This window comes from Lactococcus fujiensis JCM 16395, from assembly GCF_002441655.1.
Taxonomy (GTDB): Bacteria; Bacillota; Bacilli; order Lactobacillales; family Streptococcaceae; genus Lactococcus; species Lactococcus fujiensis.
Genome location: NZ_JXJU01000004.1, coordinates 1 through 57,671 on the forward strand (window position 1 = coordinate 1; position 57,671 = coordinate 57,671).

At 38.4% G+C, this 57,671-nt stretch carries 51 protein-coding genes (1 of these 51 running past the window's edge); 15 read left to right on the forward strand and 36 right to left on the reverse strand.

Annotated features, from left to right (window positions below; genetic code table 11):
- Positions 1-130: helix-turn-helix domain-containing protein (locus tag RT41_RS10780; protein ID WP_143467343.1), on the reverse strand; the 130-nt coding region annotated here is incomplete at its 3' end.
- Positions 131-283: 153 nt separating this feature from the next.
- Between RT41_RS10780 and RT41_RS03980 the strand changes: the two genes are divergently transcribed.
- Positions 284-511 carry a DUF2188 domain-containing protein gene (locus tag RT41_RS03980; protein ID WP_054639758.1) on the forward strand — a complete coding sequence of 76 codons (228 nt, stop codon included), beginning with the start codon at positions 284-286 and terminating at the stop codon, positions 509-511.
- Here the strand turns inward: RT41_RS03980 and RT41_RS03985 are convergent.
- The 4 genes from RT41_RS03985 to RT41_RS04000 are packed head-to-tail and all read right to left on the reverse strand — an operon-like array spanning position 508 to position 2,114.
- On the reverse strand, positions 508-816 hold the full coding sequence (locus RT41_RS03985; RefSeq protein ID WP_054639757.1) for a hypothetical protein: 309 nt from the start codon (positions 814-816) through the stop codon (positions 508-510). The genes RT41_RS03980 and RT41_RS03985 overlap by 4 nt on opposite strands.
- A gap of 41 nt (positions 817-857) precedes the next feature.
- A complete protein-coding gene (locus tag RT41_RS03990) occupies positions 858-1,634 on the reverse strand; it encodes a phage antirepressor (protein WP_096817639.1) in 777 nt (258 codons plus the stop codon).
- A gap of 13 nt (positions 1,635-1,647) precedes the next feature.
- Positions 1,648-1,908, reverse strand: a complete 261-nt coding sequence (locus tag RT41_RS03995) for an excisionase (RefSeq protein ID WP_096817641.1) — start codon at positions 1,906-1,908, stop codon at positions 1,648-1,650.
- Positions 1,909-1,922: 14 nt separating this feature from the next.
- Positions 1,923-2,114, reverse strand: a complete 192-nt coding sequence (locus RT41_RS04000) for a hypothetical protein (protein ID WP_096817643.1) — start codon at positions 2,112-2,114, stop codon at positions 1,923-1,925.
- Between the two features lie 288 nt (positions 2,115-2,402).
- Here RT41_RS04000 and RT41_RS04005 point away from each other — a divergent pair, with 288 nt between their 5' ends.
- The 4 genes from RT41_RS04005 to RT41_RS04020 all read left to right on the forward strand — a co-directional run bounded on the left by RT41_RS04005 (position 2,403) and on the right by RT41_RS04020 (position 5,067).
- A complete protein-coding gene (locus tag RT41_RS04005; RefSeq protein ID WP_096817645.1) occupies positions 2,403-2,759 on the forward strand; it encodes an XRE family transcriptional regulator in 357 nt (118 codons plus the stop codon).
- Positions 2,760-2,768: 9 nt separating this feature from the next.
- Complete coding sequence (locus RT41_RS04010; RefSeq protein ID WP_096817647.1) at positions 2,769-3,164, forward strand: hypothetical protein; 396 nt, start codon at positions 2,769-2,771, stop codon at positions 3,162-3,164.
- Positions 3,165-3,223: 59 nt separating this feature from the next.
- Positions 3,224-3,805, forward strand: a complete 582-nt coding sequence (locus RT41_RS04015) for a hypothetical protein (protein WP_096817648.1) — start codon at positions 3,224-3,226, stop codon at positions 3,803-3,805.
- 74 nt (positions 3,806-3,879) lie between these two features.
- Positions 3,880-5,067, forward strand: coding sequence for a tyrosine-type recombinase/integrase (locus RT41_RS04020; RefSeq protein WP_245811586.1), 1,188 nt, complete (start codon positions 3,880-3,882; stop codon positions 5,065-5,067).
- A gap of 196 nt (positions 5,068-5,263) precedes the next feature.
- On the opposite strand, the gene sufB is transcribed toward RT41_RS04020, so the two are convergent.
- The 9 genes from sufB to RT41_RS04065 all read right to left on the reverse strand — a co-directional run bounded on the left by sufB (position 5,264) and on the right by RT41_RS04065 (position 14,292).
- The gene (gene sufB, locus RT41_RS04025; RefSeq protein WP_096817650.1) at positions 5,264-6,661 is read right to left on the reverse strand and encodes a Fe-S cluster assembly protein SufB; all 1,398 of its coding nucleotides are present in this window, start codon (positions 6,659-6,661) and stop codon (positions 5,264-5,266) included.
- Between the two features lie 72 nt (positions 6,662-6,733).
- The gene (gene sufU / locus RT41_RS04030) at positions 6,734-7,201 is read right to left on the reverse strand and encodes a Fe-S cluster assembly sulfur transfer protein SufU (protein WP_096817652.1); all 468 of its coding nucleotides are present in this window, start codon (positions 7,199-7,201) and stop codon (positions 6,734-6,736) included.
- A gap of 34 nt (positions 7,202-7,235) precedes the next feature.
- Entirely contained in the window at positions 7,236-8,462 is a 1,227-nt protein-coding gene (locus RT41_RS04035; RefSeq protein WP_096817654.1) for a cysteine desulfurase, read from the reverse strand.
- Entirely contained in the window at positions 8,462-9,721 is a 1,260-nt protein-coding gene (gene sufD / locus RT41_RS04040; protein ID WP_054639760.1) for a Fe-S cluster assembly protein SufD, read from the reverse strand. Before sufD ends, RT41_RS04035 begins: the two co-directional genes overlap by 1 nt.
- 47 nt (positions 9,722-9,768) lie before the next feature.
- The gene (gene sufC / locus RT41_RS04045) at positions 9,769-10,551 is read right to left on the reverse strand and encodes a Fe-S cluster assembly ATPase SufC (protein ID WP_054639753.1); all 783 of its coding nucleotides are present in this window, start codon (positions 10,549-10,551) and stop codon (positions 9,769-9,771) included.
- A gap of 160 nt (positions 10,552-10,711) precedes the next feature.
- Positions 10,712-12,037: a glycosyltransferase family 4 protein gene (locus RT41_RS04050; protein ID WP_096817656.1), complete on the reverse strand. Its 1,326-nt coding sequence runs from the start codon at positions 12,035-12,037 to the stop codon at positions 10,712-10,714.
- A 9-nt stretch (positions 12,038-12,046) separates the two neighbouring features.
- Complete coding sequence (locus RT41_RS04055) at positions 12,047-12,745, reverse strand: adaptor protein MecA (protein ID WP_096817657.1); 699 nt, start codon at positions 12,743-12,745, stop codon at positions 12,047-12,049.
- 129 nt (positions 12,746-12,874) lie between these two features.
- Positions 12,875-13,609 (reverse strand): amino acid ABC transporter ATP-binding protein, encoded by a 735-nt coding sequence (locus RT41_RS04060; protein ID WP_096817659.1) that lies wholly within the window; start codon positions 13,607-13,609, stop codon positions 12,875-12,877.
- Entirely contained in the window at positions 13,606-14,292 is a 687-nt protein-coding gene (locus tag RT41_RS04065; RefSeq protein WP_054639752.1) for an amino acid ABC transporter permease, read from the reverse strand. Before RT41_RS04065 ends, RT41_RS04060 begins: the two co-directional genes overlap by 4 nt.
- A 163-nt stretch (positions 14,293-14,455) precedes the next feature.
- Between RT41_RS04065 and RT41_RS04070 the strand changes: the two genes are divergently transcribed.
- Positions 14,456-15,394: a diacylglycerol/lipid kinase family protein gene (locus RT41_RS04070; protein ID WP_096817660.1), complete on the forward strand. Its 939-nt coding sequence runs from the start codon at positions 14,456-14,458 to the stop codon at positions 15,392-15,394.
- 333 nt (positions 15,395-15,727) lie between these two features.
- Here the strand turns inward: RT41_RS04070 and rpoC are convergent, their stop codons facing one another.
- The 5 genes from rpoC to RT41_RS04095 all read right to left on the reverse strand — a co-directional run bounded on the left by rpoC (position 15,728) and on the right by RT41_RS04095 (position 27,356).
- Positions 15,728-19,366, reverse strand: a complete 3,639-nt coding sequence (gene rpoC, locus RT41_RS04075; protein ID WP_180752678.1) for a DNA-directed RNA polymerase subunit beta' — start codon at positions 19,364-19,366, stop codon at positions 15,728-15,730.
- Positions 19,367-19,427: 61 nt separating this feature from the next.
- Positions 19,428-23,015 (reverse strand): DNA-directed RNA polymerase subunit beta, encoded by a 3,588-nt coding sequence (gene rpoB, locus RT41_RS04080; protein WP_096817661.1) that lies wholly within the window; start codon positions 23,013-23,015, stop codon positions 19,428-19,430.
- Positions 23,016-23,421: 406 nt separating this feature from the next.
- The gene (locus tag RT41_RS04085; RefSeq protein WP_054639751.1) at positions 23,422-23,739 is read right to left on the reverse strand and encodes an MGMT family protein; all 318 of its coding nucleotides are present in this window, start codon (positions 23,737-23,739) and stop codon (positions 23,422-23,424) included.
- The gene (gene pepO / locus RT41_RS04090) at positions 23,733-25,616 is read right to left on the reverse strand and encodes an endopeptidase PepO (protein ID WP_096817663.1); all 1,884 of its coding nucleotides are present in this window, start codon (positions 25,614-25,616) and stop codon (positions 23,733-23,735) included. Before pepO ends, RT41_RS04085 begins: the two co-directional genes overlap by 7 nt.
- A 72-nt stretch (positions 25,617-25,688) precedes the next feature.
- Positions 25,689-27,356 carry a putative polysaccharide biosynthesis protein gene (locus tag RT41_RS04095; RefSeq protein WP_096817665.1) on the reverse strand — a complete coding sequence of 556 codons (1,668 nt, stop codon included), beginning with the start codon at positions 27,354-27,356 and terminating at the stop codon, positions 25,689-25,691.
- A 55-nt stretch (positions 27,357-27,411) separates the two neighbouring features.
- Between RT41_RS04095 and RT41_RS04100 the strand changes: the two genes are divergently transcribed.
- Entirely contained in the window at positions 27,412-28,863 is a 1,452-nt protein-coding gene (locus tag RT41_RS04100; RefSeq protein WP_096817666.1) for a UDP-N-acetylmuramoyl-L-alanyl-D-glutamate--L-lysine ligase, read from the forward strand.
- A gap of 86 nt (positions 28,864-28,949) precedes the next feature.
- Positions 28,950-30,725 (forward strand): DNA helicase RecQ, encoded by a 1,776-nt coding sequence (gene recQ, locus RT41_RS04105; protein ID WP_096817667.1) that lies wholly within the window; start codon positions 28,950-28,952, stop codon positions 30,723-30,725.
- A 30-nt stretch (positions 30,726-30,755) separates the two neighbouring features.
- On the opposite strand, the gene yjeM is transcribed toward recQ, so the two are convergent.
- The 5 genes from yjeM to pflA all read right to left on the reverse strand — a co-directional run bounded on the left by yjeM (position 30,756) and on the right by pflA (position 36,849).
- Positions 30,756-32,240, reverse strand: a complete 1,485-nt coding sequence (yjeM, locus tag RT41_RS04110) for a glutamate/gamma-aminobutyrate family transporter YjeM (protein WP_096817668.1) — start codon at positions 32,238-32,240, stop codon at positions 30,756-30,758.
- A 176-nt stretch (positions 32,241-32,416) separates the two neighbouring features.
- Positions 32,417-33,658, reverse strand: coding sequence for a peptidase T (pepT, locus tag RT41_RS04115; protein ID WP_096817670.1), 1,242 nt, complete (start codon positions 33,656-33,658; stop codon positions 32,417-32,419).
- A gap of 107 nt (positions 33,659-33,765) precedes the next feature.
- The gene (locus RT41_RS04120) at positions 33,766-34,554 is read right to left on the reverse strand and encodes a DUF1803 domain-containing protein (protein ID WP_054639750.1); all 789 of its coding nucleotides are present in this window, start codon (positions 34,552-34,554) and stop codon (positions 33,766-33,768) included.
- A complete protein-coding gene (locus RT41_RS04125) occupies positions 34,547-35,491 on the reverse strand; it encodes a manganese-dependent inorganic pyrophosphatase (RefSeq protein WP_054639749.1) in 945 nt (314 codons plus the stop codon). Before RT41_RS04125 ends, RT41_RS04120 begins: the two co-directional genes overlap by 8 nt.
- Before the next feature lie 575 nt (positions 35,492-36,066).
- Positions 36,067-36,849, reverse strand: coding sequence for a pyruvate formate-lyase-activating protein (pflA, locus tag RT41_RS04130; RefSeq protein WP_054639759.1), 783 nt, complete (start codon positions 36,847-36,849; stop codon positions 36,067-36,069).
- A 248-nt stretch (positions 36,850-37,097) separates the two neighbouring features.
- Here pflA and gdhA point away from each other — a divergent pair, with 248 nt between their 5' ends.
- Positions 37,098-38,450 (forward strand): NADP-specific glutamate dehydrogenase, encoded by a 1,353-nt coding sequence (gdhA, locus tag RT41_RS04135; protein ID WP_054639748.1) that lies wholly within the window; start codon positions 37,098-37,100, stop codon positions 38,448-38,450.
- Positions 38,451-38,503: 53 nt separating this feature from the next.
- On the opposite strand, the gene tig is transcribed toward gdhA, so the two are convergent.
- Positions 38,504-39,787, reverse strand: coding sequence for a trigger factor (gene tig / locus RT41_RS04140; protein WP_096817671.1), 1,284 nt, complete (start codon positions 39,785-39,787; stop codon positions 38,504-38,506).
- 251 nt (positions 39,788-40,038) lie between these two features.
- Between tig and RT41_RS04145 the strand changes: the two genes are divergently transcribed.
- Positions 40,039-41,277, forward strand: a complete 1,239-nt coding sequence (locus RT41_RS04145) for an MFS transporter (RefSeq protein WP_096817830.1) — start codon at positions 40,039-40,041, stop codon at positions 41,275-41,277.
- A gap of 7 nt (positions 41,278-41,284) precedes the next feature.
- Here RT41_RS04145 and RT41_RS04150 read toward each other — a convergent pair whose 3' ends face one another.
- The 6 genes from RT41_RS04150 to RT41_RS04175 form a co-directional block, all read right to left on the reverse strand.
- A complete protein-coding gene (locus RT41_RS04150) occupies positions 41,285-41,473 on the reverse strand; it encodes a DNA-directed RNA polymerase subunit beta (RefSeq protein ID WP_054639747.1) in 189 nt (62 codons plus the stop codon).
- Complete coding sequence (murA, locus tag RT41_RS04155) at positions 41,473-42,756, reverse strand: UDP-N-acetylglucosamine 1-carboxyvinyltransferase (RefSeq protein WP_054639746.1); 1,284 nt, start codon at positions 42,754-42,756, stop codon at positions 41,473-41,475. Before murA ends, RT41_RS04150 begins: the two co-directional genes overlap by 1 nt.
- 178 nt (positions 42,757-42,934) lie before the next feature.
- Positions 42,935-43,726, reverse strand: coding sequence for an inositol monophosphatase family protein (locus RT41_RS04160; protein ID WP_245811587.1), 792 nt, complete (start codon positions 43,724-43,726; stop codon positions 42,935-42,937).
- A complete protein-coding gene (locus tag RT41_RS04165) occupies positions 43,698-43,973 on the reverse strand; it encodes a UPF0223 family protein (RefSeq protein ID WP_096817672.1) in 276 nt (91 codons plus the stop codon). The genes RT41_RS04160 and RT41_RS04165 overlap by 29 nt, the downstream gene beginning before the upstream one ends.
- 1 nt (position 43,974) lies before the next feature.
- Positions 43,975-44,364: a transcriptional regulator Spx gene (gene spx / locus RT41_RS04170; RefSeq protein WP_054639745.1), complete on the reverse strand. Its 390-nt coding sequence runs from the start codon at positions 44,362-44,364 to the stop codon at positions 43,975-43,977.
- 279 nt (positions 44,365-44,643) lie between these two features.
- Entirely contained in the window at positions 44,644-45,171 is a 528-nt protein-coding gene (locus RT41_RS04175; protein WP_096817674.1) for an SLOG family protein, read from the reverse strand.
- A 114-nt stretch (positions 45,172-45,285) separates the two neighbouring features.
- Between RT41_RS04175 and recU the strand changes: the two genes are divergently transcribed.
- Genes recU through RT41_RS04190 form a run of 3 tightly spaced genes read left to right on the forward strand, consistent with a single transcriptional unit; the run spans position 45,286 to position 48,662 of the window.
- Positions 45,286-45,999 carry a Holliday junction resolvase RecU gene (recU, locus tag RT41_RS04180; protein WP_245811588.1) on the forward strand — a complete coding sequence of 238 codons (714 nt, stop codon included), beginning with the start codon at positions 45,286-45,288 and terminating at the stop codon, positions 45,997-45,999.
- Complete coding sequence (locus RT41_RS04185) at positions 45,965-48,031, forward strand: transglycosylase domain-containing protein (RefSeq protein ID WP_096817675.1); 2,067 nt, start codon at positions 45,965-45,967, stop codon at positions 48,029-48,031. Before recU ends, RT41_RS04185 begins: the two co-directional genes overlap by 35 nt.
- Positions 48,032-48,035: 4 nt before the next feature.
- Positions 48,036-48,662 (forward strand): MBL fold metallo-hydrolase, encoded by a 627-nt coding sequence (locus RT41_RS04190; protein ID WP_096817676.1) that lies wholly within the window; start codon positions 48,036-48,038, stop codon positions 48,660-48,662.
- A gap of 235 nt (positions 48,663-48,897) precedes the next feature.
- Here RT41_RS04190 and RT41_RS04195 read toward each other — a convergent pair whose 3' ends face one another.
- On the reverse strand, positions 48,898-50,019 hold the full coding sequence (locus tag RT41_RS04195; RefSeq protein ID WP_096817677.1) for a LysM peptidoglycan-binding domain-containing protein: 1,122 nt from the start codon (positions 50,017-50,019) through the stop codon (positions 48,898-48,900).
- Between the two features lie 211 nt (positions 50,020-50,230).
- Here RT41_RS04195 and cysK point away from each other — a divergent pair, with 211 nt between their 5' ends.
- Both cysK and RT41_RS04205 read left to right on the forward strand, forming a co-directional pair.
- Complete coding sequence (gene cysK / locus RT41_RS04200; RefSeq protein WP_096817679.1) at positions 50,231-51,166, forward strand: cysteine synthase A; 936 nt, start codon at positions 50,231-50,233, stop codon at positions 51,164-51,166.
- A 149-nt stretch (positions 51,167-51,315) separates the two neighbouring features.
- Positions 51,316-52,962 carry a peptide ABC transporter substrate-binding protein gene (locus tag RT41_RS04205; RefSeq protein WP_096817836.1) on the forward strand — a complete coding sequence of 549 codons (1,647 nt, stop codon included), beginning with the start codon at positions 51,316-51,318 and terminating at the stop codon, positions 52,960-52,962.
- A 42-nt stretch (positions 52,963-53,004) separates the two neighbouring features.
- On the opposite strand, the gene RT41_RS04210 is transcribed toward RT41_RS04205, so the two are convergent.
- From RT41_RS04210 to RT41_RS04225, 4 genes are all read right to left on the reverse strand, one after another.
- A complete protein-coding gene (locus RT41_RS04210) occupies positions 53,005-53,694 on the reverse strand; it encodes a C40 family peptidase (RefSeq protein WP_096817680.1) in 690 nt (229 codons plus the stop codon).
- 34 nt (positions 53,695-53,728) lie between these two features.
- The gene (locus RT41_RS04215; protein WP_096817681.1) at positions 53,729-54,874 is read right to left on the reverse strand and encodes a cysteine desulfurase family protein; all 1,146 of its coding nucleotides are present in this window, start codon (positions 54,872-54,874) and stop codon (positions 53,729-53,731) included.
- 331 nt (positions 54,875-55,205) lie between these two features.
- The gene (locus RT41_RS04220) at positions 55,206-57,188 is read right to left on the reverse strand and encodes a hypothetical protein (RefSeq protein WP_096817682.1); all 1,983 of its coding nucleotides are present in this window, start codon (positions 57,186-57,188) and stop codon (positions 55,206-55,208) included.
- A protein-coding gene (locus RT41_RS04225) for a beta strand repeat-containing protein (protein ID WP_096817684.1) crosses the window boundary here: on the reverse strand, positions 57,143-57,671 show its 3' end. Its footprint extends 2,621 nt past the window's final position; only the last 529 of its 3,150 coding nucleotides appear in the window; its start codon lies beyond the right edge, outside the window; its stop codon occupies positions 57,143-57,145. Before RT41_RS04225 ends, RT41_RS04220 begins: the two co-directional genes overlap by 46 nt.

Here is a 57,671-nt window from a genome sequence, read left to right on the forward strand (position 1 = left end):
TAAAACTAGGACTTTCTACTTTTCCAAGCAGTATTTTTGAAATATACTGTTGTTTGACACCAACCAGTTCGGCTAATTTACTTTGTGATATGTTTTTTTGTTGCATTTTAAGAATGATTATTTCTTTCATTTTTCACCAATATACAACATGTAGTTGTGTATAACTTTATCCACAACTATATACTGTATTTTCCTTTTTATTTTGCTATAATATTTGTGAATGAAAGACCGCGGCATGCTGTTTTTATTCATTTTCCAAATAATTATAGAAAGGAGGTATTAAATGGCTGGTAAAAATCAACATGTTGTCCCTGACGGCAATGGTGGTTGGAACGTTAAAGGCGAGGGCAATTCCAAAGCTACAGCAAACTTCAACACCCAAGCTGATGCTATTAATAAAGCAGTCCAAATCTCAAAAAATCAACAGTCTGAAATGTTTATTCATGGACGCAACGGCCAAATCCGTGAGCGTAATACTTATGGTAATGACCCTTTCCCACCAAAAGGCTAATCTTTATTTTTAGGCTTAACCTTGACCCTATAACCTTCTTCTAGTTCTACTGTTCTCGCAGTAACTATCGCAATGGTTTTAGGGTTTTTTTCATCCGTTTCAATGATCATTTCTTTAAACTGTGAAAAATCTATCTCTTCCCCTAGCTCATCTATGTCTTTCCACGGCGCATCTAATTTGATGCGTTTTTTTGAAAAGCAAAAGCACCATTTAAATACATTTATTTTAATCCATGATTCAACGATGTTGTCGATAGTTCCGTCGGATTTTTCTAATCCGTAATTTGTAATATAGTGATGTAGCATTTTTTCTCCTTAAAATAAATCTAGTTGCTTGATTTGCGCTTTCAAAATACGCTTAATTTTTCAATTTCTGGAAGGTATCCAGCTTTTTTTAATTTACGATATAAAAACTCTCTGCCTCTCTGCGTCCATGTTGTCGTAATGTTCGTGCGAGTATTCCCTTTACTGTCAACAAATGAATGAGTACGGCTCTTGATATATCCTTTAGCTTGGTACTTGCTGTATAGAATCCATTGATTATTAACTTTTCGCTGAATTCGTAAATTAGCGAGCAACTTGTTAAAAGTTGGAGAGCCAATCCCATAATCTTGTGCAATTTGAGTAACTAGCACATCATCGGTGCTTTCAAAAATCAAATCAAGATAGCGTGTGCGCTCATTAGCTTCTGCAAGTTCAAGATTAAGCTTGCTTTTTTCTGCTTCTAGCTGTTTAATTTGGTTTCCAGCTTGCAGGAGTAAGTCAGCTAAACCGTTGCCAGAAAGTACATCTCTAGCTTTCTCTTCAGTCATGTATGCTCCATGCTTGCGGATTGTTGGTAAGACGTCATGAGTAATCCAGCGCTTGAACTGTCGAGCATCTTTTTTCTTGCTTCCAATAATTGCTTCATAAAGTCCGCTTTCGTTGATGATTGTTGACTTCATATTCATACCTGTCAATTTGACAGACATGGAATCCTCTTTATCAAGCCTCCGTGTCATTTGGGCGGTCTCGGAATATTCAAGAATATCAGCAACATCCTTCGCAACAAACCATGGATCATTTTCAATAAGTACAGTTCGTACTGGTAAGTTGTTAAAATTAAAATTTTGTAATTCGTTCATTTTATTTTTTCTCCTATTTTTTATAGCTCTTATAACGTGTTGCTTCTTTCCACTCCACGAACTTTTTAAAAACTTCTTTATTGATAAAGACAATTCTATGAGTAGGATTGAGTACACCATTTTTAAATTCTGGATGGTCTCTCATTTCTATGAGCCATGCTGTTAATGTACCTTTTGTCAGTCCTTCCCACTTTTGCATAAGATGTTTTTTATCACACCATTCTGCTTTCTCATCCTTATCGACAGGCAGATATGTTATTTTTGCGTATGGCATTTTTACTTCCTTTCTTAACGCAATTTGAAATCATCAATGATTTTAAGAATGACTTGATGTGCTTTAGGTGATTGAAGATGACCTGAAAGAATATCATTCATCACGTTTTTAGCTACTCCATACTTGGCTGCTAAACTCATTTTTTCAATTCCTGTTTCTTCAATGAATGAATTAACAAGTTTAAGCCCATTATCACTTGTTGGCATTTCTAAACCTCCGTATATATTTTTGTGTAAGAAAAAGTTAGCATTTCTGTATTTAAGCCTTGATTTATTTTAGCGAAAGTGATACTATTTAAGCATAGTTAAAACACCTAACAAAAGCTTTATAAAACATTCTTGGCGGAGCGTTTAAAGTGCTTTTTATAGGTCTATTCGCTAACCGAAAGGCTAACTAATCTTTACAAATTCAATTATAGCACTTTCGGTAATTTTGTCAATAATAAAGTATCGTTTTCGGTAATTTATTTCAACATTTATTTTGAAAGGCTTGATATGACTACATTTGAAAGAATAAAATCTTTAGCAGATAAACAAAAAATAAGCTTAAAAGAGCTTGCAATAAAGCTTGGATTTAGCGAAAATAATATTTACCGCTGGAAAACATCTAAACCTAAAGGGGAAGATTTAGCTAAAATAGCGGATTATTTCCATGTTTCTGTAGATTATTTGCTAGGTAGAGAAGATATAGAAAAAATTAAAGAGCCAGTTGATTTAAAAGATATTGTCAGTGACCACGTTAACTTTGAAGATGTTAACTGGGATGAATGGTTGTCATTTGGTGGCAAACCATTAACAGAGAAAGATAAAATGCTTTTATTCGCAACTTTTTATAATCGTGATGAAAAATGAGGGTAAAGCATGGAGCAAAAAGAACTTATTAACTTTTTTATCAAAGAAATAGAAAATCTTGGATATGATATTCAATTTATTCCTATGTCAAACAAAGTTATAATAAATACTCATACTCTTCAATGCGCTATAAATCCTTCATTAGTTACTCCTTTTTCTTTAGCTCATGATCTTCACCATGCATTGAATAAAGACGATTGTAGGCTTAGGCAATGCGATACTGTTAGCCAACATGAATCTAGGGCTAACATTGGAGCTATATTAACTTTTTGGGAATTATGGCTAGATAATGATGGGGATTATGAACACTTTGATTTGTTTTGTGATGTGACAGGATGTCCTTATGAGCAAAGCTGGATGGTCGTTAAATCAAAATACGACGAATATTATAATACTGCAATTTAATTAAATAAACGAGCAATGTCTTGATTCTCATAAAAAGCTAGATTAGGAACATAAACATTATGGAAAAGAAAAAAGAATCAAAAGCATTAGCTATTATCGCTTTAATTATTGGGATACTTGCGCTAGTTTTATCTTGGGTACCGATTGTCAATAATTTTGCAGCTATATTAGCAATTTTTTCAGCTATTCTTGGGTTGATTGCAATTATAATAAATAGAAAAAACAAGAAAACATTGAGTATTGTTTCCTTTGTTATATCAATCTTAGCTTTTATTATTGTTATGGCTACTCAATCTATGTACTCAAACGCTATCGATAGTGTTGGTAAAAAAGTAAACAGCGATATTTCAAGCTCACAAAAGAAAGCTGACGAAGGCTTTAAATGGACAAAAGCCGACTATGATGCTTTAGTCGCTGGTGATGCACTATCTGGTGTCGGGGGAACAAAATATGATGGACTTGAAGCTAAATTCGGTAAACCTTCTAATTCATCTGAATCATCTGCAGGGAATTATACAGTTAAAAATGTTTCTTGGGATAATATGGGTTCTTCTAATTACAAATCTGTTTCTTTGGCTTTCACAAAGCAAGCTGATGGCTCTTGGTTGCTTTCGAACAAATCTCAATCAGGATTAGAATAAAATAAAAAATCCGCCCAAACTTTGGACGGCTAGGGCGGATTTAAACTATGTAGTGTAAGAAATTCATCAATTAGATGTCTTTTCTCGTACTCAATTTTAGCAAGAAAGTGAGTAAAAAGCAAATGTGGATAGAAGCATTGAACAATGGAAAGTTTAAATATTTTGAGCGATACCGCGACCCTTTGACGGAAAAGCTAAAAAAAGTTTCAGTAACCCTTGATAAGAAAACACCGAGGGCACAAAAAACTGCACAAGCGGAACTCTCCAACAAAATAAACAAAATACTTTCACAAAAAACAGGTAATAATATCACTTTCAGCGAATTATATAAAGAATATTACAAGAATTGGTCTCCTACAGTTAAGGCTTCTTCTCTACGTGGTACTACAGCTCAGGACAGACGTATTCTAGAAAAAATTGGGGAAGGGGTTAAGGCTAAAAATGTAAGCCGTCGAGTCATACAAGAATTGGTTAATGAGATGATGGATGAAGGATACGCCTATAGTTACTATAACGGTTTTAAAAAAAGATTTCATTCTATACTAGAATTTGGTGTTAGGATGGGATATCTTGAAACAAACGAGGCTAGTTTTGTCAAAGCTCCTAAAAAAGTTAAGACGTTTGAGGAAGTACAAGAGAAGCGAGAAAGTTACCTTGAAATATCAGATATAAAACTTATAATTTCTGCCTTGAGGTTGACTTCACGGGTAGAACATATAGCAAACTTTGTTGAGTTTATGGCATACACTGGAGCACGTTATGGAGAAGCCGCTGCATTAACCGCAAATGAAGTAGATTTAGAAAAAGGAATCATAACAATAAATGGCACTTATGATCGTGCATTAAAAATAAAAACCACTCCAAAAACTGACTTTTCCTATCGTACAGTAACCATTCCCGATAATGTTAAATCAATTATTAGGGAACAATTGGAATTGCTGGAACTTCATCGATCACTCAAAGGCGATGATTTCAATAAAGATAATTATATCTTTTTTACCGTAAATGGTGCAGCCGTTGATTTAGACACCGTAAATGTTGTTATTCGTAGAGCGGCTGAAAAAGTGGGAATCACTAAACATCTTACCTCTCACATATTTAGGCATTCTCATATTGCTTTACTTGCTGAATTGGGTATACCTCTTAGTGCTGCAATGGATCGAGTGGGGCACACCGACTATAAGACAACTCTTAACATCTATTCACACGTCACAAAATCTGTTAAGATTGATATTGTTAAAAAACTAAATGAGATTAAATAAAAAAATGCCCAAACCTACGGGGCATTTTTGTTTAGGGGGCAAAAATAAAATATGAGGGGCATTTACAAATTAAATGTACAAGCCATTGTTACACCACTTATTCAATATTTTTAAAATCTGCCCCTTTCTTGCCCCTTTAAAATATAAAGCTATAAAAATAACCTTTGAAACCTTGATATATCTCAATATCTAAAACTTATCCGATAGAACCTTCCATCGAATAAGACATGAGACGATTCAGTTCGACTGCGTATTCCATTGGTAATTCTTTTGTAAATGGTTCAATAAATCCCATGATAATCATATCTGTTGCTTCTTTTTCAGTGAGACCACGGCTCATCAAATAATAGAGTTGTTCCTCGGATATTTTTGAGACTTTAGCCTCATGCTCCAATGCAACTTGTGAATTGTGAATTTCATTGAACGGAACAGTATCTGAACGCGAAAGATTGTCCATAATAATTGTGTCACATTCTATATGTGAGGCCGATTTCTTCGATTTTGGACCAAATTTGACTTGTCCACGATAGTTCACAGCTCCACCACCTTTGGAAATGGATTTTGAGATGATTGAACTCGACGTATTTGGTGCATTGTGAATCATTTTGGCACCCGTGTCTTGGTTTTGTCCCTCACCTGCAAAAGCAATCGAAAGCATTGTTCCACGCGCACCAGGTCCATCCAAATATACAGAAGGATACTTCATTGAAACACGAGAGCCCAAATTACCGTCAACCCATTCAACCGTCGCATTTTTTTCTGCTTTCGCACGTTTTGTTACCAAATTATAGACGTTATCTGACCAGTTTTGAATGGTTGAATAGCGCATATAACCGCCTTCTTCGACAAAGATTTCAACCACGGCTGCATGAAGTGAACTTGCACTATAAGTAGGCGCTGTACACCCTTCGACATATTGAATGGAGCCGCCTTCTTCGACAATAATCAATGTCCGTTCAAATTGCCCTGATTTTTCATTATTAATCCGGAAATATGCTTGAATTGGAATTTCGCATTTGACACCTTTAGGAACATAAACAAATGAGCCCCCCGACCAAACAGCCGAGTTCAAAGCTGCCAATTTATTATCTGAAGGTGGAACTAATTTGGCAAAATATTTTTTGAAAATTTCGGGATAATCTCGAAGACCTGAGTCAGTGTCTGTAAAGATAATGCCCAATTTTTCAAATTCTTCTTTCATGTTGTGGTAAACAACTTCAGATTCGTATTGAGCTGATGCACCCGCCAAATAAGAACGCTCTGCTTCAGGAATACCAATCCGCTCAAAAGTATTTTTTATTTCTTGAGGAACATCTTCCCAATTACGAGCTGCTTTGGCAGAAGGTTTTTGGTAATAGACGATATCATTAAAATCAATATCGGTCAGGTCTGGCCCCCATTTTGGAAGGTCGATTTTTTTAAATGCTTCGAAAGACTTTAAACGAAACTCGAGCATCCATTCAGGTTCATTCTTTGCTGCTGAAATTTCACGAATAACTTCTTCTGTTAAACCAAGCCCCGTCGTATATTCTAGTTCAGCATTGTCATGAAAACCAAATTTATACTCGCCCAATTCTGGGATTTCTTCAGTCATAACTTATTTCCTTTCTGATTTATACTTACTATTTCGATTTAAATTTTTATTAATTTGAATTCAGACTAGAATTTAATGTGACGCCTGGTCTTTTCCTTCGAAATTTCCTTCGTCACCTTGCTCTAATGCTTTTTTCAAGGCATTCCAGGCCAATGTTGAACACTTCACGCGAGCTGGAAATTTAGAAACGCCAGCTAAAAATTGAGCATCTCCCAGTTCTTCTTGCCGTTCATCTTCTTCACCTGTAACCATTTCTGAAAACAGGTGAGCTAATTCAAGTGCTTCAGTTTTTGTTTTACCAATCACGATTTCGGTCATCATTGAGGCTGATGCTGTAGAAATCGTGCAACCATGACCGCTAAAAGCTAGGTCAACGATTTCATCATCAACCAAATCAACTGTTAATCGGATGACATCTCCACATGTGGGATTATTTAAATTAATGACGCAACCTGTCTGAAGTTCTCCTGCATGACGCGGATGAGCAGAGTGGTCAAGTATGACAGCACGATAAAGATTATCTAATTTTGAAAGTGCCAATTTTCTTCCTCTTTTTTAATAACTATTAAACACCTTAAATGGTGAAGAATTCTTTTGTTTTTTTCAACGCGTCAACGAGTTTGTCACAGTCTGCGATTGTACTATAGGCGTAAAAACTTGCTCGTACTGTTGCTTCAGCTGACGTATCTAAAAGTCTAATGAGCGGTTGAGCACAGTGGTGACCGGCTCGAACAGCAACCCCCTCCATATCAAGCGCTGTTGCCACATCATGTGGATGAAGCCCTGCAAGATTGAAGGACAGAACACCTGCTCGATTCTGCAAATCTGCAGGCCCATAGATTTTCAGCCCTTCAATTGCCTTAAGCTGAGGCATCAAATAAGCCATCAGGTCATGCTCATGCTGCTCAATAGCATCAATTCCTAAACGATTTATATAGTCAATGGCTTCCCCCAGACCAATTGCACCAGCGATATTTGGCGTTCCAGCCTCAAATTTCCATGGTAATTCAGTCCAAGTCGAATAATCTTCGTACACGAAATCTATCATTTCACCACCGAATTCAACTGGGTTCATTTCATTTAGCAATTTTTCTTTGCCATATAAGACGCCAATCCCAGTTGGTCCCATCATTTTATGCCCACTGAACGCAAAGAAGTCAGCATCCAGTTCTTGAACATCAATTTTCATATGTGGTGTTGATTGAGCACCGTCAACAACCAAATATGCTCCCATTTCGTGAACGATTTGGGCGATGTCGCGAATCGGATTGATGCAACCTAAAACGTTAGAAACGTGGGTCAGAGCCACAATTTTCGTCTTTACTGATAATTTTTCTTGTAAGTCTTGGAGATCTAATTGTCCTTCTTTTAAGCCGACAATTTTTAAAGTTGCACCTGTCTTAGCAGCTACCTGCTGCCATGGAACAAAATTGGAATGATGCTCCATTATCGAGATTAATATTTCATCATCAGGTTTTAAAATTTGTTCTGCAAACTTAGACACCCAGTTTAATGATGTCGTTGTCCCTCTTGTAAATAGAACTTCTTTCGTTGTTCTAGCATTGATGAAATCTCGAACTTTCTCTCGTGCTGCTTCATAGTCTGCCGTTGCTCTTTCCGCGAGCGTGTGAACGCCTCGGTGAACGTTAGCATTATCATTTTCATAATAATTTTTAATCCTTGTCAGTACTGATAAGGGCTTTTGCGTTGTCGCTGCATTATCCAGGTAGACTAAAGGCTCGTCATTTACAATTTGATTCAATGCAGGGAAATCTTTTTTGAGCAATTCAGCATCGAACATTAAATGCCCAGCTTTCTATCAATCGTTGTAATAAATTCTTCGCGAACTGCTTTAATTGGGATTTCTGTCACGACTGATCCAAGGAATCCACGGATGACTAGTTTTCTTGCTGTGTCCTCATCAAGTCCACGAGATTGCATATAATATAGGTCTTCTTCATCAACTTGGCCAACTGATGCTGCATGACCTGCTGTAACATCATTTTCATCAATCAATAAAATAGGATTGGCATCACCACGTCCTTTGTCAGAAAGCATCAGAACACGACTTTCTTGCTGTGCATCTGCACCAGCTGCACCGTGAATAATGTGACCAATACCATTGAAAGTTAAAGTCCCACGATCTAAAATAACGCCATTTTGTAAAATATGTCCGACTGAGTTTCGACCATAATTTGTCACACGTGTATTAACAACTTGTGTTTGTTTCCCAGTCGAAATTCCGACTGCTTTAATATTTGAATGACTGCCTTGACCGCGTAATTCACTATCAAAGTCAGCTACTATATCACCGTCATTCATGACACCAATTGACCAATCAATCGAAGCATTGTCACCGATTAAACCACGGCGTGTCACCATTCCTGTGACATTTTGTCCTAATTCATCAATGGCAGAAAATTTCACTTGAGCTCCTTGAGCGGCAAACACTTCAGCTACAATATTTGCCTTGATTTTCACTTTTCCATCGCCAATTGTCTGCAAACGTTCAAGATATTCAACCTTACTGTTTTTTCCAACAATAATCAAAATACGTTTGTAAAATGGGACATCACTAGCTGAATCCTGGCAGTAAATCCCTTCAAAAGGCACCTTGACTTCAACATGGTCTGGAACATAGAGCACTGCTGCCGAATTAAATACTGCTGTATTCATGGCAGCCAATTTGTTTTCATTTGGTTTAACCAACTGTGCAAAATATTTTTCAAGGACATCAGGAATTTCTGTCAGTGCTGACGATAAATCTGTAAATAACACCCCCTGCTCAGCCAATTCAGGAGACATCTGCTCCAAAATATTTTGACTCCCCACTTGAACAAGCATTGGGTGATTTGCTAATTCCGTAAAAGTTGGTACGTTTCCAGTAATTTCTGACTCGTTAAGAATCAATTCATCAAGTTTCCAACGGTCAAGTCGAACTTTTTCGATAAATGGAATATTTAATTCGTTATAGTAGTGTACTGAATTTTGACGGAGCTCTTGCAACCAAACGGGCTCTGAGTGTGCAAGGGAAAAATTTGAAATTTCTTCGTTTATCATATAATTTTTCAGAGAATTTTTCATTAAAAATCTTCTCCTTCTCCCCCCTATTCTTCTTCTTTGTAGTCCAAACCAAGTTCATTCGCAATTCCAGAATAACCTTCTTGTTCCAGACGCAAAGCTAAATCAGCACCACCTGATTTTACGACTCGGCCGTCCATCATGACATGGACATAATCAGGCGTAATGTAGTCTAACAAGCGTTGGTAGTGAGTGATAATCATTGCGCCAAATTTTTCACCACGCATCGAATTCACACCTTTTGCAACAACTTTAAGGGCATCAATATCAAGGCCCGAGTCGATTTCATCCATGATTGCAAATGTTGGCTCAAGCATCAATAATTGAAGTATTTCGTTTCGTTTCTTTTCCCCACCGGAAAAACCTTCATTAAGATAACGTTCAGCCATTTCTTCTTTCATGTTCAGCAATTCCATATTTTTATCCAATTTTTTTATGAATTGCATCACTGAAATTTTATCATCTTCTGGACGACGTGAATTAATAGCAGCACGTAAAAACTCAGCATTGGTAATCCCTGGAATTTCACTCGGATACTGCATTGCAAGGAAAAGTCCCAAACGAGCACGCTCATCGACTGTCATCTCTAATATATTTTGACCATCAAATAAAATCTCTCCCTGGGTTACAACATAATGAGGATTTCCCATCACTGCTGCTGAAAGGGTAGATTTCCCATTTCCATTTGGTCCCATAATGGCGTGAATTTCATTGGTGTTAATCGTTAAATTGACACCTTTAAGAATATCCGTGTGAACTCCATTTTCATCAACACCAACGTGCAAATCTTTAATTTCTAAAGTAGACATACTGCTCCTTTTCTGAAACATTCGCTTTATTCATTGAAAGAATTTCTTTAATAAAGTAAATGATTTTTATAAAAGTGTCAATCTTATTTGACATTTCCTAAACAGTTCTATTCTAACAAAAAAACAGCTGAATTGGTAGGTTCAGACTGTTTCAATAAGATTACTTTTTATCCTTTTCAACTCTACTTAAATGTTGTTTTGACTCTACATTGTCTAAATTGTCATTTGTAATTAAGGGGCGTTCAATTTCAATGGTGTCTTCTTCATCATTGTCAGAATCCGTTTTTTCATCATAATTTCCATGATGAATGACAGCATCTCGATAACCAGAATTACCAATAAAACGTAAAAACTTTAGCATTGGTTGACGATTTTCTCCAAGAATTCCGACCAGTTCAATAAATATTTCCAAGCCAAAGAGACAGGCCACAAGGAGCAGTATCCCTCCAATGCGGTTTGAAACTTGGAGGATGATTGAAATAAAGGCGAAGATACCAGCAATTCCATAAATTACGAGGACAGCACCACGGTGTGTAAACCCTAAAGCAAGCAAACGATGATGCAAGTGTCGTTTATCAGCGGAAGTAATTTTTTGACGATTTAGTTTTCGACGAATCATCGCCATGATTGTATCTGTCAGGGGAACCCCTAAAATTAATAAGGGAGTAACAACAGCAACTGCTGTTGCATTTTTAAGCCCTTGCAAGGAGATGACCGAAATCATGAATCCCAAAAACAGTGCCCCCGTATCACCCAAGAAAATAATTGCTGGATGATAATTATATGGAAAGAAGCCCAAAATAGCTGCCACAAGCGTAAAAATAGTGATGGGCAAGAAAATATTTGGACTAGGTAAAAAGAAATAAGAAACCAAACCCATTGTTAACAAAGAAATAACTGAAACGCCACTACATAAGCCGTCAAGACCATCTATTAAATTAATGGCATTTGTTATTGCCACAATCCAGAAAACGCTGAAAATGAAGGACAGCCAAGCAGGAAAAGTGAGCATTGGCCCACCAAAGGGAATTTTTAGGTTATCAAAACGGGCATGGGTAAAGAACCAAACAAAACTGGCCGCAATGATTTGACCTAGAAGTTTCATTTTGGGTGATAATTCTTTAATGTCATCAATTAAGCCTGTAATAACAATAATTGCACCGCCAATAACGAAGGGTAAGATGTAGTTCAAATAGGATTGGAGGTGTAAGACTCCTGTTTTGCCACCACTTGAACCGACAAGTGGCTGAGAATGAACAATCACGGGGAGAAGAACCAAAGTCGTGAAGACAAAAGCGATGAAAATGGGAACCCCACCAGCCGTTGGCATGGGTTTTTTATTAACACGCCTTGCATTCGGATTATCTACAGCACCGATTGCTTTTGACACGAATGTCATGATAGGCGTCAATACAAGTGAAATGCTAAAAGTGATTATGATAACAATCAGAAACTTTAGCGTAAAGGGAATTTGTGTAATTGACATACGAAACCTTTAAATTTTTCTGAGTTTTTCCATGGCATGATTGACAATGAGACAGTCACCATACTCCTGTAAATATTCTCGATTATAATCTGAACTTTGCCCGAATTCCATTAAGCGAGCGCGCATACTTTCAACTTGCATTTTGCCTCGTGCCCTGACACTATCTAACACGACCAGGTAAAATGCACCGTTCAATTGGAACAACTCCGAGAGTTCTTCTGTAAAAACAACATTTTTCACAGCGTTGAGCAAATTCAATGGTCCATCGAATTTTATCGTGTAAAAAATATAATCGGCTTCTTTTTGTGGTTCTTTTGTTTCTTTGGAACCAAGACCTGGATTGTGGTCTTTTATTCCACGTTCAGCGGCCATATTAGAGCCAATTTCATTTAATTTGTTATAAAAGCCATTCATCATCTCTTCAAATTCTTCTGGATCGTCTGGAATCTCTCCATCACCATTTTCACCCAAAAGTTCTTCTGAGACAATCAAATGAACACCTTTAGGATGAGGTTGAACTTGGAAAGTGAGTAAACCAGTTTGATTAAAACGATTCTCAAGCCCCAATTCTTCAACTAATTCATAAAAAAGTTGTTCAATAACCTGTTGATTTTGGAAAAAATCAGAAAGTTTAACATCGTGATCAGACAAGTCTTCGAAAGTCAAACTTATCTTAATTGTATTTTCATTTATATTTTCAAATTTCATAACTACTCTTTTCTATCACGCTCTACTTTTAGATTCTTAACTCAATTATACCACAGTAGTGAAAAAAATTAGACAGATACTCGATTTTAATACAACAAAAAAGCCTGTCAGCACTGACAGGTTCTTATTTTATAGTACTTTAGCCAAGAAATCTTGCGTTCTCGCTTCTTTTGGATGATCAAAAACTTGCTCAGGTTTACCCTCTTCGACAATAACGCCGTCAGCCATGAATAAAACACGGTCGGCCACATTTTTGGCGAAGCCCATTTCATGCGTTACTACAACCATGGTCATTCCTTCATGTGCTAACTCTTGCATTACATTTAAGACTTCACCAACCATCTCAGGATCTAGTGCGGAAGTGGGCTCATCAAATAACATGACATCCGGTGTCATCGTCAATGCGCGTGCAATGGCAACACGTTGTTGTTGTCCACCTGAAAGACTTTGCGGATAAGCATCTGCTTTATCTTCCAAACCAACACGCGTTAAGAGTTCGTTCGCTTTTTCTTCTGCTGCGGCTTTGCTCAATTTACCCGTTTTAGTGGGTGCCAAAATAAGATTTTCCAAAACAGTCATATTGGGAAAAAGATTGAATTGTTGGAAAACCATGCCCATTTTTTCACGATGCTTGAAGACATCGACGGATTTGTCTGCAATATTGACACCTTCAAAATAGACTTCACCCTTTGTTGGTGTTTCCAATAAATTCATGGTTCGCAAAAATGTTGATTTACCAGATCCAGATGGCCCAATCATGACCACAACTTCACCTTGCTTGATTTGAATATCCAAACCCTTTAAGACTTCATTTTTTCCAAAACTTTTGTGTAGATTTTTAATTTCAATTAAATTTTCGCTCATTTTGCATAGCCCCTTCCAAGTTTCTTTTCAAAACGTGCCAACAAGCGGCTGAGTGCAAAACATACAACGAAGTAATAAAGTGATGCAAAGAGCATTGGTGACAAAGTTTGATAAGTCATTGTGCCGACTGTTAATGCGCCATTAAAGACTTCCATAACGCCAATGGTATATAACAATGATGAGTCTTTAATGATCGTAATAAATTCATTACCAACAGCGGGCAAAATATTGCGGACGGCTTGAGGTAAAATAACGTTCCACATCGCTTGTGATGGACGAATCCCTAATGAATAAGCAGCCTCACGTTGTCCAGCAGGAACGGCTTCAATTCCAGCACGTACAATCTCAGCCATGTATGCACCTGAATTAAGTGAAATAATGATAATCCCTGGAATCAATCGTCCCAAATCTTCAGCTAAAATTCCAACATGAACCGTTGGCCAGTTTGCCCCTCCCATGATCGCATAACCGACCATAATTTGCACCAACATTGGCGTATCACGAAAAATTTCAATATAGGCATTCAATATCCAACGTAAAGGCGCAATTTTTGACATTTTCCCTAAGGCAACGAGCACCCCAATTATTGTCCCAAAAAGGACGACAAATAATGAAATAATCAGTGTGAAGACCATACCATCGTTAAAGTATGGTAAATATTCAGGAAGGAAACTCCAGCTCATAAATTTTCTCTTTTCTTTTATTAAGTCAATTAAAATATTTCATAAGAATTAATCAGTATAATTATAATCTATTTTGCATAAAAATGCAAATTATGGTTTTATAAAATGATTTTCATTGTGTTTTATTTTTAACTCTGGCTCCTTTTTTTGATAGAATAGGAGCATGACCTATTTCATCCTTGCCAACCCAAATTCTGGCGCTAAAAAAGGCGCGCACAGTCTCGATCTACTCCTCTCATATTTTAAAGAAAATCAAGTTGATTTTCAACTTTTTACAACGACAAAAAGTGGACAAGAGTCAGAGTTGATTTATGACATATTAAGCCTCAAAAGTCCAGATGACGTTATCTTGATCATTGGTGGAGATGGAACAATTTCATTGGCCATGTCTGCTTTGCCAGCGGATGTTCCTTTTGCCTATCTTCCGGCTGGCTCTGGAAATGATTTTGCTCGTTCTTTATCCCTTGAACATGATCCTATATGTGCCTTTAAAGCCATTGAAAATGGGCATCTTCATGAAATATATGTTTTAAAATATGAATCGAAAAATCTTTCTGGTTTTGCTCTAAACAACATTGGAATTGGCTTAGATGCTCAAATTGTGAAATCTGCTAATCGTGGTAAGTTAAAAATTTGGCTCAATAAAATAAAATTAGGTCAATTAGCTTATCTAATGACTGCACTTCATGTTCTTTTCACTAAAAAGCCCTTCTCTGTCACGATTGAATCGATGGCATCAGATTTGACATCTGATAAAATTCTGTCTCAAAAAATTAAATTCCAACGGGCATTTCTGATGACTTTTACAAAACATTCCTTCTTTGGAGGAGGTGTCAAAATTTCCCCCACGGCATCAAATCTTAATGATGAAATCCATCTGGTCGAATTCAATCGCCTTCCGATGCGCAAAATCTTCCCTGTCATTCCAAAAGTTTTAAAGGGAACTCATTTGAATCATCCAGGCTTTACACATCTTATTTCTAAACAATTTATTGTCAAAACGGAAGAAAATCAGCCTGTTCAAATTGATGGTGAATCGAGTGAAATCAATGCTAATGAACCATTAAAATTAAGTACAGAAAAAAGAACGATTATTTACTAATCATTTTTTTTTACTTTGAAGAAAAATTAAAGTAAAATTTTAGTGCCTTTGAAAAAACAATTAATAAAGGCGAATGTTATATCCATCTTATCAGACGCGGTCAAACCAAATTGAATTTTTAGAAAAAAAATCATAAAATTTGATCCAGATGGCAAGACAGATTTAGTGGCCTCTCAGCTCATTTGACCCTCAACTGATTTATTGCTCGCCTCATTCTTGTGGTCCTTTCAGCTCACTTCTTGTCAAAAAAGGCTCCCCTCATTTTGATCACATACGTTATTATCACTTTTGGGCATGAAAAAAAACGAGTATTTCTACTCGTTTTTTATATTTTTATTTTTTAACAACAGTTTCAGCAAGTGTAACTGCTTCTTCTTTTTTTTCTTCTGGTGCATTTGTCAAGTCTGACAAAGGTTCCAAGTTTCGGTAACGGGCCATACCAGTACCAGCAGGAATAATCTTACCGATAATGACATTTTCTTTCAAACCGAGCAAGTGGTCTTCTTTACCACGAATAGCGGCGTCAGTAAGGACACGAGTTGTTTCTTGGAAGGATGCTGCTGACAAGAATGAATTCGTTTCAAGTGAGGCTTTAGTAATCCCCATCAAAACAGGACGTGCAGTTGCAGGCATTTCGCCACTCAACAATGCAGACTCATTATTCTTTTCAAAGTCATCAATATCCATCAATGTTCCAGGAAGTACATCAGTTGATCCATTATCCATGACACGAACTTTACGCAACATTTGGCGAACCATTACTTCGATATGCTTATCGCCGATTTCAACCCCTTGACCACGGTAAGTCTTTTGAACTTCCGCAAGGAGATAAGTTTCAACAGATAAAACATCACGAACTTGGAGCAAGTGTTTAGGCTCAATTGAACCATCTACAAGTGGTGCTCCACGGTGAATAAATTCACCTTCTTCAACTTTAAGTGGTGAAGACATTGGGACAACATATGAACGTGTATCTGTTTCACCCTTAATCGTGATTTCACGTGTACGTGTAGCAGGATCATCAGCAAATGCTTGAACAATACCTGTCACTTCAGTGATTGTAGCTTCCCCTTTAGGGTTACGTGCTTCAAAAATTTCTTGGACACGTGGAAGCCCTTGAGTGATATCCGCATTACCAGCAACACCACCAAAGTGGAAGTTACGCATTGTAAGTTGGGTACCAGGTTCACCGATGGCTTGGGCAGCGACAATACCTACTGCTTCACCAACCTCAACGGTTCCTCCAGTCGCCATATCCATACCGTAACAATGTTTACATACACCATGTGGTGTTTTACATGTAAAGATTGAACGAATTGTCACTTCTTTAACGCCAGCATTAACAATGGTATTAGCTAATTCTTCTGAAATCAATTGATTTTCAGCTAAAATAACTTCTCCAGTTTCTGGATGGAAAACTGTTTTCTTCGTGTAACGACCAACTAAACGTTCAAACAAAGGTTCGATCATTTCTTTACCATTGGCGATTTCGCGAACCAAAAGTCCTCGGTCTGTTCCACAATCTTCTTCACGAATGATAACATCTTGTGCAACGTCAACCAAACGACGAGTTAAGTAACCAGATTCGGCTGTCTTAAGGGCCGTATCGGTCATCCCTTTACGGGCACCATGGGTTGAGAAGAACATTTCTTGTACCGTCAAACCTTCACGGAAGTTTGAAATAACGGGAAGTTCCATTGTTTTACCATTAGGAGCTGCCATCAATCCACGCATCCCTGAAAGTTGAGAGAAGTTTGAAATATTACCACGGGCACCAGAGTCCATCATCATGACAATTGGGTTAGAAATATCTTGGTGAGCAATAAGTTCTTTTTCAAGTTCTTCTTTTGCATCACGCCAAACGTCACAGACGTGAGTATAACGCTCATCATCAGTAATCAAACCACGACGGAATTGTTTAGTGATTTGGGCTACCTTGGCATGAGCTGCTTCGATGATTTCTGGTTTCTTATCAACCGTAGGAATATCGGCGATACCAACAGTCAAACCAGCAAGCGTTGATTGATGGTAACCAAGGTTCTTCAATTCATCAAGGAACATTGATGTTGCAGTTGTTCCATAACGTTTAAATACTTCCGCGATAATCTTACCTAAATATTTTTTCTTGAATGGCAAGACAGTTGGCAAGTTTTCAAGGAATTTAGAGATGTCCTCACCAGCGCCCATGAAGAAACGGTCATCTGTTTGAGAAGTCAAGTTGTCATCTGTTGGTTCATTAATGTATGGCATACCAACAGGAATAATATTGTTGAACAATACTTTTCCGACGGTAGTAACCAAGATTTTATCTTTTTGGAATTCAGTCCAAGGACGTTCCAAAGCACTAGCTAAAATACCGATACGTGTGTGCAAATGAACGATACCATTGGTACGTGCAATTTCCACTTCCTCAGCGTTAGAGAAGATCATTCCTTCGCCTTCACGATCGTTTTGTTCCATAGTAATGTAATAATTACCAAGAACCATATCTTGTGAAGGAGTAACAACTGGTTTACCATCTTTAGGGTTCAAAATGTGTTCTGCACCAAGCATCAACAAACGAGCTTCAGCTTGTGCTTCTTCAGACAATGGCAAGTGAATAGCCATTTGGTCCCCATCGAAATCGGCGTTGAAGGCTTCACAGGCCAGTGGGTGAAGACGCATTGCTTTACCATCAATAAGCACAGGTTCATAGGCTTGGATACCCAAACGGTGAAGTGTAGGTGCCCGGTTCAAAAGAACAGGGTGTTCTTTAACGATATCTTCAAGGACATCCCAAACTTCAAAGTCTTGGCGTTCAACTTTACGTTTAGCCGCACGAATGTTTGCAGCCAACTCACGTTTCACAAGTTCTGACATAACGAAAGGTTTAAACAATTCAATTGCCATTTCACGTGGAAGTCCCATTTGATAAGTCTTAAGGGTAGGACCTACGGCAATAACTGAACGACCTGAGTAGTCAACACGTTTACCAAGCAAGTTTTGACGAAAACGCCCTTGTTTCCCTTTAAGCATATGAGACAATGATTTCAACGGACGGTTGGATGCCCCAGTAATAGGACGACCACGACGACCATTGTCAATCAATGTATCAACAGCTTCTTGAAGCATACGTTTTTCATTTTGGACAATAATATTTGGCGCGTTGAGTTCCATCAAACGTTTCAAACGATTATTACGGTTGATGACACGACGATACAAATCATTCAAGTCAGATGTTGCAAAACGCCCACCGTCTAATTGAACCATAGGACGTAAATCTGGTGGAATTACTGGAAGGACATTAAGGACCATCCAAGAAAGTTGATTTCCAGACTTACGGAATGCTGATAAAACATCCAAACGACGAATCACTTTGACACGACGTTGTCCTGAAATGGCCTTAAGTTCTTCCTTAAGTTCAGCAATTTCTTTGTCCAAATCAACATCATTCAACAAGTCTTGAATTGCTTCGGCACCCATTTTAGCAACGAATGAACCAAAACCATTCTTTAAGAGTTGTTCACGATATTCGCGTTCTGTCAGGAGTTGTTTCTTTTCAAGATCTGTTTCTTTAGGATCAATAACCACATAACTTGCGAAATAAATAATTTCTTCAAGTGCACGTGGGCTCATGTCCAAAGCAAGGCCCATCCGTGATGGAATACCTTTAAAATACCAAATGTGTGAAATTGGGGCAGCAAGTTCAATGTGACCCATTCGTTCACGACGTGATTTGGCAGTTGTTACTTGAACGCCACAAAGTTCACAAACTTGATTTTTGTAGAAGACGCCTTTAAGTTTTCCACAAGCACATTCCCAGTCTTTTTGTGGGCCGAAAATTCTTTCGTCGAAAAGTCCTTCACGTTCTGGTTTTTGTGTTCGATAATTGATTGTTTCTGGTTTTTTTACTTCACCAAATGACCAATAACGAATTTTTTGGGGAGATGCGATACCAATTCGCATACTCTCAAATTTATTTACATCGACCAATTTTTTCTCCACTTCTTATAAAATATGATACTTCTTAAAATTAAATGTTCTCAAAACAAGATTAATTTGCTTTATCAGTATCAATCAAAGTTTGTTCTTTTTCTTCAGCTTCAGCAACAATTGTTTCTTGTTCTTCAAGCATTTCAGGGGTTACATCAGGTTCAATTTGACGATTATCCATATCTTCATCCAATTCACGCAAGTCAATGGTATTGTGATCCGCATCAAGGACAATCATATCAAGTCCGAGGGATTGTAATTCTTTAACCAATACGCGGAATGATTCTGGAAGACCTGGACGAGGGATACGTTCGCCTTTAACGATGGCTTCGTAAGCACGTGTACGTCCAATAACGTCATCTGATTTATAGGTCAAAATTTCTTGAAGGACGTTGGATGCACCATAAGCTTCAAGGGCCCATACTTCCATTTCTCCGAAACGTTGTCCACCAAACTGAGCTTTCCCACCGAGTGGTTGTTGTGTAACAAGTGAATAAGGACCTACTGAACGAGCATGAAGTTTATCATCAACCATATGGTGAAGTTTAATCATATACATGACACCGACAGAAATACGGTTATCAAATGGTTCACCAGTACGACCGTCATAGAGGACAGTTTTTGCATCGGTTGCTAGTCCAGCTTCTTTAACAGTATCCCAAATTTCGTCATCGGATGCACCATCAAAGACTGGTGTTGCAATATGTAATCCAAGTTGACGTGCAGCCATACCTAAGTGGAGTTCTTTAACTTGTCCAATATTCATACGTGAAGGCACACCAAGTGGATTCAGCATGATATCAATAGGTGTTCCATCTGGTAAATAAGGCATATCTTCAACAGGAACGATGTTTGAAACGACACCTTTATTACCATGTCGTCCAGACATTTTATCACCGACACGAATCTTACGTTTTTGAGCAATAAAGACGCGGACAAGTGTATTTACACCTGAAGGCAATTCGTCACCATTGTCGCGAGTAAAGACGTGAACTTGGTGAACGATTCCGCCACCGCCGTGAGGAACACGAAGTGAGGTATCACGAACTTCACGTGCTTTTTCACCAAAGATTGCACGGAGCAAACGTTCTTCTGGTGTTGGGTCAGTCTCACCTTTAGGTGTTACTTTACCAACAAGAATGTCGCCATCTTTAACCTCAGCACCAATGCGGATAATTCCGTCTTCGTCGAGGTTTTTGATTGCTTCATCCCCGACGTTTGGAATTTCGCGTGTGATTTCTTCAGGGCCAAGTTTTGTATCACGTGTTTCTGATTCGTATTCTTCAATGGCAACTGATGTATAAACGTCATCTTTGACCATCCGTTCTGACATGATGACGGCATCTTCAAAGTTATAACCTTCCCAAGTCATATAAGCGATAAGTGGGTTGTTACCCAATGCTAATTCGCCATTTTCCATCGAAGGACCGTTGATAACGACGTCATCTTTTTCAACTTTATCACCCAATTTGACGAGTGGACGTTGATTGTACGATGTACCAGAGTTAGAACGTTGATATTTAGTAACATTGTAGATGTCAAGTTCGCCTGATGTGCGACGGATACGTACTTCGTTTCCGTCAACATATTCGACGATTCCATCATGCTTAGCGATACTTGCAGCACCTGAGTCATGGGCAATTTGATATTCCATACCTGTACCGACCCAAGGACTGTGTGGATCAATTAAAGGTACAGCTTGACGTTGCATGTTGGCACCCATAAGTGCACGGTTTGAGTCATCATTTTCCAAGAATGGAATACAAGCAGCAGCAGTCGCAACTACCTGCTTAGGTGAAACATCCATATAATCAATACTTGAAGATTCAACTTCAATATTGTTCCCTTGGTGACGGGCCATTACTGTTTCTGATTCAAAACGATTATCGTCAGTTAAGCGAGAGTTGGCTTGCGCAACTGTATAGTTGTCTTCTTCATCAGCAGTCAAATATTCCACTTCTGAGGTAACATGCCCTGTTGCGCGGTCAACACGACGGAAAGGAGACATGATGAATCCATATTCGTTGATTTTGGCATAAGTAGACAAGTTATTAATCAACCCGATATTTGGACCTTCAGGGGTTTCAATTGGGCACATCCGACCATAGTGAGTGTAGTGAACGTCACGAACTTCATATGACGCGCGGTCACGTGAAATACCACCAGGGCCTAAGGCAGAGAAACGACGTTTATGTGAAAGTTCAGACAAAGGATTATGTTGGTCCATGAACTGTGAAAGTTGAGAAGAACCGAAGAATTCTTTGATTGAAGCTGTCACTGGACGAATATTTATCAACCCTTGAGGTGTGATGTTTTCATTTTCAGTTGATGACATCCGTTCACGAATGACACGTTCCATACGAGAAAGTCCGATACGAACTTGGTTTTGCAAAAGTTCGCCGACTGAGCGAATACGACGGTTTCCGAGGTGGTCGATATCATCAACTTTCCCAATTCCTTCGAAAAGACCAAGCCAGTAATTGATGTTTGCAATAACATCAGCAGGTTTCAAGACACGGTCTTCTGGTGCAATTTGTCCATTCGACATCAAAGTAATGATACGCTCTGGATTGTTTGGAGAATAAACTTTAAGTGTTTGAATTTCGATTGGTTCTGGAATTACAGCATCATCTGAAGGTTGGAAGACAGTCATTCCGTAACCATTGTCGAGCAATGGTTCAATGATATTCAATACATCACGTGTCACAACTGTATCAGATTCAACAAGGATTTCTCCTGTTTCTGGGTCAACAATTGGTTCAGCAAGTGTCAAATTAAGCAAACGATTTTTGAGTGCCAACTTTTTGTTGAATTTATAACGTCCAACAGGTGCGAAGTCATAGCGACGTGGATCGAAGAAACGTGCCATCAAAAGGCCACGTGAACTATCAGCTGTTTTTGGTTCACCTGGACGCAAACGGTCATAAATATCTTTAAGGGCTTCTTCTACACGTGTGTCCGAAGGGTTTTTGTGAACATCCTTGCTCAAAGTTGTTTCGAGTAATTCACTCTCACCAAAAAGTTCACGAATTTCTTCGTCTGAACCAAAACCAAGCGCACGTACCATTGTTGTGAATGTTAATTTACGTGTCCGGTCAATACGAACGTAACCCACGCCTTTAGCGTCTGTATCAAGTTCAAACCAAGCACCACGGTTAGGGATGGTTGTATGTCCATAGCTTTCAAGACCGTTTTTGTCTGTTTTAAGATGGAAATATGAACCCGGGCTACGGACCAATTGGCTGACGATTAAACGTTCAGAACCATTATTGATAAATGTACCCATTTCAGTCATTAGTGGGAAATCTCCGAAGAAAACTTCTTGAGTTTTCAATTCGCCAGTTTCTTTATTCACGAGACGGAAAGTTACATAAATAGGTGCTGAATAGTTGGCATCATGTGCGCGAGCTTCTTCAACAGTGTATTTTGGTGTCTTCATTTCGTAGCCTACGAACTCAAGTTCCATTGTTCCAGCAAAGTTGTCGATTGGGAACATCTCTTTGAATACATCTGCGAGGCCAGTGTCGAGAAAGTTTTGATAACTTGAAGTTTGAACTTCAATCAGATTTGGCAATCCGATTACTTCTTTGATGCGTGAAAAACTGCGTCTTGTACGGTGCTTACCGTATTGTACGTCATGTCCTGCCAAGTTGTTTCTCCTCTATTGATTATCTGCATGAGGTATTTAACAAATTTGTTAAAACCTCCTGTAGTGTTAAATAAGTTTAGTTTGAGATTTTGATGAGATTTACATTAAAAATTCTGAAAAGTCAGTAGTTTGTCTTTTTAACAACATTTCAGGATTTTCTTGTAAAAAAACGCCAAAAAAGCAACGAGAAACTGTCGTTTTTCGCTGCTTACAAGACCCGCAGGGACAAGAGATCCTTTGGGTTTTGCTGACAAACCATTAACTCCTATTATAGCACGAATTGTCAATAATGACAAGGTTCTTGCTTATAACTTTTTCCAATTTTACCTAATGAATTTCAAAAATTTCCTGAATTTTAATCAACCTTTATGCTTTGTTATCCTTCAATTTTATTCAAAAAAGCTGACTAAAAGTCAGCTCTTTTTATGTTGATCTTACCGGTATCTGAAACTTCAACCCCTTCAAGGCAAAGCAAGCGAATTTGTTCGACCTTACCAGCTCCTGTCAAGCCAATTCGTCCATCCGCTCTGATCACTCGCCACCAAGGAAGTTCATACGTGTCAGAAAGACCATGCAAGGCTCTGGCAACTTGTCTGGCACCATTGATTAGACCAGCTCGCAAGGCAATATCACGGTAGGATGAAAATTGACCGTATGGGATTAACCTGATTTCCTGGATGATTTTCTGAGTTTCGGGCTTTAATTGATTGTAGTCTTTTACCATATCTTGACGCGATTTTCAGGTGCGCGATACATTTTGTCTGTACTGACCACGTCAAATATTTCATAAAATTCTTCAAGATTAGTTGGTGGAATGTTGGCACGGAGTTCGGCAGGTGCATGGACATCCATCGACAAAAGCATTTGTTGGAATTCAAGACTTGCTTTATTTCGCCAAATTCTTGCCCATTGACTAAAGAAATCTTCAAGGTTGACATCTGCCTCTTCTTTTGCGGCGGTCAGGGCTGCGGTAATTCCACCTTGATCAGCAATATTTTCTGAAACAATTAATTTTCCATTTGCTTTTCCGGCAGCAGTTTCAACACCATCAAATTCAGCAATCATTTCATCTTGTTTCTTTTCAAATGCAGCATAATCTTCATCGGTCCACCAACGATTCAAGTTCCCAAATTTGTCGAATTGAGCCCCATTATTATCAAAAGCATGAGAAATTTCATGAGCTATAACTGCACCGATTCCACCATAATTTTGTGATGTCGATTGTTCCAAACTATAAAATGGGGCTTGCAAAATGGCCGCTGGGAAGAATATAGAGTTTGAATCAGACGTATAATAGGCATTTACCATATGTGCTGGCATTTGCCATTCTTTCTTGTCCACTTCTTCAGCATACTTTTCATAATGACGGGCTGTTAATATTTCATCAAATTTCACGGCATCTTCGTAGAGCGTTCCGTCGGTTGTTTTCAAGCGACTGTAGTATTCAGGCAGTTGGTCGGGGTAAGCGATATTGACCGTAATTGCGTCCAGCTTTTCAATCGCCTTTTGACGTGTACCTTCACTAAGCCAGGTATTTGTACGGAGGCGGTTTTGATAAACTTTAATCATTTTATCAGTCATATTTTTTACATCGGCCTTGGCCTCATCACCAAAATATTTTTTACCGTAGTAAAGGCCAATCACTTGACTAAAATAGCTCTCAGCAACATCGAGTTGATGCTTCTCTTGCTTGCGAGGCTCTGCAACATTGGATAGTTTACGACTGAAAGCAGATCCTTTTACTCGTAAATCTTCAGACAAATAAGTCGTTGCTTTACGTGCTGCTTTAGCCAACATCCATGCTTTAATTAATGTCCAATTTGTTTCATTAACAAGATGATTAAATTGTTCATAGAAGCGTTCTTCAAAGACGATTACTTTTTCAGGCAATTCATGGATTAAGTTTTCAATGACTGAAACAAAATCAAGACTTTCAAGGTGACCGACAAATTCAGCACTGCTGACAGGGTGATACAATTCTGCATACTTAGCCCATTCTTCTGAAGTATTGGCTGACGGAACAAGCAGGGCATCGAATTTCACAGCGTTTTCTGCTATTTGTTCTGCGTTTTCTACTCCGAATGCCGAAAGAATTTCAGCCGAGTTCGTTTGCCAAAAATCGAGGAGTTCAGCTTTACGTGGATGTCCTTCCTCATAATAGGTAGTGTCTGGTAAGATAAGACCTGGGCCAGTCAGAACAAGGGCGTGATGAATGGCATCTTTCATATCAGATTCAATCGCCAAAGTGAATGGTAATGCGGCTTGTGAATGTAGAATTAAATCAGAAACGTGAGCCTTAAAATCCTCGAAGTCTTTTAAGTCTATAATTTTTTTCAATTCATTTATGACAGCTGAAAAATCATCTGAATTCCGTTTTTCCCATTGTCCAGCTTTCACATAAAATTTAATGGCTTCAAGTAATTCAGAATTCTGCGTTGGAAAATGAATTGACAAATCAGTCAAATCTTTAGTTAAATTTTTTTCGATTTCGAGAACTAATTCATCAAATGCTGAAATTCTAGGCTTATCAGCAGGGATTTCGGTTGTTTCGAGCCACTCTTTATTGACGGCTTCAAAAAGGTTGTCTTGAACTTTTGTCATAATAGTCTCCATTATTTATATTTTCTATATTATTCTCACAATTATAACATAAAAAGCCCCACAGGGCTTTTCTTAAATATGTAATTTACGGCGTAAACTTGTGCCTTTTGCGCCAAACCATTTTTCAAGCAAACCTAATTGGGCAGCGAGGTAAAGATAGACATAGAAACCTGCTCCACCACAAATTAGTACAAGGAGTGCCGAACCAGTCCGACTTGGTGTTTTGCCCACAACAAATCCCAAAATAAGCTCGAGTAGAACAACCACGATTGACATGATCAGTGTCAGCAAAGTAGCTCCCTGAATACCACGAATCGTATTTTTAATTGAAAAACGGGTCAACTGATGCAGTTTTTTGACGAAAAGATAGTCTCCAAAAAGGAATGCAATAGTCGTTGCTATCAATGGCCCATACGAATGGAAAAGCCATATTGCAGGAACTTGCAAGACTAATTTGGCCACTAACATTGCCACAAAAAAGCGCATCGCTAATCTTTTATGATCCATTACCGTTAACGGTGGGTAGACTAACATATAAAGTCCTAAAAGGAAACTTTGCAACACAGTAAAGACAAACAAGGCAATTTGGAAAGATGAGGGAACCTGATAAAAGAGGGTGTAGATTGGCTTTGTCAGTAAGGACATTCCCACAATGGCAGGTAACATAAATCCGACATAAAGTTGAAAATTATACCCTACAAGAGCTGCAAGTGCATGGCGGTTTCCTTTGACGTAATGTTCAGTGATTAAAGGGTCTGATACTGAGCCTAAAGTCAAAGCAACCCCAAGTAACAACAATGTTAGTTTATCAGTGTTAGCAGAAAAGTAAGAGAGGAAGTCCATCAATGTACTGTGACTAAAACTCGTAAACATCGGCATAAAATGCATAAATGTTGAATTATCAATCAAACGGAATACTTGTGTTGCCGACCCTAAAACGATGAAAGGAACGGCCGTACGCATCGTATCACGGAGCACTTGTATCGAATTAATTTTAGTCTTGGATGGACCAGGATGCAACAGGTGATGCAGATTTCCTGATTTCCAAAGATAAAATAGTAAAACCAGATACGAAGCGACCATGCCGACAAAAGCTGCAAAAGTGGATTGCGTCACAGCATTTTGCCAATTATGAGAGCCTAATTTCATGATTGCAAAAGCTGTGACGAGCATCCAAATAATTCGGATAACTTGTTCACAAAGTTGACTCATGGCATAGGCTTTCATTTGATTAAGCCCTTGGAAATAGCCTCGAATAACAGACATCGATGGGAATAGTAAGATGGCCAGAGATAAACTTCTAATCACTGGTACGAGTGCCTCTTTTCCACCAAGAATATTGGCGAGCGGCACAGCGAAAACTGACATAATGACAGCGAAAATAACACCTAAAACAGTCATTACAGCAAGCATTTGCCGAACGAGTCGATAGCCCATGTTGTAATCACCTAGCGTGTTATAACGAGCGACTTCACGCGCCACAGCAGATGGGATCCCTACTGTTGAAACGAGCAAAAAGAGGGCGTAAATATTATAACCCATGCTATACAGTGCATTGGCTTGATTTCCTGCCGCTCCCATCCAGGCATACCAAGGAATGATATAAATAACCCCTAGTACTTTCCCTATCATATCGGCCCCAGTTCGCCAAGCCGTACCCGAAAGCATTTGGGCTTTTGCTTTATCAGCACCCGTTTTCATATTTTTTTGTGGTTTTTTATGCTGTTCGATATTTTCCATTTCTCTATTTTACCTTAATTTAGCTTTTTTTGGAAGAAAATATTATAATAAACACATGATAAGTTTACTACAAATTTTACAAATCCTGAAGAAAGATAACAATTTTCGTGAAATTGTCTTTGAGGGAGAATATTATTATCAATGGGATCAAGCGGTTGAATTTGCCAATCTTTCCTATGATAGTCGCGCCTGCGATTCAGAAACTTTATTTTTTGCAAAAGGAATCAATTTTAAAGGCGAATATTTGTCAGGTTTAGACGTGCCATTCTATATTAGTGAGGTAGATTATGAGGTAGATTTACCCGCAATCATCGTAAGTAATGTCAAACGAGCCCTGTCACTTATCGCACAAGCCTTTTATGATTATCCACAAAATAAATTAACAACATTAGCTATAACAGGTACGAAAGGTAAGACAACATCAGCCTATTTTGCCAAGTCTATTTTGGACGAAATGAACGACAATAAGACGGCACTCCTTTCAACTGCCCAAACGACTCTAGATGGTCAAAATTATTTCAAATCAGAACTGACCACTCCAGAAAGTCTAGATTTGATGAAAATGATGGCAACCGCTGTTAGTAATGGTATGACACACCTCGTTATGGAAGTTTCGAGTCAAGCCTATAAAACAGAAAGAGTCTACGGCTTAGATTTTGACGTAGCAGGCTTTACTAATTTCTTCCCCGACCATATTGGTAAAAACGAGCATCCAACAATGGAAGACTATTTCTATTGTAAGAGTCAACTCATTGAACACGCCAGTTATTTTGTCGCGAATCATGAAATGAGCCACTTCAATCTGGTTGAACAAAAACTCGCCGCGTTTGGTGTTCCAGCTGATTTTTATGGGGCTGGGTCAGATAACACCATTATCCAATCTGATCAATTTCATTTTGAGACATCAGGGAAAGTTGGATCAGCATTTGACATCCGACTTTTGGGCCGTTTCAATCAAGAAAATGCCTTGGCTACTGCTTTGATGACTTCACACTTGGGCGCAAGTCTTGAGCAAATAAAAGCTGGTCTTGCAAAAGCTGTTGTGCCAGGTCGAATGGAATTGTTAACTGCACGTAATGGGGCGCACATTTATGTTGACTATGCCCACAATGGTGTCTCTCTTGAGAATTTAGTTGGTGTGGTTGAAAGTCATCATTCTGGTAATCTCCAGCTTATTCTTGGTGCAACGGGAAATAAAGGTGAAAGTCGTCGGAAAGACTTTGGACAAGTTATTGAGAATCACAAACGTCTCAACGTTATTTTGACAACTGATGATTCTAATTATGAAGCCCCTTCTGTCATTGCTGACGAAATCAAAGCACACATTGACCGTAACGTTGATTTCATTCAAGATCGGGAATTGGCCATAAAAGAAGCCATTTCTCGTGTGTCTAATTCATCAGATGCGGTCATCATTGCTGGGAAAGGAACAGATAAATTTCAACTCTACATGGGTCAACGCGTTCCTTATATAGGCGATACCTCAGCTGCAGAAAAATATTTATAAAAATGACAAGAATGTTAAGCTTAAGCTTATCATTTTTTATACATTTGAAGTGAATTTTTAAATTATATTACGTATAATAAAGAGACATGAATTTAGAACAAGCATTAAAGGACCACTTCGGGTATGAAACTTTCCGAACGGGTCAAAAACAGATTATTGAACAAGTTTTAGCAGGCAAAGATACACTGGGTATTTTACCTACAGGGGCAGGAAAATCAATTTGCTATCAGCTCCCTGCGCTTCTATTAGATGGATTGACCTTAGTTATCTCTCCTCTGATTTCACTCATGAAAGATCAAGTTGATTCACTCAACATTGAGGGGATTCCAGCAACTTATATCAATTCTACGGTTAATGAATTTGAAACACAAATCCGCTTAAATCAAGTGGCTAGTGGTGAAATAAAACTTTTATTTATTGCACCTGAACGTTTCGAAATCAGTTCATTCAATCAATTTTTAAAAAGATTACCGATCGCTTTAGTTGCCGTTGATGAGGCACACTGCATTAGTCAATGGGGACATGATTTCCGTCCATCTTATGTCGAATTTGCTAAACATTTGAGCGACTTACCCACGCATCCAACGCTCTTAGCTTTGACCGCTACAGCAACGCCTGCTGTCAGTGCTGACATTCAAAAGCTGTTGGAAATCCCTGTCGATCAGACCGTTCAAACAGGTTTTCTCCGAGAAAACCTACGTTTTGAAGTGGTAAAAGGGCAAGACAAGCGGGCTTTTTTGAAAAAATATTTAAAACAACACACTGATCAATCTGGTATCATTTACGCCAGCACGCGTAAAGAAGTTGAACAACTTTGCGAAGCACTTATTAAAGCAAAGATAAAAGCAACGATGTATCATGCTGGTCTGTCTGAAAAAGAGCGCCAAGAAAATCAAGAGGCTTTCCTTTTTGATGAACGTCCGATTATGGTGGCGACTAATGCTTTTGGAATGGGAATCAATAAGAGTAACGTTCGATTCGTCATTCATTATGCTATTCCATCAACCATGGAAGCCTATTATCAAGAAGCAGGCCGTGCCGGTCGTGATGGACTTCCATCAGATGCCATTTTATTCTATTCGCCAAACGATGCACGCTTACGTGCCTATTTCATTGAACAGTCTGAATCAGATCAACGACATAAAGCAAATGAATATGACAAGCTTCGGCAGATGCAAGCTTATGCCAATTGCGAAACTTGTTTACAACGATTCATTTTGCAATATTTTGGAGACGACGGCGAGGACTGTCACAAATGTCAAAACTGCCTTGACGAACGCGACCAACAAGATATAACGATCGATACACAAAAGGTCTTGTCTTGTGTCATCCGAATGAAAGAAAGATTTGGAAAAACAACAGTTGCACAAGTTCTAGTGGGGTCAAAAAGTAAGGGACTCGCAAATTGGAATTTTGATCAGCTCTCCACTTATGGCATTATGAAAGGAACGTCTCAAAAATCAATAAGTGAATTAATTGATTTCCTGACGGCTGAGAATTACCTTAAAATCAGTACTGGAAAATTTCCCTTACTTTCTGTTTCACAAAAAGGCACAAAAGTTTTGCGCAGTGAATTAAATGTTTTTCGTAAATCGACGCTCATCAAAACGGTCAGCTCAAAAGAAAATTCGACATATTCAGAAACTAATTTTGAAGCACTCCGCCAATTAAGATTAGAAATTGCTAAATCAGAAAACGTTCCACCATTCATGATTTTTTCAGATGCGAGTCTACGTGATATGAGTGCCATTTTACCTCAAAACGAAGAGGAATTCTTACTAGTCTCTGGAGTGGGACCCGTCAAATTGAAAAAATATGGACGCCCCTTCTTAACTAAAATTTCTGAAATAAAAAAAAACTGAGTTCATTCAGTTCTTTTTTATTTCGTAAATCTATTTTTTCTTAATGTATGCACGCATCATCAAGTATGCGATTAAACCAAATACTACGGGTCCGGCAATCATTGATAAAACATCCGTTGCTGCAGTTGGAGAATGTTGAACAAGGGGTTGGATAATCGTAAAGAAATTAGCAGCTAGGACAACGAAGAGGACTAGCGTGGTTAAGAAATTAATTATTGCTTTTGACTTGAAAAAGACAACGGGTTTGGTAATCTTATCATTTCGCTTAAAGTACCAGTAGGCAATGACAATTAAGACATAAGGTAAAGTCATTGACACATTTGCCATATTGGTTAGCACAAGGAAAAATTGGCTCGCACCACCTTGCGACGTTAGAAAATTGAGCACAATGATTAAGGTCACAATGAAAAATTGAATCCACATAGCGAATTTAGGCATTCCTGCTTCATCCAATTCACCAATGCGACCTGGCCACAATTTTTTGGGGGTTCCAGTAATTATTTGTTTTATCGGGCTGTATGTTAATGTAAAGAATGCCCCCATATATGCCAGCAGCATTGAAAATCCGATATATCGGGCAAAGATGGCACCTAACAAGCTCGTTGCTGAACTGGACAAATGCAAGGCCATCCCTACTTGTTCACCGAGATGTTGAATCAAGAGATATGGAACAGTTCCCAAGTTCATTGATCCATCTTTGATGGCAGGTAACCAATCGTTATAATTTGTAAAGAAACCGACACTCAAAATGGCAATCGAATAACCGATTGAAATAATCAAAGCGGAAATAACGATTCCACGTGGAAAGTTCTTTTCTGGATTTTCTGTTTGGTCAACGAGTCCAGCGATTGATTCGACCCCACCATAAGCAAAAATAGCAAACACTAAGAAGGCGATAAAGGAAGTTGCTGAACCATCAAAAGTAGGATTAGGCGAAATAACAAAGGATGACCAATGAATTGGCGTTGCGGTATGACCGTTTAACACTAAAACAAGTAATGCTCCTAAAATCAAAACAACATTGAGGGATAAAACAGCAATTCCAGCAATAGATGTAAACTTTTTAATGGTATCGACACCTTTGGAAACCATAAAGGTTACAATTGCCATCCATGCAATCCCAGCAATCGAAATCCATAATGGCGATGGCATATGTGAAGAGCTTCCGAATATTAAGTTGACCAGTGGAATCAATATTTTATTGGCAACCGTCACCATCCAAATGACATAGGAAGCATACCACATGAAAGTACCAATAAAGGCAAACGTTGGATTGACAGCTTCCTCCATCCATGAATAAATTCCACCTTTTTCATTTTTGAAAGCAGAACCCATTTCAGTGACCATAAAAGCAAAGGGGAGGAAGAATAAAATTGCTCCGATGAGATACCATGGAATAGCTCCGTAGCCCATTTGGTAGAAGGCAACAGGAATATTTCCAAAGCCATATACCGTGGTAAAAATCATCAGTGATAATCCGGCTAGGGAAAGTTTTCCCTTCGTTCCTTTTGACATAATTTCTCCTTAAGTTAATCTAATCAGTATAATATATGTGTGATAATAATTTTATTATTCTAATTTGTCATTAGAAAATATAATAAGATATATTTGACTGAATATTTTAATTTTAAACCAAAGTAAGCCACCTCCTCAGGTGACTTACTTTTTATTCTTTTTTGATTGTGTTACAACTACTTAACAACTTTATTGTTCAATTTTAGGATTTCTAACAGGACATCCACTGCTTTTTCCATTGATTGCAAAGAAACAAATTCATAGCGTCCATGCATATTTTCCCCACCAGCAAACAGGTTAGGTGTAGGGAGTCCCATAAATGATATTTTAGACCCGTCTGTTCCACCACGAACAGGTTCAATTTTTGGAACAATGTCAAGATTTTCCATTGCTTCACGCGCAATATCAATGATGGACATGTCTTGTTCAATAATTTGAGCCATGTTGTAATATTGGTCTTTGACGACTGGTTTCACGCGATCTGAACCTAAATTCGCGTTCATTTTATCAGCAATTTCTTGCATTAAGGCTTTACGTGCTTCAAATTTTTCTTCCGCGTGATCACGGATAATGTATTGTGCACGTGCTTCTTCAACAGTCCCCTCTAGTTTTAGGAGGTGGAAGAACCCTTCACGTCCATCTGTTTTTTCAGGGCGATCTGTTTCAGGTAATTGAGCATGATAATCCATTGCTAATTGAAGCGCATTAACCATGATATCTTTAGCAGTTCCTGGGTGAACATTTTTACCTTGGAAGTCAATAACTGCACCAGCAGCAGAGAATGTTTCGTATTCCAATTCACCAAGTGGCCCACCATCAACGGTATAGGCAAAGTCAACATTAAAATCAGCTACATCAAAACGATCTGCCCCAGTGCCAATTTCTTCATCTGGTCCAAAACCAATACGGATTTCACCGTGCTCAAAGTCCGGGTTGATGTTCAATAGATAATCAGCTAAAGTCATAATCTCAGCCACGCCAGATTTATCATCGGAACCTAGCAATGTTGTACCATCCGTGTGAATTAGCGTTTGACCTTCGTAATTCTTCAAATTAGGAAATTCAGCCGGGTCAAGTTTGAAGCCCGATGTTCCCAATTCGATGACAGATTTTCCATCGTAATTTTCAAGAATTTGAGGATTGACACCTTCAGCATTAAAATCTGCCGTATCCATGTGAGCAATCAAGCCAATTTTACGAACCTTTTTATCAGTTGTTGCTGGAATTGTTCCAACAACATAACCATTACTTTCGAGATAATGAACATCTTGAACTCCGATTGATTTCATTTCTTCACCCATTTTATGAGCGAATTCGACAAGTGCCGGAACTGAAGGTACAGTTGTTGAATTTTCATCCGAACGTGTGTTTACTTTCACATATTCAATGAAGCGTGGCAAAAGTTTTTCATATTTCATTTGTTTTCTCCAAATCTAATAGTATTATTATACCAAAAAAAGTTAATTCATGATGTCGATAAATTAGTCAATGAGGGGAGGAATGTAGTAATTCTAAAATTTTCTCATCAATCCAAATTTGTTGCTTCATCAAGTGAAATAAAATTGTTGATATTTGTTTGTTGTGTCAGTTGTGCCTTAATAAACATTTCTGCATCATCGAAATCAACACGGGGGATTTCTTGCTCTGAAAATACGATATGAGTAGTAAATTCATTTTCACTAGAGGCGTTGATATAGCCATATTTTTCAAGTACACGGACAAAAATATCCGGGTGTTTCTTGACTACTTTTTTATTCTTAAATTTAAGCAAAAATGTCGTCATATATTTCAAAACATATTCTGGATCGGCATCCCCCATAATTTGATAGACTTCCCGTTCAAGTGGGCTCAAATTCAAATTTTCTGAAATCTTAAAGAAATAATTCGCAAGAGTATCCGTCTCGCAATCGAATCGACTTGTCAAATGTAGCACAACTGAGTTCGTTTCATTTCGAAGTTCCTGATAAACGTAAGTTTCATCTAAACGTTGAGCCAAGTGACTGTCAGCTCGGACAAAAAAAGGTTGAACAAAATAATTTCGCTGTGCTGGCTGACTTGTCAGTGCTGACCAATCAATGTCATCGTCTCCAAAAATTTGCCCCCCTAATCGATAACGTCGATCTTGACGGATAATCAAACCTGCTTTGATGTATTTATCTAATTGGCGATCTAAATTTTCTTCTACGGCATCGAACGCGCGATGAATCTGTCTCAAATTAACATCTTCATTCGCCATCAAAAAGGCAATAAGAAGTTTGAAAAACGGCTGACGGGTCAGTCGATTTTCATTATATATTTTAATTTGCTTAAACATTAAAACTTTCAGTCAGTTGTGGTACGACTTGTTTCTTACGTGAAACAGCACCAGCAAGAAAGGCGTGGTCATTTTCAAGTTTAAAGTTAAATGCAGCTTCAACCTTATCCATGTCATAACCCAATGCGAGAATTTCTGAATTTGAATTTACAATATCAGTTATCATGAATACGAAATCGTCAAATCCTCCAGCTGTCATATAAGCATTGACTGCAGCTTTGATCTCATCAAGACGCGCCAAAACTTCAGGAATATCAACTGTATTCACTTGTGCAACACGTACTTTTTTACCATTCAATTCAAATGTTTTCGCATCGATATCAATAAGTTCTTCTGCTGTTTTGGAAGCCAAATTTGTACCAGCCTTGAGCATAGCGAGGCCGTATTCTTCGAGGTTGACACCAGCAATTTTAGCGAGTTCCTCAGCAACATGAAAATCTGTTGGATGAGTTGTAGGTGATTTCAAAAGTAAAGTATCTGAAATCAAACCTGAAAGCATCATCCCTGCAAGTGCTTTAGGGATTTCAACACCCTCTTCAAGGAACTTACGGTAAACGATTGATGATGCAGAACCGACTGGTTCTACTGTCATAAATAATGGCATTGCAGTTTGGAAATTAGCAACACGGTGGTGGTCAACAACACCCATAATCGTTACATCTTCAATATCAGAGATTGATTGTTGGAATTCGTTGTGGTCAGTCAAGATTACTGTATCAACGCCTTCTTCTTTTGCTGATTTTACAATACGTGGAAGTTCAAGCCCAAAAGTATCAAGTGCAAATTGTGTTTCTTCATTGGCTGGACCAAGCGCTACAACTTCTGTATTCAATTTCACATGTTTACGGTGATTTGATAGATAGCTAAAGGACATTGATGAACCGATAGCATCAGTGTCTGGTTTTTGGTGACCAAATACAAGAATTTTGTCTGACATTTGTTATTACCTCTTTTTTAATTATATTCGACCCCATTATATCAAAAAAACGTTGGAATTTCACACTTAGGTTTTACAAAAAGACAGATTCCACCTCATCTCATTCCTCCTTCAAAGGCTTCACTGAACAAAATTGAATGGTAAAAAAAATTAATCTACCAGATAATGCTTGATAAAATATTTTTTCGAAACAACTTTTCCGTTTTTCCAATCGAGATCCCCCCTTGTCAGCAATGACAAATTGTCCAAATCCGCCTGCATAACCGCCAATATTCCCGCGCTAATCCAGCCCCTAAAATCGTACCGGTAGATGGTTTAACAAAAGCCATCCGTATGCGGAATCGATTTTATGTTCCAACAAACAAGGCTCGATTAATATCTCAATAACCCAGTACGGTCTCTCCTGTATTACTAATTTGCCAAACTGCTACATTCTTTCCCTTATGAATTACATTCATCATAATCCTCCAGTAGATTTGCCTCAATTATCAAGTCTATCCCACCTCCAACTATTTTTCTCATCCTTGAAACCGTTAGACAGGATAAAAAAACTGTCCAAATTGACAGCTTCATTTTTAGCTAATTCGTTCAAGATAATCTTGATAGGTTTCGGTATTCATCAATTCTTTTGCATTGTGTACACGAGCGTTTGTTGGTGGCTGTACACCGTCGAGCTGATACTTCCAACCCAATTCTCGCCACTTAAATTCACCCATTGTATGGTATGGCAATATTTCAAATTTCAAGACATTCTTTAATGTTTTTACAAACTTTCCTAATTCTATCAAATCATCGTCAAAATCAGATTCACCTGGAACAAGGACATGACGTACCCACATCGCCTTATCATGATCTGATAAATATTGTGCAAATTCAAGAATATTATCCACTTTATTTGCTGTCAACTTCTTATGCCGTTCGGGATTGATTTCTTTCAAATCTAACAACACCAAATCCGTCACAGCCAACAGTTCATCAATGTGTTCAGTCACGTATGGATCAGTATTAAAAGGTTGACCAGCTGTATCTAGTGTGGTGTGGATACCAAGTTCATGAGCGTATTTAAATAGGGCTGTCACAAAATCTATTTGCAACAAGGCTTCGCCGCCAGAAACTGTAATTCCCCCTTTCGTTCCCCAAAAGCCTTGGAAACGACGTGCTTCATTCATAACATCTTCAACAGTTCTTTCGGTCGCTTTGTCTGATTTCATTGCCCATGTATCCGGATTGTGGCAGTACTTACAGCGCATCCTACAACCTTGCACGAAGACAACAAAACGAACTCCTGGCCCGTCCACTGTCCCAAAGGTCTCAGTTGAATGTATTAATCCTGTTACTTGTTTATAATCTTCGACCATCTCAAACTCCACTTCTTTTACAGAATCTGTCAGCATTGACAAGCTCATTTTGTTTTCGCGAGATAAAGTTAAAAAATTCACAACCTTACAAGTTTTATTTTACTACAAAGTAAGCATTTTCGCAACATATATCCAAAAAATTTTTATAAATTAATTTCACGATCTTCCACAAAATAACATATCACTTGACAATAATATTCAGAAAATTTATAATATTTAAGACGAAACCAGAATTCAAAGGAGAAAACATGACAATAAATGGACAAGAATATGTAAAGACCGTTCTTACTAATGTGGAACAACAAAATCCCCATGAAACTGAATTTTTACAAGCTGTAAGGGAAGTATTTGAATCACTCACACCCGTTTTTGACAAATATCCACAATACGTAAAAGAAAATTTATTGGCCCGTTTAATCGAACCTGAACGCATTATCTCTTTTCGTGTCCCTTGGGTAGACGACAAAGGAAAGGTTCAAGTCAATCGGGGTTACCGGGTCCAATATTCCTCAGCAATTGGCCCTTACAAGGGGGGTTTGCGTTTCCATCCTTCAGTCAATCAATCCATTGTAAAATTCCTTGGCTTTGAACAAATTTTTAAGAATGCTTTAACAGGGCAGCCGATTGGTGGTGGTAAAGGGGGCTCTAATTTCGACCCTAAAGGAAAATCCGACTTTGAAATCATGCGTTTTTGTCAAAGTTTCATGACGGAACTTCAAAAACATATTGGAGCTGACATTGATGTCCCTGCAGGTGATATCGGTGTCGGAGGTCGTGAGATTGGCTACTTATATGGTCAATACAAACGCCTTAATGGCTCCGTTTCTGGCATTTTGACTGGAAAAGGACTGACCTATGGAGGCTCGTTGACTCGTACTGAAGCAACTGGCTACGGTGCCGTCTATTTTGGACAAGAAATGTTGAAATCTATTGGTGAAACTTACCAAGACAAGACTGCTCTTGTTTCAGGATCAGGAAATGTGGCTATTTATGCGATTGAAAAGTTAACCCAATTAGGTGCAACCGTTGTAGCAGCATCAGACTCTTCTGGTTTTATTTACGATGCTGAGGGGATTCACCTTGAAACATTGAAACAGATTAAAGAAGTTGACCATGAACGCATTTCGAAATATGTCGAGCAGCATCCCAATGCCACATTTACAGAAGCCGGAGATAAAACTATTTGGTCAATTAAAACAGATTTAGCTTTTCCATGTGCAACGCAAAATGAACTTACAGCTGAGGATGCCAAAACATTAATTGCAAACGGAGTCATTGCCGTTGTTGAGGGTGCAAATATGCCTTCAACTAAAGTAGCCACTGAAATTTTCCAAGCTCATAAGATTCTCTTTGGCCCAGGAAAAGCAGCTAATGCAGGAGGAGTTGCTGTTTCAGCACTTGAAATGGCTCAAAATAGTAGTCGCGTGAGCTGGACATTTGATGAAGTTGATCAGAAACTACATGCGATTATGGAAGGGATATACAGTCAGGCGATTTCAGCAGCTGATGAATTCGGAAAACCGGGCGATCTTGTTTTTGGTGCGAATATCGCTGGCTTTCTAAAAGTAGCAGCCGCTATGTCTGCTCAAGGTATTGTTTAGATAAAAAAACAAGAAAAAAAGGCGGCCTTTAGGTCGTCTTTTTCGTTTTATCCTTATTTTACAACAGCAGTTGATGTAATCAAATCAACAGCTTTTTTCACAGCAATGTCATGTTTCAACATATCAATTGGTAAAAGTTGTTCAACTTGTTCTACAGGCATATTGTATTGTCCTGCCAAGTCTTCAATTTCAGATTTCACTTCTTCATCTGTTGTGTCGAAGTTTTCTGCAGCAGCGATTGCTTCAACCACCAAGTTCGTACGAACACGTTTGCCAGCATTTTCTTCATATTGTTTATGAAGATCATCTTCAGTTGTTCCAGTGATTTGGAAGTACATTTCTGGAGAAATTCCTTGTTGTTGCATTCCTCCGAGGAATTCGTTCATTGAACGGTGAACTTCTTCGTGGATCATTTCTTCAGGAACTTCTTCAATTGTTGCAGCAGCCACAGCAGCGTCAATAGCAGCTGTTTCTACAGCATCATCAAACGCTTCAGCTTTTTGATCAGTCAATTCTTTACGGAATTTTTCTTTCAATTCATCAAGTGTTTCAACTTCTTCGTCGATATCTTTAGCCAATTCATCATCAAGTTCAGGAACTTCTTTTGTTTTAACTTCATGGATAGTTGTAGCAAAGACAGCATCTTTACCAGCTAAATCAGCTGCTTGATAATCTTCAGGGAAAGTAACTTTAACTTCTACTTCATCACCTGCTTTTGTACCAACCAATTGTTCTTCAAAACCAGGAATGAATTGTCCACTACCAAGTTCAAGGCTGTGGTTAGTCGCTTTTCCGCCTTCAAATTCAACACCGTCAACTGATCCGTTAAAATCAATAACAACTGTGTCGCCATTTTCGGCAGCATCTTCTTTAACAACAAGCTCAGCAAGATTGTTTTGTGCAGCTTTAAGGCGCGCATCAACATCTTCTTCTGAAACTTCTTTAGATGCATCTACTGAAACTTCAAGGCCTTTGTAATCACCTAATTTAACTTCAGGTTTAACAACTACATCAGCTGTCAATTCCCAATCAGAACCTTTATCCAATTTCTTAACATCAATTTTTGGTTGTGAAACTGGTTCGATAGCAGCTTCTTTAACAGCAGCATCGTAAGCTTCTGGAAGAACAGCATTCAATGCTTCTTCGTACAATGCTTCTTCACCATACATACGGTTAAACATTTCGCGTGAAATTTTACCTTTACGGAAGCCAGGAACTGAGATATTGCCTTTTACTTTATTGAAAGCTTTGTCAAGACCTTTTTTGATTGTTTCTTGGTCGATTGAAAATGAAAGTGTACCATTATTAACACCAGTTTTTTCAAAACTTGCAGTCATTTATAGATTCTCCTTATTTTAGGGTATTTAACTTAATGGGTCAGCCGTATTCAGCTTCCCGACAATTTTTCATCCCTAGAATTTCATACCTTTCAAGAATAGCATAAAAAAGGCTTTATTTCAAGTCTTTACACCATTACTTTAAGAGATGAATCCCCTTTTTTATAATATAATAAGTGAATCCTAGTCTTATTATCATTGATAATGATTTAACTATTGACAATAGTTAGTATTTGTCCTATAATTATGAAATGAAGAAAAATACCAAAACACTCAGTATTGAGGCCGAAGCGAATCGAAACCTTGTCGTTCTTTGGTTTGGTGTATTTATTACAGGCATGGGCTTCTCAGCTTTTATGCCTTTTTTACCGCTTTACATCGAACAACTCGGTAATTTCTCGACCGATACTTTAAATATATTATCTAGTGTTACTTTCGCTATCTCTTTTGTAATGACAGCTATTATATCTCCTTATTGGGGGAAATTAGCTGATAAATATGGTCGTAAACCGATGCTTTTACGTGCTTCCCTCGGTATGGCTATTGTCATTAGCCTGATGGCTTTTGTGACTAATGTCTGGCAATTAATTATCTTACGTGCCTTGCAGGGACTTTTTGGCGGCTTCATATCTAATGCGACTGCATTAATTGCAACACAGACCCCCAAAAATAAGGCAGGACGAGCTCTAGGGATTATCGTTACAGGAACAACTTCTGGACAACTCATTGGTCCATTATTAGGCGGGATAATTTCATCCGCATTCTCATATCGTGGTACTTTCCTAATAACAGGAAGTCTATTGTTTATCGTTTTTATCCTTGTCTTAATTGCTGTCACTGAAAATCATAAGCCAAGCGACTTTATTCAAGGAAATACAAAAAAAGATCCACACCCCTTTAAACATTTGGCCAATAAGAATATGCTGATTGGAATGTTCATTACCACTATGGTCATTCAAATTGTCAATACATCAATCAATCCAATTATGGCCTTATTCGTCAGAGAGATTAACCACAGCAACGTGAGTACAACTTTATTGGTCGGTATTATTGCTGCTTTACCAGGAATTTCAACAATCATCGCAGCTCCCCGCTTTGGAAAACTCGGAGACAAAATTGGCCCTCAATATGTCTTGATCGCTGGCTTCATTTTAGCCTTTTTCGTTCAAATCCCAACGGCTTTTGTGAGTAGTATTTTGCTCCTCATGCTGCTTCGTTTCATGATTGGTATTTCTGATGCCACCATGCTCCCACAAATTAATGCCTTGCTGACTAAATCAACACCAAGTGAGATGACCAGTCGCATTTTTGCTTATAATCAATCGTTCATGTCAATGGGTGGTGTCATTGGTCCCCTCATGGGGGCTATCGTAGCCAATATTTGGGGCTATCGTGGAATTTTCATCACGGGTGCAATTTTTATACTCATCAATTTCGTTCATTTTCTGACCACATTGAAAGAAATGAATCCGAAAGAAAAAAAGGCCTAGGCCTTTTTTATTTCGGATTTAATTTAGAAAGGACATCATTCCAGAGTGATTGATCAAAAACACGAGTTGCATTTCCGCCTCCTAGAACACCATACCCTAGCATTAGACCTAAGACCGCAGCGGCAACCAACAAAATCAAAACGAGCAATAAAAGTGAAACTCTGACCCCTAAAAATTTTATGGTTCTCTTAAACATTAGTCTTCCTCATCTTCATCAGCCTTGACCCGGACAATATCTGCGCCAAGTGCTTTCAATTTTTCATGGAATTTATAATAACCGCGATCCAAATGATTTAGTTTGTGAACTTCCGTTTCTCCTTGAGCAACCAAGCCAAGTAAGATTAGAGCTGCTGAAGCACGTAAATCCGTTGATTTAACGATTGCTCCTTGTAAGTCTTTTGTTCCTTCAATAAGTGCTGAATTTCTTGTAATTTCGACATTTAAGCCCATACGACGCATTTCTTCAAGATGTTGGAAACGATTTTCAAATACAGTTTCAATCATCGTTGATTCCCCTTGAGCCACAGCTTGAGCTGCTGTCATTTGAGACTGCATATCCGTTGGGAAACCTGGATGGGGAAGTGTCTTAACCGTTGTTGCCTTAAGTCTTTTTGGCCCAATGACACGAATACCATTTTCTTCTTCAACAAATTGAACACCCATTTCTTTTAATTTAGAAATTAAGGGGCGATTGTGTTCGGAAAGGGCATCTTTAATCAAGACATTCCCTTGTGTCATTGCTGCAGCAACCATGAAAGTCCCTGCTTCAATTCGGTCTTGAACAACCGCATGTTCAGCGCCATGCATCACTTTCACACCTTTAATAATGATCGTGTCCGTACCAGCGCCCTTGACATTCGCACCCATTTTATTCAAAAGATTGGCTAAATCAACGATTTCTGGTTCACGCGCAGCATTTTCCAAAATCGTCGTTCCATCTGCAAGTGTTGCAGCCATCATCAAGTTTTGAGTTGCGCCAACTGAGGGGAAGTCCATATATATTTGGGCCCCTTTTAGGTGGTCAGCTTTAGCTTCAATATAACCTGCACTTTGTGTAATTTCGGCCCCCATCAATTCAAAACCTCGAAGATGTAAATCAATCGGACGAGAACCTATAGAACAACCGCCAGGCATCGATACACGGGCATGACCGTTACGTGCAAGAATTGGTCCCATTACAACAATTGAGGCACGCATTTTACTTACATACTCGTAAGGTGCTTTAATTTTAATTTCTTTACCGGTAATAGCTTGAATCGTTTTTGCTTCTTGATCAAAGTCTAAATCAACACCTAAGTGCTTAACCAAGTTATTCATCATAAAAACATCGCTCAAGATAGGCACATTGCTTAAAATTACCTCGCCTTCGCTTGGCAACAATGTCGCTGCCAACAACGGAAGAACTGCATTTTTAGCTCCTTCAATTTCAACTTCTCCTTGAAGCTTGGTGTGTCCACCTTTAACAATAATTTTATCCATCTTTAAATTCCCTTCAACATCTCAGGCTCATAGCCTTATTTCCATAATTACAATCCAGTCAACGCAAATTCTTAATTATTGTAATGGAAATAACCATGTCATGAATTTCAAATATTACAAAAATGTTATGAAATTATGACTGTTTTGCCTATTAATTATATCATAAAATAATTTTCGGCTATTCTATCTTGCTTGATTTAAGATAGTTTTGAATTTCATTCTGAAGTGACTTGGGTACAGTGTAGATCATTTCACGCCCTGAAAATGTGGGTTCCCCTCCATCAAGTGACTTTGTGACAAAGCCAAGTTGAGATGCAATAATTGAGCCAGCAGCATAGTCCCAAGGCTGTAAATTACTAAAATAGCCCATTAATTTTCCTTCAAATAAATCAGTATAACTTATTCCAGCAGAACCACTCGTTCGAACGCCTAAGGTTTGAAAACTTAGATCCAATAGACCACCAGTGTTAGTCCGATACATATAGGCATTAACACCGATTAAGCTATAATGCAAATTGAAGTCTTTTTTCTTCAAAAGCCTGTCGTTACAATACGCTGCAGCTTCATCAGACCAATAAAGTCTTTCTTTCATGACATCCAAAATGATTCCAAATTTTCCGACCCCATATTCATAATAGGCCAACATTACCGCAAATTTATCTCGTTGAACAATAAAATTGGTCGTTCCGTCAATTGGATCCAAAATCCAGAGTGACGGAATGGACGCAGAAAATGCCGTTTTAATTTCATCTTCTTCTGCTAAAATCAAATCGTCTGGAAACGCATGTTTTATTTGTCCGACTATATTTTTTTGAACGAGCTGATCATAATTAGTAACTAGGTCATCTGGTCGTGTTTTTTCAGTAATTTTCACAGGCCCATTAATATTTTCGCGCAAAAAGGCGCCAGCAGCTTGAACCCATAATTTAGCTTGTTCAAGTTTATTGGTGACTGACAAATTTTTTTCCACTCGCTCCAACTTCCTTTACTGCTTGATAAATGGAATATCCACTGGCTTCTTCAAAAGAACGGCCAATTTGTTTCTCTTGCATTTTTGAAGGTACGACTTTTTTAAAGGCTTCATAATTTTCCTTAAAGACTGTCACTTCAACCTTTTGTTCGTAATATTTTTCTACTTGGTTTAAAAACGAAAGCACTACTGTCATCTCAGCAGTACTCCACGATAAATCAATTGGATATGAATAATTTTCTTTCATCTTAATTTTCTATTGAGCTAGACATTTCTGCTCGACGATAATCTCTTGGTAAAAAAGATCTAATTTCATCTTCGTTAAAGCCAATTTGCAGGCGCTTCTCATCTGTAATAATCGGGCGACGAAGCAAGTTGGGGTACTCAGATACAAGTTCAATAAGCTCATTTATCGTCAAACTATCAACATCAATCGCCAGTTTTTGAAAAACTTTTGAACGTGTTGAAATAATATCCTCCGTCCCATTTTCTGTTTTTGTCAATATTTTGCGCAAATCATCAGGCGTTAGAGGTTGGGTTAAAATGTTGTGTTCTACATAGGGAACTTTATGTCCTTGCAACCAAGCCCGCGCTTTACGGCAACTTGTGCATGAAGGAGACAAATATAAATCAATCAATTTTTGTTCCTACTCTCATCATATTTTAAATAATCTCACTATAATGGCCGCCTTTTTAATACAAAGGCGAGCCTCAAAAATTGATATTTGGAAACATCAATTTAAATTTATTTATTTTTAAAAAGCAAAAAGCTAACATAAATATTAAACACTTTTTAAATAGAAATAAGCATCTATTTTTGTTTTAACGTGATGATAATATTTAGCCATTTTATTTTATTATAACAAAATATTTTTAGCAAAAAAAGCACAAATTGAAATTTTTGTGAATTTTTTCGATTATTCTTCATTCATTTCTTCATAAATATCCTGTAAATCTTCAAATGTTAAAAGGTCTAGATCATATTCAGGAATCGTTTCCATTTTTTCAACAAGATAATGTAATTTTGTTTCATTTTCTACATCATAGAAAACGAAAGCTCCCTCCGTATTTTCCAATAAGAATTCATTATACTGTCTAAATTGTTGTGGATTTTCATACTTTTGATAAGCAAATTTTATAAAATCTACATTTTTGAAAGCGGATAACTTTGTTTGATTACTTTCATTCCAATTTTGTCCATGAGTTTCAAAATCAAAAATTGTTGAAATTTGGAAAGGATATTCGGCTTGGAGTGCTTTAGCCACTTCCAGAGCCCAGTATTCAAACCCCATTGCACCAGTAAAAACAACCCATTCAAGTCCATTTTCTAAATATGAAGTGAGCCGTTTACGAATGGCTTTTTTTATGACTGTAATTTTTAAGTCTTTTTCGTCAAAAATTCCTAAGTCAAAACTACTGTAACCTGTTACTAAAAGTGCGTTCATTTATCCTCTTTCCATGTTTAAAGTATGCTATAATGAACATTATACTACACTTAGAAAAATCAAGAGTCTAATTTGCAAATTAAGATGCATCCTCTTGAATGTTAGGTATTTCAAATGATTAAGTATCCGAACGGTATAAAAAGACCTGCTGGAATGAAAATTCAAGAGAAAAACCTGCCTGAAAAAAATGGGGCAACGCAAGTAAAGTTGTCCAAAAAGGTGGAAAAAAAGCAAGTAAAATCTAATTTGCCATCTCTTAAGTCATTCACAAAATCAACGGTCGAATTTGGTAAACGCGGTATGAATTTTGAGGCAGAAATTAATGCAACCAATGATTACTATTTAACACATGGAATGGCCGTGGTCCATAAGAAGCCAACACCGATTCAAATCGTGAAAGTCGATTATCCTAAGAGGAGCCGAGCTAAAATAACAGAAGCTTATTTTCGTCAAGCTTCGACAACTGACTACTCCGGCGTTTGGCAAGGCAAATACATTGATTTTGAGGCCAAAGAAACACAACAGAAAACTGTTTTCCCACTCAAAAATTTTCACGATCATCAAATCATACACATGGAAAATGTGATTAAACAAGGTGGAATTGCCTTTGTCTTACTTCATTTCGCAACTCTAAATGCGACCTATTTACTTCCAGCATCAAATCTGATAAAATTTTATTATGAGAAACATGGCTTAAAGTCGATTCCGCTCGATTTTATCAAGAAATATGGGCACGAAATTACAACGGAACAGATTCCAAGGATTCCTTATTTAGATATATTAATTGAACACTATGAGGTACAGAAAAATCAAAACGATAAAAAATAGTCCAAAAAATGAGCCGAGAACAACAAAACGAAAATGGTTGACTGCTATCAAAGTCTTTTTTATTATCATTCTATCAACTATTATTCTTGCTGTTTTTGCAGGTGGAGCAATTTTTGTTTATTATGCCAAAGATGCACCCAAGTTAGATTTAAGTCAGCTTGAATCTGCCCCGTCAAGCCAGTATTTTGATGCATCAGGTAATGTTGTCGCTACAATGGGTGCTGAAAACAGAACACTTGTCGAAACAGATAATATCCCAATTCTTTTGGTTAATGCGGTTACTTCGATTGAGGACCACCGCTTTTTCAGTACGCGCGGTATTGACCCTGTTCGTATCGCTGGTTCTTTTTTACATAACTTAAAAGGAGATTCGCTAAATGGTGGTTCAACTTTGGATATGCAATTAATTAAACTGGGTATGTTTTCGACGAGTAAATCTGATCAGAATTTAAAAGTAAAGGTCCAAGAAGCCTGGCTTGCCTTGCAATTAGATCAGAAATGGACGAAAGAACAAATTTTTACTGCTTATGTCAATAAAGTTAATATGGCGAATGGTTATTACGGAATGGGAACTGCTGCAAAAGCATATTATGGGAAGTCCTTAACAGAACTTTCGATTGCACAAATTGCCTTGTTAGCTGGGATGCCCCAAGCCCCTTCAACATACAACCCTTATACTAACCCTTCTGCAGCGCAATATCGTCGTGATTTAGTCATCAATGCCATGTATAAATATGGAAAAATTACCGATGCTCAGAAAAAGGAAGCTCTAGCCACCCCAATAAAATCGGGCTTGCAAACATTAACACAAAGTGTTTCGATACCCGCCTTCGCGGATAATTTCTTAAAACAAGCTAAGGCTCAAGCGGACAAATTAGCCAAAGTCGATACAGCAACAGCTGGTGTAAAGGTCTATACAACTCTCGACCCAAATGCCCAACAAAATTTATATAATATTGTCAATACTGACCAATATGTGACCTATCCTGATAAGAATTTCCAAGTGGCATCAACTTTAGTTAATGTCCAAACCGGCGCAGTTGTCGCACAAATTGGGATGCGCAATGTCCCTGATAATACAACTTTTGGTTCAAATTATGCGGTACAAACTGACCGCGACTGGGGTTCAGCAATGAAACCTTTAGTTGATTACGGTCCAGCATTTGAGAATGGTATCTACACCTCGACGAGTGATACCGTTGTGGATGGTCCCTCTTCTTATCCAGACGGAACCCCACTAAGTAACTGGGATAATACCTATTTAGGTACATTGACCGTCAAACAAGCACTCGATTATTCACGCAACATCCCTGCGGTGAAAACATTAATCAAGGTTGGGCTGACTGATTCAAATAATTTCTTACAAAAAGTTGGAATTAATTTGTCACCAATGGTTTATGCCAATGCGATTTCAAGTCACACATCCAATGCTTCCGGCGGAGCAAGTTCTGTTTCCATGGCTTCTGCCTATGCTGCATTTGCCAATTCAGGAGTCTACACGAAACCTTTCTATGTGACAAAAGTTGTTTTCCCCGATGGTCATGAACTTGATTATAAACCTGAAAAAACTCAAGCAATGAAGCCTTCAACTGCTTATATAATAACTAATATGCTTAAAGGTGTTGTTCAATTACCAGTTTCAGTTTCGGTAGGGGGAAATGCTGCTCTGCCAGGACTGACCGCTCTTGCGGGTAAGACGGGGACTTCAAATTACACCACTGAACAAAGAAACGAAATTGATAAAAAAATTGGAAATGTAACTGGAATGGTCTCACCTGACGAAAACTTTGTTGGATATACCCCACAATACTCAATGGCAGTTTGGACGGGATATAAAAATATGATGACACCAGTTTATGGTCAAGGCATAATGTGTGCCACTAGCGTCTTTAGAAGCATGATGCAAGTGCTATACCCTAATCCATCTTCAGTAGCTGACTGGACAGCCCCCGATACTGTAACCGACAATGGTTCTTCCGTTTCAGTCAACAACACTGGTTCAACTTCAAATAATACGACAAATGGACAATAGTAAAATGAAAATTGAAAAACTTGTCAATCCAATTGCTCAGGAGAACACTTATCTTCTGAGCAATTCTTCTGCTTGCATGGTGATAGATCCTGGCAGTTCCCCTAAACCCATTGTTGAGCATCTAACCAACCTAGGCGTGCCTCTGGTTGCGATTTTATTGACTCACGCGCATTTTGATCACATGATGGGGCTCAAATTGCTTAAGGATACCTATCCTGACTGCCCAATTTATTTGCACGAGGCCGAGAAAGAATGGCCTCATCGCCCCGATTTGAATGCTTCACGTTTATTAATGCATGATGACATTATTGCACCAGATGCGGATGACTTTTACAAAATACGTTACAATTATGAGATTTCTGGATTTAATTTCAGAATCTTGGAAACACCAGGTCATTCAATTGGTGGGGTGAGTCTTGTCTTTGACCAAGAAAAAATCGTTTTTACTGGAGACGCGTTATTTAAAAATGCAATCGGGCGTTGGGACCTGCCAACTGGAAATTATGAACAACTCATTCACTCAATTCGAACGCAGTTGTTGAGCTTAAATTCAGAATTTGAAATTTCACCTGGACATGGACCGAAGTCTACGATTGAGCTTGAAAAAAATAATAATCCCTTCTTAAAATAAAATAAGGCCTAGGCCTTATTTTTATATTGTTTTGCTATTCCAATAGATAATATCTTACTATTTAATTTATTACGTATTTTGCCTTTTGTTATTTAATAAAAAATATTACTCGAATCATTCCATCCGATCAATTGGCCTTGTAAAACGATAAGCTTTCTGTACATTTAGACTTAAACGAGTCTGCTTAAAAATAAAAAACATAAAGGTATATTTCTTTATGTTTTTTTGTGATCTGTTAAATTAATATCGTTTGTCCCGGTAAAATTGTTTGATTGGTACCAATACCATTTATTTCAGCCAAACGTTCGGCTGTCATACCATTAGCTGATGCAATTGAGTATAGACTTTCACCGGCTACAACAGTGTGAGCATAACGAGAATTAGTTGTTGCCGTAGAACTTGTTGCACTGTATGAACTCCTTGTGCTTGCTGTGGTGTTAGAAGATGAATTTGCAGAAACAATCAATTTTTGTCCAATGTGAATTGTACTATTAATATCCGAAATTCCATTGGCGTTCATTAAGTGACGGATGCTCATCCCATATTGTGCTGCTATTGAAGACAAACTATCACCTGATTTGACTGTATATGAGCCAGTGCCAGAACTTGAACTCAAGTTTGTAGTGGTAGAACTGGCTTGTGAGACTCCTGTGATTTTCAAGACTTGACCAACTTGCAGGCTATTTCCATCAGATAATCCATTGACCGAAATCAATCGAGCAGTCGTCGTGCTATATTGTGCTGCTATTGCAGACAGTGTATCACCAGACTTGACTGTATATGAACTTGCTCCAGATGCTGATGAATTCGAACTGCTTCTAAGTGATGATGATGGAACTCCACCATTGTCATAAGCCGTCAGACCTAACTCAGCAATTAAATAGTTCAACTTTTTAGAATAATTTGGATCAGTTGCATATCGCCCCTGCAACCAAGCAGTCGCCTCACGATAGGAACTCGTATTCTCCCGCCAAGCACCTGCATATAATTTGGATCCACGAAGCAATTGAGCTTGTGCAATACATGCTTCGTAGAGCGAATTATAAGATTGGAAAGGTTGAACAACTGTAGTCATTTGGCCATTAATATATTCTTGAGTGGGCAAGTAAACAGGATTACCCGACGTATATTTTACACCAAAAATATTGTTATAATTATTAGCCAAACCACTTTGACCATGACTACTTTCCAGAATTCCTTGAGCAATCATGACAGACGGATAAAGACCAAACTGATTTGCAATAGGAGTTGCCGCTTGAGCAATCGAGGTAACTGACAAAGCCTGAGCTTTGACACCTGTCAGTGCTGATACTGCTAAAACAGATGCTCCCAACGCAAATTGATATCTTTTCTTCATTAATAATTCTCACTTTCATTCCAAGTCTTTAATGATGACATTATTCTTAATCTTTATTATAATAAAAATGTAAAGCATTTGTAAAGCTATTTCAATTATAAACATAAAATAGAGCCATAAAAAAAGCTAAATCCGATATAAGTTTTTTTTATAGCCAGATTCATTTTTTATTGTAAAATAGAAATATACAAATTACTAATGAGGTCGAAAAATGAGTAAAATCTATGAGAATATCACTGAATTAATTGGTCAAACACCAATTCTTAAACTCCAAAATACGCCTGCTGATGCAGCCGATGTTTATGTGAAGCTTGAAAGCTTTAACCCTGGCGGTTCAGTCAAAGACCGTATCGCTTTGGCTATGATTAAGCAAGCTGAATTAGACGGGAAGTTAAAAGCGGGCGGTACAATTGTTGAACCAACTTCGGGAAATACTGGTATTGGTTTAGCATTCGTGGGTGCAGCTTTAGGCTACAAAGTAGTTATTGTTATGCCTGAGAGCTTCTCTATTGAACGCCGCAAATTAATCCAAGCTTACGGGGCTGATTTAGTATTAACCCCAGCCGCTGGTGGAATGGGCGCTGCTATTGCTAAAGCAAAAGAATTGTCAGAAGAAAAAGGGTATTTCCTTGCGATGCAATTTGAAAACCCAGCTAACCCAGCAATTCATGAACAAACTACTGGTGCAGAGATAATCGATGCCTTCGGCATAACTGCAGACCATATCGGACTAGATGCCTTTGTTGCAGGTGCAGGAACTGGTGGAACAATTACAGGAGTTTCCCACGCCCTCAAAAAAGCTAACGCGAACATCAAAACTTTTGTCGTTGAAGCCGCTGAATCTTCAATTCTATCAGGTAATGCAGCAGGACCACATAAAATTCAAGGGATTTCTGCAGGATTCATTCCACCAATCTTGGATACAAAATCCTACGATGAAGTAATTGCTGTCAAGGGTGACGATGCGATAAAGACTGCCCGTGGAATTGGCGCAAGTGAAGGTTTCCTTGTTGGAATTTCATCTGGTGCAGCTATTTATGCCGCAATTGAAGTTGCTAAAAAATTAGGTGTGGGTCATAAGGTTCTAGCGCTTACTCCTGATAATGGAGAACGTTACTTATCAACTGTTTTATACGATTTTGACTAAACAAACCAAAAGAAAGAGAACAAACTCGTTCTTTTTCTTCTGCAAATTTTTGCAATAATTGTTCAAAATAGTAAAAAATAATTGACAAAAATATAGAGCGTAATACAATTAAAGAGGAAAAAATTATGCTTATTTTTATGGGAGATAAAATGAATAAATTTAAAATTGGTACCCTTGGGGTTATTTCTGTCGCTGCTGTTACTTTACTTGCAGCATGCGGAAATCAAACTTTAGGGACCTCTACGACAAGAAACATTCAATACAGTTTGAATTCAGATTTGCTCACACTTGACTCCAGTTTAGCTTCTGATGTCAATTCGATTGACACGCTGCTTAATGTTGAATCTGGACTTGTCCGCTTTGACAAAAATGCACAAGTTGAATTAGATTTAGCCAAATCAATTGATGTCTCAAAAGACGGACTCACTTACACGGTTGAATTAAAACCTGATCTCAAATGGTCAAATGGCGAAAAGTTGACAGCACAGGATTTTGTTTACGGTTGGCAAAGAACGATTAATCCTAAGACCGGTTCAGAATATGCAATGGCTCTCTCACCACTTGCCAATGCAACAGCTATTATGAATGGTAAAAAACCTGTATCGAGTCTTGGAATCAAAGCCGAAGGAGATTCCAAACTCATTATCACTTTGGCAAATCCCACACCATACTTTGAAAAATTGATGACTGAACAAGCCTTTTACCCATTGAATCAAAAATTTGTTGAAAAGGAAGGGAAATCTTATGGAACAACTTCTGATAAGACCCTTTACAATGGTGCCTTCATGTTTGCTAAAGGAAGTAAAGGATGGACAGGCTCGAACAAAACATTCTCACTCGTCAAAAATCCAAACTATTATGATGCCAAATCTGTAAAAGCTTCTGGCATTACTTATCAAGTTATTAGTGACATGTCGACTGCAGCCCAATTGTACAAGCAAGGCAAACTGGACATCGCTGTCCTCGATACCCCAGAGTTAATTGCTGCTAATAAATCCACGAAAGGATTTAATGTCCTTCAATCTCCACGTACAGATACCATTGAATACAATCAATCCGGTTCCGTACCTGCACTTAATAATGTCAAGATTCGTGAAGCATTCAATCTTGCGACAAACCGGCAAGGGCTACTTGATACTGCTGCCCCTTCATACACTGTTTTGAAAACAGCCACTCCAAAAGGACTGGACAAAGCGCCAAATGGACAAGATTTTGCAACCTATGCAGCACAACCTTATAGCTATGATCCTGAAAAAGCTGCAAAACTTTTCAAAGAAGGCTTGAAAGAACTAGGAAAAACATCACTGACTTTGACACTTGAAGGGGATAGCGATGATGCTTTCCACAAGTCTGCTGTGGATTACCTCAAACAGAATTTCGAAAAAGTATTACCAGGTTTGACCATTAACGAAAACCTTGTCCCTAAAGCACAACGCTTAAAGGATGCAACAAACAACAACTTCCAGATTATTCTCTCAAGTTGGGGAGCGGACTACAATGAGCCCTCTAATTATTTGATTAATTTTATCACTGGCAGTACGATGAATGATGGTAAAGTAAGCAATGCAGCTTATGATAAGGCGTTTAAAGCGGCGACAACTGTACCTGATGTCAATGATCCTGAAAAACGATATGCAGACTACAAGGATGCTGAACAAGCCCTCTACGAGCAATCGAATATTAACCCTATTGATACACAAGCTAAGTCAATTCTAATGAATCCAAACTTAAAAGGTGTTTCAAAAGTCAACTCAGCGATGATTTACGACTTAACACATGCTTATCTTGTTAATTAAAAGATAATAAATAAAAAAAGCACATTTCAGTGCTTTTTTTATTTAGCTTACTTCTCGCTGGATTGTTCCCGATCTGAACAATTCGGCCCAAGTCATATTTCCTAAGACTGACTTGTTAATCACCTGATCTAATTTGCTAATATTTACGCCATTGGTGCTAGTGGAATCGTGTAAAATATAACCATCTCCAAGATAAATCGCAACATGTTGCTCATATTCAGGAGCATTTGCTGCTGTAACCAGTAAATCGCCACGCGTTTTATTGGACCACGAAATGCTCGTTCCAGTTTGTGCCAATAAGTAAGTCGTAGCAACAGATTGCTGAACGATGGATTGGCCACCTAATCGATACATTTGTGCAACAAAACTTGAACAGTCATATTCATTCTTTGCAATCGAATTACTCGTTCGACCTCCTCCATACACGTAAGGGCTGATTCCAACTAATTTGAGCCCTGAAGCAATTGTTTTTTCAATGACTACATTATTTGTTCTCAACGATGAAGCGACAGAAGCATATTCTGTAATCGTAGGATTTGTTGTCGTAATGCCCAAAGCCTTCACTGATGGACTTACATTTGTAGCCGCTGAATTTTGCAGATTAATCCAATATCCCCCTAAAACCAAGAGTAAACCGATAATGAGCACACTCATCAGGCCTTTGGGGAAGATTTGCTTTCGATTATTTTTTATAAGAGAGGGAGCTCGTTTTTTATCTATCCGTTTTTTCATGCTCCCTTTGTAATCAATAGAGATTAATACGAACTTAACGAGCGATCTTGTCAAATTCTGAATATAGGATTTTAAAGACGGTCAAGAATTGTTCAACTTCTGACATATTGTTCGTGTGATCAAGACTAATTCTGACTGCACTCGTTGCATACTTATTCGGCACATTCATCGCAACTAAAGTTCCTGCTGTCGCGTTCTTTTTGGATGAACAAGCCGAAGTCGTTGAGATATAGATTTCATGATTTTCGAATCCATGCACAACTACTTCTCCTCTTACACCACGAATGCCAAAAGTCAAAATATTGGGCGCAAAGTGTTCCATTTCACTAAATAGAATGACTTTATCGTATGCTTTGAGCGCATTATAAATGACGGCTTTCATTTTGCCAACTTTTTTGCGCTTTAAGGAATCATCCGTCAAAGTTAGGCGCATGGCCTTCGCCGTTGCCGCAATTGCTGGTAAATTTTCTGTTGTCGACCGCTTATTATTTTCTTGACCTCCCCCATGGAGTAGCGGCGTCAATCGTTTTCCTGCCTTAATCACTAAAATACCAACCCCACGTGGTCCATGGAATTTATGAGCAGATAAAGTAACAAAATCAACTCGAGGCAACATGAAGTCTTCAACAGCTATTTTTCCTAATCCTTGAACTGCGTCAACATGGAAACTAATGGTCGGTTTATCTTCAAGAAAATCAGCAATTTCTTTGAGGGGCTGTATTGCGCCAACTTCATTATTGACTGCCATACAAGAGACCAAAATGGTTTCATCTCTAACAAGTGCTTTAAGTTCTTTGACTTTTACAAATCCTTTTGCATCAACTGGAGCATAATCAACGTCAAAGCCCTGTGTCCTTAGCCATTCAGCTGCATTTTTGATTGCAGGATGCTCAACACTTGAGACAATAATGTGATTGCCAAAGGGCTTCTTTTCAAAGGCTACACCTTTGAGCACCCAATTGTCCCCCTCAGTTCCACCACTTGTAAAATAAATTTCATGAGGTTGAACCCCTAATAATTCTGAGATTTGACGACGCGATGCATCTAAGAGTCGTGTTGCGACAGTCCCTAACTGATGGAGACTAGAAGGATTTCCCATTATTTTGGTTGCCACATCGGTATAAGTTTTCATTGCCTCAGGCGCCATACTTGTAGTTGCACTGTTATCAAAGTAAATCATTTTTTCATTTTGTCCTTATTCTTTTCCGCTCTTCATCACTTATCCAACTGAAAGAAAAAATACTCGCCAAATGGACGAGGATGTTGAGCAAATGTTACTTTATTATAACACAAATTAAGCTGAAACTTTTCAAGAGAAAGTCAAAAAAAGAACCCGCTCACACAGGCTCTTTTGATTAGGAGTATTTATGAAAAAATTTATTTTTGGAATAAATGAATTATATCAAGCGTGACTTAAAACGAGCTAAAATAAAGCTTATCTCAAAATAAAATTTTGTATGCTTAGGGTCAAAAAAAGCATTAGATGTGCTTTTTTTGACTCATTTATAAGCTTAGTCTCCGGTGACTGGCCCTTTACTTAATGTCCAAAGGACTGAACCGTTATAGGTATCAGCACGTTGAGTTGCGGCTGTTTGTGGCAGACTAAGAGCAAATCCTTGTGTTTCAGCCCCTGTCCCACTATTTAATGCAGTCGTTGACCAACTTGGAGCCGTTGACCAGTTTTTCGACAAATCAAATAGGTTAGCCTGTTGGGCAACTGACGCTAATGTTGCACTATCGAGACCATATGGAACTTGCATCGTTGTCGTTGCTGAACTTGTCTCCATCGTCGAATCCCAACCAGGATAGGTTGTATAACCTCCTGAAGGATACAGGATAGGGTCATAATAGGCCGCATTGACCGCATTATTCGATGTAATTACCGATCCATTGTAAGTCAGATAAGGCGTTAAATCATAATTGGTCTTTACGCCAAGCAGTGGCGTAATTATTGTAACATCCAATAACCAACCCTTTTGAGAAGCTGCTGGAATTGAATCATCAATAAATAATTCTTGGTCAGGAGAACCTAAGGTAGACCATGCATGTGTCGTATCGATCGTATGTGTACCAAAAGTTATTTCATTCGGCGTTCCCCAAGACAAATCACCAGTAGATACTGTAATCGAAGCCCCATTTGTCGTCCCCGTCGTCAACGTTTGTCCAGTTGGTGTAATAGCCGTATAATCCACAGTAACCATATCATTCGTAGCACTAGCTGCAGTACCGTCAGTTGCTGTGCCATTTAACGAATCAACAACAGCAGTATCGTTAGCCAAATTCACGGCTGATTGACCAGTTGCTGTAAATTGTCCTCCAGAAACATATGTTCCAGTTCCTGTCGTGGTTGAGGTGCCAGTGTATTGAATGCCAGTTGTTTGCTGAGCCGTTGGAATAGTCACTCCATTGCCTGTGTCAGTTGACAGACCCGTTTTAATCGTTGCTGCCGTAGTGGCATTAAAATCACTCAATGGTGTAACCGTGACTGTATAAGTATTTTGCAAAGGCGTCAGAAGCACAGCTCCGGTCCCCCCAATACTTGGATCTTGAATGCCCGTATCGTCTTTGATGATAGACGCTACAGTATCATCCATTGTTGAAGATTGAGCCCAAGCCATTGCCCCCGACCCATCTGATGCAATGTCAGAGGTTGAGTCAGGTACAATCGTAACAGTCGACTCTCCGACAGCTCCAGACGTTGTATCAGTCCAAGTTAAATTAATGGTTCTGTAAATTTGACCCGTCGACAGTCCTTTGTTAATATCAGTAACCGCTGTTAAAACGCTATTTAATTGGTCACTCGGTGTGACTGTTGTGCTTGACGAAGCTAAGCCTGTTCCTGTAATTGCTGACATACTGTATAAATTGGCACTGCCATTAACTGAATCACTTGAATTAAGCGTTAAGGCTTTAGCCTCACTGTTTGTCAAGATAAATGAATGGGCGGAAATTGTTGACACATCATTCGTCTTCGCAGTATAGACCACATATCGACTATACACGTTACCGTTTGCTTCGGATGTGTTGTATGATCCATTCGATGAATTCCCTGGGAAATACAAGTGGTTATAGCCATAACTTGTCGTTGTTGGGCTACTCGAATTTGCATAAGCAATAAATGGATCAAACAAAGTTCGAGCACCATTTTGTCCCGTACCAGTCCAAGACCATGAATAAGGGGCGTTACCATCAGTCCCATCGGCCGCAATATAATAATTCGGCGTGCCAGCCGTGACAAGCGTTGTGGCAGATCCAGATGGGCTCGTGATTGGACTTGGCCAATCTGTCACTGATGGGTTTGTTGTCGGAGGTAATATTGGCGTTGTTGTGGTATTGTCATAAGTCGAATATCCAGATGCATTTGCTGAAATAAATTCATCTTCATCAGAACCCGTATGGTAATCATAAATACCAGGAGAAACCCCCGTTTCACCATTCACAGGAGCAGTTACTGAAACATCTTGAACATAACTCCCACTTGATGCTTCAAACATGAAGGGGTCATTGCTCGTTTGTTGTGTTTCTGTTGCACCGCCCGTAAACAAGGTTCCCCAGTCGTTGCGCTAGGAAAACTGTAAAAGCTTCCAGATGAAGTTGGCGCGTAAGTGCTGCTTGGATACATCAACACAATCTTAGTTGCACCCGTGTTCCATTGGGACCCCGTCAACACATTTCCGTTTGAATCATAAGCAGTAACAAGGACTTTCTTTCCTACATTATCGCCCGTGCCCATGGGTGTGGTAGCATCAGTCGTAAAGTCACTACTAAAGCCTGAATTAAAGGCCCAAGAACCACCACCCGCTTTCGCATTATTCGTATCGAATTCCCGAATTTGACCAGCGCCAAGGAAAATCTCATCTGTCGCTGTATAGGCTGTATCTGTCTTATCAGTATCGCCTAGTAGACCGTAACCATACATTGAGTTAGGGTCATCCCCCAGAAAGTTGACTTCATTAATGTTGGCAATGCCATCCGAT

Excerpts from the sequence above, each read along its gene's own strand:
- RT41_RS03980 (WP_054639758.1), top strand. The coding sequence starts at position 284 with ATGGCTGGTAAAAATCAACATGTTGTCCCTGACGGCAATGGTGGTTGG.
- RT41_RS03985 (WP_054639757.1), bottom strand. The coding sequence starts at position 816 with ATGCTACATCACTATATTACAAATTACGGATTAGAAAAATCCGACGGA.
- RT41_RS03990 (WP_096817639.1), bottom strand. The coding sequence starts at position 1,634 with ATGAACGAATTACAAAATTTTAATTTTAACAACTTACCAGTACGAACT.
- RT41_RS03995 (WP_096817641.1), bottom strand. The coding sequence starts at position 1,908 with ATGCCATACGCAAAAATAACATATCTGCCTGTCGATAAGGATGAGAAA.
- RT41_RS04000 (WP_096817643.1), bottom strand. The coding sequence starts at position 2,114 with ATGCCAACAAGTGATAATGGGCTTAAACTTGTTAATTCATTCATTGAA.
- RT41_RS04005 (WP_096817645.1), top strand. The coding sequence starts at position 2,403 with ATGACTACATTTGAAAGAATAAAATCTTTAGCAGATAAACAAAAAATA.
- RT41_RS04010 (WP_096817647.1), top strand. The coding sequence starts at position 2,769 with ATGGAGCAAAAAGAACTTATTAACTTTTTTATCAAAGAAATAGAAAAT.
- RT41_RS04015 (WP_096817648.1), top strand. The coding sequence starts at position 3,224 with ATGGAAAAGAAAAAAGAATCAAAAGCATTAGCTATTATCGCTTTAATT.
- RT41_RS04020 (WP_245811586.1), top strand. The coding sequence starts at position 3,880 with ATGTCTTTTCTCGTACTCAATTTTAGCAAGAAAGTGAGTAAAAAGCAA.
- sufB (WP_096817650.1), bottom strand. The coding sequence starts at position 6,661 with ATGACTGAAGAAATCCCAGAATTGGGCGAGTATAAATTTGGTTTTCAT.
- RT41_RS04035 (WP_096817654.1), bottom strand. The coding sequence starts at position 8,462 with ATGTTCGATGCTGAATTGCTCAAAAAAGATTTCCCTGCATTGAATCAA.
- sufD (WP_054639760.1), bottom strand. The coding sequence starts at position 9,721 with ATGATAAACGAAGAAATTTCAAATTTTTCCCTTGCACACTCAGAGCCC.
- sufC (WP_054639753.1), bottom strand. The coding sequence starts at position 10,551 with ATGTCTACTTTAGAAATTAAAGATTTGCACGTTGGTGTTGATGAAAAT.
- RT41_RS04050 (WP_096817656.1), bottom strand. The coding sequence starts at position 12,037 with ATGTCAATTACACAAATTCCCTTTACGCTAAAGTTTCTGATTGTTATC.
- RT41_RS04055 (WP_096817657.1), bottom strand. The coding sequence starts at position 12,745 with ATGAAATTTGAAAATATAAATGAAAATACAATTAAGATAAGTTTGACT.
- RT41_RS04060 (WP_096817659.1), bottom strand. The coding sequence starts at position 13,609 with ATGAGCGAAAATTTAATTGAAATTAAAAATCTACACAAAAGTTTTGGA.
- RT41_RS04065 (WP_054639752.1), bottom strand. The coding sequence starts at position 14,292 with ATGAGCTGGAGTTTCCTTCCTGAATATTTACCATACTTTAACGATGGT.
- RT41_RS04070 (WP_096817660.1), top strand. The coding sequence starts at position 14,456 with ATGACCTATTTCATCCTTGCCAACCCAAATTCTGGCGCTAAAAAAGGC.
- RT41_RS04085 (WP_054639751.1), bottom strand. The coding sequence starts at position 23,739 with ATGGTAAAAGACTACAATCAATTAAAGCCCGAAACTCAGAAAATCATC.
- pepO (WP_096817663.1), bottom strand. The coding sequence starts at position 25,616 with ATGACAAAAGTTCAAGACAACCTTTTTGAAGCCGTCAATAAAGAGTGG.
- RT41_RS04095 (WP_096817665.1), bottom strand. The coding sequence starts at position 27,356 with ATGGAAAATATCGAACAGCATAAAAAACCACAAAAAAATATGAAAACG.
- RT41_RS04100 (WP_096817666.1), top strand. The coding sequence starts at position 27,412 with ATGATAAGTTTACTACAAATTTTACAAATCCTGAAGAAAGATAACAAT.
- recQ (WP_096817667.1), top strand. The coding sequence starts at position 28,950 with ATGAATTTAGAACAAGCATTAAAGGACCACTTCGGGTATGAAACTTTC.
- yjeM (WP_096817668.1), bottom strand. The coding sequence starts at position 32,240 with ATGTCAAAAGGAACGAAGGGAAAACTTTCCCTAGCCGGATTATCACTG.
- pepT (WP_096817670.1), bottom strand. The coding sequence starts at position 33,658 with ATGAAATATGAAAAACTTTTGCCACGCTTCATTGAATATGTGAAAGTA.
- RT41_RS04120 (WP_054639750.1), bottom strand. The coding sequence starts at position 34,554 with ATGTTTAAGCAAATTAAAATATATAATGAAAATCGACTGACCCGTCAG.
- RT41_RS04125 (WP_054639749.1), bottom strand. The coding sequence starts at position 35,491 with ATGTCAGACAAAATTCTTGTATTTGGTCACCAAAAACCAGACACTGAT.
- pflA (WP_054639759.1), bottom strand. The coding sequence starts at position 36,849 with ATGGTCGAAGATTATAAACAAGTAACAGGATTAATACATTCAACTGAG.
- gdhA (WP_054639748.1), top strand. The coding sequence starts at position 37,098 with ATGACAATAAATGGACAAGAATATGTAAAGACCGTTCTTACTAATGTG.
- tig (WP_096817671.1), bottom strand. The coding sequence starts at position 39,787 with ATGACTGCAAGTTTTGAAAAAACTGGTGTTAATAATGGTACACTTTCA.
- RT41_RS04145 (WP_096817830.1), top strand. The coding sequence starts at position 40,039 with ATGAAGAAAAATACCAAAACACTCAGTATTGAGGCCGAAGCGAATCGA.
- RT41_RS04150 (WP_054639747.1), bottom strand. The coding sequence starts at position 41,473 with ATGTTTAAGAGAACCATAAAATTTTTAGGGGTCAGAGTTTCACTTTTA.
- murA (WP_054639746.1), bottom strand. The coding sequence starts at position 42,756 with ATGGATAAAATTATTGTTAAAGGTGGACACACCAAGCTTCAAGGAGAA.
- RT41_RS04165 (WP_096817672.1), bottom strand. The coding sequence starts at position 43,973 with ATGAAAGAAAATTATTCATATCCAATTGATTTATCGTGGAGTACTGCT.
- RT41_RS04175 (WP_096817674.1), bottom strand. The coding sequence starts at position 45,171 with ATGAACGCACTTTTAGTAACAGGTTACAGTAGTTTTGACTTAGGAATT.
- recU (WP_245811588.1), top strand. The coding sequence starts at position 45,286 with ATGATTAAGTATCCGAACGGTATAAAAAGACCTGCTGGAATGAAAATT.
- RT41_RS04185 (WP_096817675.1), top strand. The coding sequence starts at position 45,965 with ATGAGGTACAGAAAAATCAAAACGATAAAAAATAGTCCAAAAAATGAG.
- RT41_RS04190 (WP_096817676.1), top strand. The coding sequence starts at position 48,036 with ATGAAAATTGAAAAACTTGTCAATCCAATTGCTCAGGAGAACACTTAT.
- RT41_RS04195 (WP_096817677.1), bottom strand. The coding sequence starts at position 50,019 with ATGAAGAAAAGATATCAATTTGCGTTGGGAGCATCTGTTTTAGCAGTA.
- cysK (WP_096817679.1), top strand. The coding sequence starts at position 50,231 with ATGAGTAAAATCTATGAGAATATCACTGAATTAATTGGTCAAACACCA.
- RT41_RS04205 (WP_096817836.1), top strand. The coding sequence starts at position 51,316 with ATGAATAAATTTAAAATTGGTACCCTTGGGGTTATTTCTGTCGCTGCT.
- RT41_RS04210 (WP_096817680.1), bottom strand. The coding sequence starts at position 53,694 with ATGAAAAAACGGATAGATAAAAAACGAGCTCCCTCTCTTATAAAAAAT.
- RT41_RS04215 (WP_096817681.1), bottom strand. The coding sequence starts at position 54,874 with ATGATTTACTTTGATAACAGTGCAACTACAAGTATGGCGCCTGAGGCA.
- RT41_RS04220 (WP_096817682.1), bottom strand. The coding sequence starts at position 57,188 with ATGTTTGAAGCATCAAGTGGGAGTTATGTTCAAGATGTTTCAGTAACT.